Annotated in this window: 55 protein-coding genes and 1 pseudogene (1 of these 56 only partly in view); 17 read left to right on the top strand and 39 right to left on the bottom strand. The window is 64.2% G+C overall.

Annotation, left to right across the window (positions count from 1 at the left end; genetic code table 11):
* On the bottom strand, positions 1 to 125 hold the 5' end (the start) of the coding sequence (locus C8J44_RS17570; protein ID WP_310886174.1) for a hypothetical protein. It extends 529 nt beyond the left edge of the window; the window shows 125 of its 654 coding nt (coding positions 1-125); its start codon is at positions 123 to 125; its stop codon lies beyond the left edge, outside the window.
* Positions 126 to 343: 218 nt separating this feature from the next.
* Here C8J44_RS17570 and C8J44_RS17565 point away from each other — a divergent pair, with 218 nt between their 5' ends.
* A complete protein-coding gene (locus tag C8J44_RS17565) occupies positions 344 to 604 on the top strand; it encodes a hypothetical protein (RefSeq protein ID WP_121905588.1) in 261 nt (86 codons plus the stop codon).
* A gap of 70 nt (positions 605 to 674) precedes the next feature.
* Positions 675 to 1,072, top strand: a pseudogene (locus C8J44_RS17560) (VOC family protein).
* 424 nt (positions 1,073 to 1,496) lie between these two features.
* On the opposite strand, the gene C8J44_RS18340 reads toward C8J44_RS17560, so the two are convergent.
* From C8J44_RS18340 to C8J44_RS17550, 3 genes are all read right to left on the bottom strand, one after another.
* Positions 1,497 to 1,862, bottom strand: a complete 366-nt coding sequence (locus C8J44_RS18340) for a hypothetical protein (RefSeq protein ID WP_147453227.1) — start codon at positions 1,860 to 1,862, stop codon at positions 1,497 to 1,499.
* Positions 1,859 to 2,545 (bottom strand): ParA family protein, encoded by a 687-nt coding sequence (locus tag C8J44_RS17555; RefSeq protein WP_121905587.1) that lies wholly within the window; start codon positions 2,543 to 2,545, stop codon positions 1,859 to 1,861. The genes C8J44_RS18340 and C8J44_RS17555 overlap by 4 nt, the downstream gene beginning before the upstream one ends.
* 1,409 nt (positions 2,546 to 3,954) lie before the next feature.
* Positions 3,955 to 4,347 (bottom strand): DUF3768 domain-containing protein, encoded by a 393-nt coding sequence (locus C8J44_RS17550; protein ID WP_183128844.1) that lies wholly within the window; start codon positions 4,345 to 4,347, stop codon positions 3,955 to 3,957.
* A gap of 248 nt (positions 4,348 to 4,595) precedes the next feature.
* On the opposite strand from C8J44_RS17550, the gene C8J44_RS17545 reads away from it, so the two are divergent.
* Positions 4,596 to 4,922: a hypothetical protein gene (locus tag C8J44_RS17545; RefSeq protein WP_121905586.1), complete on the top strand. Its 327-nt coding sequence runs from the start codon at positions 4,596 to 4,598 to the stop codon at positions 4,920 to 4,922.
* A 190-nt stretch (positions 4,923 to 5,112) separates the two neighbouring features.
* Here C8J44_RS17545 and C8J44_RS18560 read toward each other — a convergent pair whose 3' ends face one another.
* Entirely contained in the window at positions 5,113 to 5,277 is a 165-nt protein-coding gene (locus C8J44_RS18560; RefSeq protein WP_183128843.1) for a hypothetical protein, read from the bottom strand.
* A 704-nt stretch (positions 5,278 to 5,981) separates the two neighbouring features.
* Between C8J44_RS18560 and C8J44_RS18850 the strand changes: the two genes are divergently transcribed.
* The gene (locus C8J44_RS18850) at positions 5,982 to 6,254 is read left to right on the top strand and encodes a hypothetical protein (protein ID WP_242152868.1); all 273 of its coding nucleotides are present in this window, start codon (positions 5,982 to 5,984) and stop codon (positions 6,252 to 6,254) included.
* Between the two features lie 72 nt (positions 6,255 to 6,326).
* Here C8J44_RS18850 and C8J44_RS17530 read toward each other — a convergent pair whose 3' ends face one another.
* From C8J44_RS17530 to C8J44_RS17450, 18 genes are all read right to left on the bottom strand, one after another.
* Entirely contained in the window at positions 6,327 to 6,737 is a 411-nt protein-coding gene (locus tag C8J44_RS17530) for a single-stranded DNA-binding protein (protein ID WP_037527256.1), read from the bottom strand.
* Positions 6,738 to 7,882: 1,145 nt separating this feature from the next.
* Complete coding sequence (locus C8J44_RS17525; protein ID WP_121905584.1) at positions 7,883 to 8,842, bottom strand: DUF2493 domain-containing protein; 960 nt, start codon at positions 8,840 to 8,842, stop codon at positions 7,883 to 7,885.
* Between the two features lie 766 nt (positions 8,843 to 9,608).
* The gene (locus tag C8J44_RS18555; RefSeq protein ID WP_183128842.1) at positions 9,609 to 9,767 is read right to left on the bottom strand and encodes a hypothetical protein; all 159 of its coding nucleotides are present in this window, start codon (positions 9,765 to 9,767) and stop codon (positions 9,609 to 9,611) included.
* A gap of 50 nt (positions 9,768 to 9,817) precedes the next feature.
* Positions 9,818 to 10,798, bottom strand: a complete 981-nt coding sequence (locus C8J44_RS17520; protein ID WP_121905583.1) for a hypothetical protein — start codon at positions 10,796 to 10,798, stop codon at positions 9,818 to 9,820.
* Positions 10,791 to 11,402 carry a DUF6927 domain-containing protein gene (locus C8J44_RS17515; RefSeq protein ID WP_121905582.1) on the bottom strand — a complete coding sequence of 204 codons (612 nt, stop codon included), beginning with the start codon at positions 11,400 to 11,402 and terminating at the stop codon, positions 10,791 to 10,793. Before C8J44_RS17515 ends, C8J44_RS17520 begins: the two co-directional genes overlap by 8 nt.
* Positions 11,403 to 11,426: 24 nt before the next feature.
* Positions 11,427 to 12,062 carry a hypothetical protein gene (locus C8J44_RS17510; RefSeq protein ID WP_121905581.1) on the bottom strand — a complete coding sequence of 212 codons (636 nt, stop codon included), beginning with the start codon at positions 12,060 to 12,062 and terminating at the stop codon, positions 11,427 to 11,429.
* A gap of 73 nt (positions 12,063 to 12,135) precedes the next feature.
* Positions 12,136 to 12,345 (bottom strand): hypothetical protein, encoded by a 210-nt coding sequence (locus C8J44_RS17505; protein ID WP_121905580.1) that lies wholly within the window; start codon positions 12,343 to 12,345, stop codon positions 12,136 to 12,138.
* A complete protein-coding gene (locus C8J44_RS17500; protein WP_121905579.1) occupies positions 12,342 to 13,313 on the bottom strand; it encodes a phosphoadenosine phosphosulfate reductase family protein in 972 nt (323 codons plus the stop codon). Before C8J44_RS17500 ends, C8J44_RS17505 begins: the two co-directional genes overlap by 4 nt.
* Positions 13,310 to 14,233, bottom strand: coding sequence for an ArdC family protein (locus tag C8J44_RS17495; protein ID WP_121905578.1), 924 nt, complete (start codon positions 14,231 to 14,233; stop codon positions 13,310 to 13,312). The genes C8J44_RS17500 and C8J44_RS17495 overlap by 4 nt, the downstream gene beginning before the upstream one ends.
* Before the next feature lie 140 nt (positions 14,234 to 14,373).
* Positions 14,374 to 16,437: a ParB/RepB/Spo0J family partition protein gene (locus C8J44_RS17490; protein ID WP_121905577.1), complete on the bottom strand. Its 2,064-nt coding sequence runs from the start codon at positions 16,435 to 16,437 to the stop codon at positions 14,374 to 14,376.
* Positions 16,438 to 16,562: 125 nt separating this feature from the next.
* The gene (locus C8J44_RS17485; RefSeq protein ID WP_121905576.1) at positions 16,563 to 20,780 is read right to left on the bottom strand and encodes a strawberry notch-like NTP hydrolase domain-containing protein; all 4,218 of its coding nucleotides are present in this window, start codon (positions 20,778 to 20,780) and stop codon (positions 16,563 to 16,565) included.
* A 177-nt stretch (positions 20,781 to 20,957) separates the two neighbouring features.
* Positions 20,958 to 21,884, bottom strand: a complete 927-nt coding sequence (locus tag C8J44_RS17480) for a replication initiator protein A (protein ID WP_259466935.1) — start codon at positions 21,882 to 21,884, stop codon at positions 20,958 to 20,960.
* 241 nt (positions 21,885 to 22,125) lie between these two features.
* Positions 22,126 to 23,460, bottom strand: coding sequence for a plasmid replication protein RepC (gene repC, locus C8J44_RS17475; protein WP_121905574.1), 1,335 nt, complete (start codon positions 23,458 to 23,460; stop codon positions 22,126 to 22,128).
* A 678-nt stretch (positions 23,461 to 24,138) separates the two neighbouring features.
* The gene (locus C8J44_RS17470; protein ID WP_147453226.1) at positions 24,139 to 24,609 is read right to left on the bottom strand and encodes a MarR family transcriptional regulator; all 471 of its coding nucleotides are present in this window, start codon (positions 24,607 to 24,609) and stop codon (positions 24,139 to 24,141) included.
* Positions 24,579 to 25,058 (bottom strand): hypothetical protein, encoded by a 480-nt coding sequence (locus C8J44_RS17465; protein WP_121905572.1) that lies wholly within the window; start codon positions 25,056 to 25,058, stop codon positions 24,579 to 24,581. The genes C8J44_RS17470 and C8J44_RS17465 overlap by 31 nt, the downstream gene beginning before the upstream one ends.
* Before the next feature lie 20 nt (positions 25,059 to 25,078).
* Positions 25,079 to 25,420 carry a hypothetical protein gene (locus tag C8J44_RS17460; protein ID WP_121905571.1) on the bottom strand — a complete coding sequence of 114 codons (342 nt, stop codon included), beginning with the start codon at positions 25,418 to 25,420 and terminating at the stop codon, positions 25,079 to 25,081.
* Positions 25,421 to 25,448: 28 nt separating this feature from the next.
* Positions 25,449 to 25,940 (bottom strand): RNA polymerase subunit sigma-70, encoded by a 492-nt coding sequence (locus tag C8J44_RS17455; RefSeq protein ID WP_121905570.1) that lies wholly within the window; start codon positions 25,938 to 25,940, stop codon positions 25,449 to 25,451.
* A 233-nt stretch (positions 25,941 to 26,173) separates the two neighbouring features.
* Entirely contained in the window at positions 26,174 to 26,404 is a 231-nt protein-coding gene (locus tag C8J44_RS17450) for a hypothetical protein (protein WP_183128849.1), read from the bottom strand.
* Positions 26,405 to 27,101: 697 nt separating this feature from the next.
* Between C8J44_RS17450 and C8J44_RS17445 the strand changes: the two genes are divergently transcribed.
* A complete protein-coding gene (locus C8J44_RS17445) occupies positions 27,102 to 28,289 on the top strand; it encodes an aspartyl protease family protein (protein ID WP_259466934.1) in 1,188 nt (395 codons plus the stop codon).
* On the opposite strand, the gene C8J44_RS17440 is transcribed toward C8J44_RS17445, so the two are convergent.
* Positions 28,286 to 28,705: a helix-turn-helix domain-containing protein gene (locus C8J44_RS17440; RefSeq protein WP_259466933.1), complete on the bottom strand. Its 420-nt coding sequence runs from the start codon at positions 28,703 to 28,705 to the stop codon at positions 28,286 to 28,288. The two genes, C8J44_RS17445 and C8J44_RS17440, sit on opposite strands and share 4 nt — an antisense overlap.
* Before the next feature lie 77 nt (positions 28,706 to 28,782).
* On the opposite strand from C8J44_RS17440, the gene C8J44_RS17435 reads away from it, so the two are divergent.
* Both C8J44_RS17435 and C8J44_RS17430 read left to right on the top strand, forming a co-directional pair.
* Positions 28,783 to 29,409, top strand: coding sequence for a cation transporter (locus C8J44_RS17435; protein WP_121905568.1), 627 nt, complete (start codon positions 28,783 to 28,785; stop codon positions 29,407 to 29,409).
* On the top strand, positions 29,409 to 31,364 hold the full coding sequence (locus C8J44_RS17430) for a cytochrome c/FTR1 family iron permease (RefSeq protein WP_121905567.1): 1,956 nt from the start codon (positions 29,409 to 29,411) through the stop codon (positions 31,362 to 31,364). Before C8J44_RS17435 ends, C8J44_RS17430 begins: the two co-directional genes overlap by 1 nt.
* 38 nt (positions 31,365 to 31,402) lie before the next feature.
* Here C8J44_RS17430 and C8J44_RS17425 read toward each other — a convergent pair whose 3' ends face one another.
* The 13 genes from C8J44_RS17425 to C8J44_RS17365 all read right to left on the bottom strand — a co-directional run bounded on the left by C8J44_RS17425 (position 31,403) and on the right by C8J44_RS17365 (position 43,991).
* Complete coding sequence (locus tag C8J44_RS17425) at positions 31,403 to 31,726, bottom strand: copper-binding protein (RefSeq protein WP_121905566.1); 324 nt, start codon at positions 31,724 to 31,726, stop codon at positions 31,403 to 31,405.
* A gap of 2 nt (positions 31,727 to 31,728) precedes the next feature.
* Positions 31,729 to 34,884 (bottom strand): efflux RND transporter permease subunit, encoded by a 3,156-nt coding sequence (locus tag C8J44_RS17420; RefSeq protein WP_121905565.1) that lies wholly within the window; start codon positions 34,882 to 34,884, stop codon positions 31,729 to 31,731.
* Positions 34,881 to 36,101, bottom strand: a complete 1,221-nt coding sequence (locus C8J44_RS17415; protein ID WP_121905564.1) for an efflux RND transporter periplasmic adaptor subunit — start codon at positions 36,099 to 36,101, stop codon at positions 34,881 to 34,883. Before C8J44_RS17415 ends, C8J44_RS17420 begins: the two co-directional genes overlap by 4 nt.
* Complete coding sequence (locus C8J44_RS17410; RefSeq protein WP_121905563.1) at positions 36,098 to 37,327, bottom strand: TolC family protein; 1,230 nt, start codon at positions 37,325 to 37,327, stop codon at positions 36,098 to 36,100. The genes C8J44_RS17415 and C8J44_RS17410 overlap by 4 nt, the downstream gene beginning before the upstream one ends.
* Positions 37,328 to 37,419: 92 nt before the next feature.
* The gene (locus tag C8J44_RS17405; RefSeq protein WP_121905562.1) at positions 37,420 to 37,779 is read right to left on the bottom strand and encodes a hypothetical protein; all 360 of its coding nucleotides are present in this window, start codon (positions 37,777 to 37,779) and stop codon (positions 37,420 to 37,422) included.
* Positions 37,780 to 37,817: 38 nt separating this feature from the next.
* Positions 37,818 to 38,267 carry a DUF411 domain-containing protein gene (locus C8J44_RS17400; protein ID WP_121905561.1) on the bottom strand — a complete coding sequence of 150 codons (450 nt, stop codon included), beginning with the start codon at positions 38,265 to 38,267 and terminating at the stop codon, positions 37,818 to 37,820.
* 55 nt (positions 38,268 to 38,322) lie between these two features.
* Entirely contained in the window at positions 38,323 to 38,718 is a 396-nt protein-coding gene (locus C8J44_RS17395; RefSeq protein WP_121905560.1) for a DUF305 domain-containing protein, read from the bottom strand.
* A gap of 55 nt (positions 38,719 to 38,773) precedes the next feature.
* Positions 38,774 to 39,475, bottom strand: a complete 702-nt coding sequence (locus C8J44_RS17390) for a PepSY domain-containing protein (protein ID WP_259466946.1) — start codon at positions 39,473 to 39,475, stop codon at positions 38,774 to 38,776.
* Between the two features lie 23 nt (positions 39,476 to 39,498).
* The gene (locus C8J44_RS17385) at positions 39,499 to 40,713 is read right to left on the bottom strand and encodes a copper resistance protein B (protein ID WP_121905558.1); all 1,215 of its coding nucleotides are present in this window, start codon (positions 40,711 to 40,713) and stop codon (positions 39,499 to 39,501) included.
* The gene (locus C8J44_RS17380) at positions 40,710 to 42,644 is read right to left on the bottom strand and encodes a copper resistance system multicopper oxidase (protein WP_121905557.1); all 1,935 of its coding nucleotides are present in this window, start codon (positions 42,642 to 42,644) and stop codon (positions 40,710 to 40,712) included. Before C8J44_RS17380 ends, C8J44_RS17385 begins: the two co-directional genes overlap by 4 nt.
* A 44-nt stretch (positions 42,645 to 42,688) precedes the next feature.
* Positions 42,689 to 43,282, bottom strand: a complete 594-nt coding sequence (locus tag C8J44_RS17375) for an RNA polymerase sigma factor (RefSeq protein ID WP_121905556.1) — start codon at positions 43,280 to 43,282, stop codon at positions 42,689 to 42,691.
* A complete protein-coding gene (locus C8J44_RS17370) occupies positions 43,279 to 43,719 on the bottom strand; it encodes a periplasmic heavy metal sensor (protein ID WP_121905555.1) in 441 nt (146 codons plus the stop codon). Before C8J44_RS17370 ends, C8J44_RS17375 begins: the two co-directional genes overlap by 4 nt.
* The gene (locus C8J44_RS17365; RefSeq protein ID WP_121905646.1) at positions 43,716 to 43,991 is read right to left on the bottom strand and encodes a hypothetical protein; all 276 of its coding nucleotides are present in this window, start codon (positions 43,989 to 43,991) and stop codon (positions 43,716 to 43,718) included. The genes C8J44_RS17370 and C8J44_RS17365 overlap by 4 nt, the downstream gene beginning before the upstream one ends.
* 121 nt (positions 43,992 to 44,112) lie before the next feature.
* Here C8J44_RS17365 and copC point away from each other — a divergent pair, with 121 nt between their 5' ends.
* The 4 genes from copC (at position 44,113) to C8J44_RS17345 (ending at position 48,396) form a co-directional block, all read left to right on the top strand.
* On the top strand, positions 44,113 to 44,484 hold the full coding sequence (gene copC / locus C8J44_RS17360; protein ID WP_121905554.1) for a copper homeostasis periplasmic binding protein CopC: 372 nt from the start codon (positions 44,113 to 44,115) through the stop codon (positions 44,482 to 44,484).
* Between the two features lies 1 nt (position 44,485).
* Positions 44,486 to 45,415 carry a copper homeostasis membrane protein CopD gene (gene copD, locus C8J44_RS17355; protein WP_121905553.1) on the top strand — a complete coding sequence of 310 codons (930 nt, stop codon included), beginning with the start codon at positions 44,486 to 44,488 and terminating at the stop codon, positions 45,413 to 45,415.
* Between the two features lie 318 nt (positions 45,416 to 45,733).
* On the top strand, positions 45,734 to 48,016 hold the full coding sequence (locus C8J44_RS17350; RefSeq protein WP_259466932.1) for a heavy metal translocating P-type ATPase: 2,283 nt from the start codon (positions 45,734 to 45,736) through the stop codon (positions 48,014 to 48,016).
* Complete coding sequence (locus C8J44_RS17345) at positions 48,013 to 48,396, top strand: MerR family DNA-binding protein (RefSeq protein WP_121905551.1); 384 nt, start codon at positions 48,013 to 48,015, stop codon at positions 48,394 to 48,396. The genes C8J44_RS17350 and C8J44_RS17345 overlap by 4 nt, the downstream gene beginning before the upstream one ends.
* A gap of 8 nt (positions 48,397 to 48,404) precedes the next feature.
* Here the strand turns inward: C8J44_RS17345 and C8J44_RS17340 are convergent, their stop codons facing one another.
* On the bottom strand, positions 48,405 to 48,614 hold the full coding sequence (locus C8J44_RS17340) for a hypothetical protein (protein ID WP_121905550.1): 210 nt from the start codon (positions 48,612 to 48,614) through the stop codon (positions 48,405 to 48,407).
* Positions 48,615 to 48,717: 103 nt separating this feature from the next.
* Positions 48,718 to 49,110: a helix-turn-helix domain-containing protein gene (locus tag C8J44_RS17335; RefSeq protein WP_121905549.1), complete on the bottom strand. Its 393-nt coding sequence runs from the start codon at positions 49,108 to 49,110 to the stop codon at positions 48,718 to 48,720.
* Positions 49,111 to 49,180: 70 nt separating this feature from the next.
* Here C8J44_RS17335 and C8J44_RS17330 point away from each other — a divergent pair, with 70 nt between their 5' ends.
* The 6 genes from C8J44_RS17330 (at position 49,181) to C8J44_RS17305 (ending at position 56,435) form a co-directional block, all read left to right on the top strand.
* Positions 49,181 to 49,831 (top strand): cation transporter, encoded by a 651-nt coding sequence (locus C8J44_RS17330; protein ID WP_121905548.1) that lies wholly within the window; start codon positions 49,181 to 49,183, stop codon positions 49,829 to 49,831.
* A 67-nt stretch (positions 49,832 to 49,898) separates the two neighbouring features.
* Entirely contained in the window at positions 49,899 to 50,249 is a 351-nt protein-coding gene (locus C8J44_RS17325) for a hypothetical protein (RefSeq protein ID WP_259466931.1), read from the top strand.
* A 65-nt stretch (positions 50,250 to 50,314) separates the two neighbouring features.
* On the top strand, positions 50,315 to 51,685 hold the full coding sequence (locus C8J44_RS17320) for a TolC family protein (protein WP_121905547.1): 1,371 nt from the start codon (positions 50,315 to 50,317) through the stop codon (positions 51,683 to 51,685).
* Positions 51,685 to 52,848 carry an efflux RND transporter periplasmic adaptor subunit gene (locus C8J44_RS17315; protein ID WP_183128848.1) on the top strand — a complete coding sequence of 388 codons (1,164 nt, stop codon included), beginning with the start codon at positions 51,685 to 51,687 and terminating at the stop codon, positions 52,846 to 52,848. Before C8J44_RS17320 ends, C8J44_RS17315 begins: the two co-directional genes overlap by 1 nt.
* 3 nt (positions 52,849 to 52,851) lie before the next feature.
* Positions 52,852 to 56,097 carry an efflux RND transporter permease subunit gene (locus C8J44_RS17310; RefSeq protein ID WP_121905545.1) on the top strand — a complete coding sequence of 1,082 codons (3,246 nt, stop codon included), beginning with the start codon at positions 52,852 to 52,854 and terminating at the stop codon, positions 56,095 to 56,097.
* Positions 56,094 to 56,435: a DUF190 domain-containing protein gene (locus tag C8J44_RS17305; protein WP_121905544.1), complete on the top strand. Its 342-nt coding sequence runs from the start codon at positions 56,094 to 56,096 to the stop codon at positions 56,433 to 56,435. The genes C8J44_RS17310 and C8J44_RS17305 overlap by 4 nt, the downstream gene beginning before the upstream one ends.
* The last annotated feature ends 160 nt before the right edge of the window (positions 56,436 to 56,595 follow it).

Below are 56,595 nucleotides of genomic sequence, written 5' to 3'. Positions count from 1 at the left end.
ACGCGGTCGATCTCGGCGACCAAATCGTCCTTCAACCGCAGGCCTACATTCATCTCAAAAGCCCCGTGCAGCGGCGCCCCACAAACCAATGTTAAACATTGGTGCCGTGAGGCATATCCTGCCATCCCTAGTAATTGCCTGTTCTCATGAAACAACGACCTTTTTGGAGCTAAATCACTCCAAACGCGGAGGTGAAAAGTGATTGACTGTATGCTTGCTACAAGTAACTTTCGTTCTTGTGGCGCCGGCGCAAGGCGTTTGTACGATTAGGTACGCCTACCTGCTATCTCCCGGATTGCCCGCAACATGGTAAGTTGTTCTCTATTGGAACCGGATTCAAAGAATGGCTCGATCAAGAAACGCCGTCGATCTCGCAACAATCGAGGCTCGGCGGGAAGCTCTAAAAGCGGAACTTGCTCATCTGGACGAACAGGCAAAGGCGGCGGAGCAGACGGCTCGAGACGCTGGTCGTCCGGTTCTAACCGCAGCGCTCGAGCGGGTTAAAATTGCAGCGATCGACAAAGCGGATGCCCGGGCAATCGCGACGGCTATTTCGAAACACGGCGGCAAAGCGGTGGCAAGCCAGCTTGCGTCGCTAGGCTAGGCTTCCAGGTCCACCATCCAGACGAGAAGCCGGCGTTGGCCTAGTATCCAGATTAGGGCAGCCTCATCGGATGCCTCAACGCTTGAACCTGACCGCTCTCCTTGTCGACGAATATGACACCGCGCTCTCTTCTTCGTCGAGAAGCTTGGCTTCGAACTGCGTGAAGATACCGTGCTGACCGATGACAAGCGGTGGGTGGTGGTCGCGCCGCATGGTGCGGCAAACGGACTGTTACTAGCGCGAGCGGTTGGCGACCGGCCACGTGAGGCGATCGGCGATCAAAGCGGCGGTCGCGTGTTCCTGTTTCTCGAAGCAGACGACTTTGCCCGTGACCACCTCGCTTACACGCAGCGGGGCATCCGTTTTGTTGAAGCGCCTCGCCATGAACCATATGGCACGGCGGCGGTCTTCGAAGACCTCTACGGAAACCGATGGGATTTGATCGAACCTAGCGTGGGCAAGGGATGACCTTCGATCCGCCATTCTATGCGGTAAGCGCATTGGCTGGGATCGAACGCAGCGGTTCCCCAATCTTGGCAGCCACGGCCTGTCTGGGTGTTGCGCCGACGGAGGCTGACGGCCGGCGCTCGCTTCAGCGCGGCCTAGCAGGATACCCGAAAGCAGATTGACGGCGCCAGATCAGGCTGCCCCCTCCCCTGCCGGCCTGCCACAGACTGCGTCGTGTTGGTGGTTGGCGATCGCCCGTGCGCCTGTGCACGCGAGCGCCGCTCGTATGGTGTTTCGGGCGCTGTCGCGGTCCTGCCAAGCGAGGTATCACGCCCTATTTATTCGATCGTGGGGCCGCCTTTAACGAGGTTCTGCGGCGCGCGGGCGGTCAACCAAGATTGCGTTGCGTCGCCGCGCTAACGGCCATGCAAGCCCCCTGCCCTGCCTATGAAGCAGCCCCGCCAATCTCGCGCTCGTAAAGCAAAAGCGCCGCATCAGCGACGACGTCGGCGAGCACGCGTTTGCGTGCCGGGTCCGCGTCACGAAGAGCATAGAGTCGCGCAGCGGTCTCGGGATCTACCCTCACGTTGATCGCGATATTGCGATTGCCGGTTACGCGTGGCGGCCGTTGGAATGTCCCGGCTTGGGGACGCTCTTGAGGCACGGGCGCCGCTACAGGCGGAGCAGCTACAGCTGGGACAGCCGGACGCGACGGAAAGCCCGCCCCGTCGCTGATCTCGCGTAGCTTGGCTGGATCCTTGTTCGGGGGCGTATCATCGAACTCCGAGAGATCGAGCCGGGTCCGGGTCATGCTGCCTCCTTCACGGTACGCGCCTTACGCAGCCTCGCGATCACCGCTGCCGCGTAGGCCTCGGCGTTCTCGAGCGCTGCCTTCATGTTGCCGACGCCTTTGTCGTTGATGGTGCGAAGCGTTCCACCAGCGGCGAACATCGCGCGGTAGGCCTCGCGATTATAGATCATGACCGGAAGGACTGGAATTTCAGCATCGTTGAACTGCTCCGCGATGTCCTTCTGATTGTTCGAGCGCAGCGCCGGCGGGATTTGGCTGAACAGGATCGCATAATCGATCTCTGTCCTGGTGCCGCGCGCCGTCTGCTTGACGAGCTTGATAGCGCGGGCAGCCTGGGTGGCATCCAGATGCGACCCCTTGCAAGGAATGATCACCAAATCGCTTTGCGCGATTGCGAACGTGACGGTCGCGGTCGCCGCGCCTTCGAGGTCGACGAGTGTGAAGCGCGCCTCCGACGCGCCCCTCTCGATCTCGTCGATGATCGCGTTTTCGTCGCGGCACCCGACGACAGTTATCGCATCCGGTCGTCCCGGTAACTGGCCCCAGTCGACCAGCGGAAGGTTCGGGTCAGCATCGATCAGGCGCACGGTACCCCCCGCCTCCGCCAACTCTCCGGCGAGCAACAATGTCGCGGTGGTCTTGCCCACCCCGCCTTTCGGCGACACGAAGCTGATGACTGGCATGCTGCTCTCCCGTTGCGGCCAGGTTGCTACCATGTAGCAGCCAGCGTTCATGAAGCTGCTATATCGCAACCTAGCAGCTAGCGTCTAGCGACTTTGACGCAATCTGACAGCGAGCAGCTTGCGATATGGTTGCGATTTGATCGCAAATAGACCGCGAGGTGGTAGCGAGTTTATCGCGAGCCTGTTGCAGCTTAGGTGCGACAATGTTGCGGCCAAGAAGCTACATGCTCGCGGCCTGGTTGGTAGCCGGTTGCTGCTTGCTACCAACTAGCGATACGCACCCTTGCGATACCGTCGAGACGCGGTTGTATAGGCGCGAGGAGCAGGGCCACACCGTGTATGAACATGCTACGTCATAGCTATCGGGTTGCTACCCGAACGCAAACCGCGATCAGATCGCTACAATGTCGCTAGCTCGTTGCTACCAAGCAGCTACCAGACGAAGGAACAATCACCCTCAGTTCGCGTGTCGCCAAAGCAATTGATGAATCCGCAGTGCCAAGCCACAAATCGACAAGAGATTGAGACGCCGAACGCGACGAACGCGATCGGCGTTCACCAAAGCGCAAAATGGCGAAATCGATCGTGAAGTACCCACGGCCCGATCTCGTTCGACACGACCTGCACCACACCGGATATAACGACGCTCAAGACGAAGACCCGATCCTCTAATCGGGCGGCCGAGGCCGCCCGGACGATGTTCATTCCTCCCAGAGCGGCTTGAGCTTACGGGTCCGCTTTACTGCGGGGAGGGGTGCCCGCTCGGGCATCCCGTGTGCTGCGATCTCCGCTCGGACGTTTGCAAGTTCAGCGAGCCATGCCTGGGTGCGTGCGGTTTGGACGTGCATGTGAACCTCCGTCTGTTCGTTGAGACGGATGCCGGCTGACGATCGGGTGGGGTCAGGGTCACAGGACCGCGCAGCGGCCGCGCAAGCGGGGCGTGGGGGTGCCGATTTTGTCGTGGTCGGAGCGAAGCGAAGGCCGCGTCAAAATCGGGGGAACCGCGCATCCTTGACGCTGGCTCCGCCCGGTCGTCACGATGGACAGAGTCGACGACAGAGCCTTTCCGACGTTGGTAGGGCAGGGGAGGCGGCGACCCACGCGACGGTCTTGCCTCCCACGCGCGCCAATCACCCTTCCCGTACAACCGTCGTTGCCCAAATCGCGACCGTCAGCCGGTCGCTATCGAATTCCGCGGCAAGTCACGGGCATTGAGCCACTCGATCTCATCGGGAAGAAGGCCGCTTCATGCGGACGTTGCCACGTGGGAAGTCGATCTCGCGTTTCCGTCGCACGCGCTCGGTTGCGCTCATCGCAGGGCGTTGAGTGGGGAGGGGGGACTCGACATTCGCGATCCGATCCTCTCGGCAGAACGAAGAGCCCCGACGCCATCACGCCGGGGCGGTGCATCATCGTTCGTCGACGCGCATGATCGTCAGGACGCGCGTGGTCTTGAAAGGATCTGCCGGATCCTCCGAGCCCGCGCTCAGGTAGTGATTGTAATAGTCGATCTTCCAGTAGCAGTCGGCGCCTTCAAACCGGAACCGGCCCAGATCGTGCTCGCCGTACGTGTCGATCGCTTCGTCGAAGGCAGCGAAGTCGCGAACCGCGCGGAGCAGCTCCGCCCGCTTGCGGAAGTTTCGGAAGAGGCTGACGTCGCCTATCAGGTCTGCGATCCCGCTGGTCATCACGACACGGTTGTTGCCCGGGGCGGTGAGATGCTCGCGCAGCCAGTCGTTGAGGCGGGCGATCTCCGCTGCGCCACCCTTGGCGTGGTTCGATTGAGGCGTTTGCTCGGCCATGATGGTCTCCTGCCAATGACCCCGACGATCGGGGCCTTTCGACAGGCGACAGGACGGCCGGGGCATAGATCGCTCGCGCACCCGTAGGGTCGCAACGGAGTGGAGAAGCCCGCTGGCGGGCTTGCGCGGGAGGGCGCCCCGGCCAGGACGTAGGAGCCCGAAATGCCGCGCGGATCGTCGACCTGGAAGAGACTTCAGGTCGAGGCTGATGCTGGACGACCACGCCGATCGGGGCGTATCGTTCGACCATGGAAACGGCTGCCAACATCGTTGCCCTGTGGCCCCGCTGGATGGACAGCGCCGGCGATATGCTCAGGATGAAGGCGTTGGTCCGGACCCGGTGCTGCAAATGCGGAACGCTGATGCGGGCCGAGCTGGAAGACATCGTGGCACGCCACGGCTCTAACTATTCGCTCGTCGACAAACTGGAGCGCTGCCGGATGGTCGAGTGCGAAGGGTCTACCTTCTATCTGGCGTCGCGAACCTATGGCCGCGAATGGGTGACGCTCCTGCGCGACCCGCGACTGATGAAGGTGTTCGAGGCACTGACGCCTGTCCGGACGGCGTGGAGCTGATCGCCAGCCTCCGGAAGAGATTCCGTCTGAATTTGGATCCCGCACCCAAGCGGTGGACAGAAAGAAGCAGAAGCCCTTCGTCTCACGGCGCTGCTGTGCTTGCGCAGCAGGGCCGGGGCGGGCTCGATGCCCGCTCCGGCGCCTTCATGACGAGCGGAAAGGGGAGGGGGGCCGAAGCCCCCCGGGAGGCTCAGGCGTAAGGGTCGTACTCGTTGACGATCGTGAGCGAGCCGTCGTGATCTTCGGCGGTGATGACGGAATATTGGGTGCCGACGGCGATGACCATGGTTGCCACCATCAAGGTTCTTGCGACGCCCATGGCGTTTTTGCGGGCGATCCAGATATCGTTGAACATGTCCGAGGCTCCTGTGAAGCCGGCGGGGTTCATCCCCGCTCGACAGGCGCCCGACAGGACGGGGAAGGGCCGCGATCACTTTTTTCGCTTGCGAAAAAAGCCGTAGCGAAGCGCCCGGACCCCTGGCGGGTTGATCGTACAAGGCCCTGAGCCGGCCCAAGGATTGCGCCTCAAGAGCGGGGTGAAGCCCGCCTGCCCGGAACGTCGTGCTCAGCGTTGGTTTGCCGGTAACGCGCGCCCTCGCAGGCGCGGTGGACACCTGCCCAGTCCGTGCCCCCTCTCTGCGCCCCGATGTCGACGGGGACAGTGCGCTGCGCGGCGGTGCAGCCCCGGCCGGGCTAGGATGGAAGGAAGTTGCCGCTTTCCGGAAAGAAGTTTCCGCGCTGCGCGTCCGTCAGTCGATCGTCACCCGAACGGGCCGAGACCGGCTACGGGCTCGGTGCAGCGAAGCGGAATAGAGCGACGGTCCCGGCTTCGCCGGGAGACGCCAACTCGGTTCGAGACACCAACAAAGACAACCCGGTTTCATAACAAGGGTTTAGACGGGATGGCGAGCTCTACCGTCCCTTATGCCGTGGTCGTCGACGACGATCCGTTTATCCTCATGCACGCCTGCGACATTCTAGAGGAGGGCGGGGTTTCGTTTTCACGAGGCGAGTACGGGCAAGGAGGCTAAAACCCTTCTAGCCGATCACGCCGACGATGTGACGCTACTGTTCTCCGACGTGGAGATGCCTGGCGACACTGACGGGTTCGCGCTGGCCCATTACGTTGCCGAGCATTGGCCCTGGATCGAGATCGTGATCGCAAGCGGCAACGTGAAGCCGGGTCCGGGGGACATGCCCGACAAAGCGACGTTCATCGGCAAGCCGTTCAACGATCGTATGGTTCACCGACATTCAGGGAGAAGCTGCCGCACAACAAGCAACCCGAGCAGCTCAAGCAGGCGGTTTAGCTGCTTTTTGCAGAATTTGTGACCTTGCGGTCCTGATTGCCGGTGAACGCGAGAAGATGCCCGGAGCGTCAGCTCCGGGCCCGTACTGCCTCCCTCAGAAGGGGACGTCATCCGCCTCATCGTCCTGGGCGGCGCCTTGGCGTTCCTGGCGGCTTTTGCCGTAGGAAAGGAAGGTCACTTCGTCGGCGATGATCTCGACACCGTAGCGCTCGATGTTCTGATCGTCGGTCCAGCGGGTGTAGTGGATGCGGCCCCGGACCATGACCTTCTGGCCCTTCTCGACATACTGCGCGACGGTCTTGCCGACCCCGTTGAAGCAGGTGATCCGATGCCATTCGGTGTCCTCGACCCGGCGACCTTCGCCATCCTTCATGGTCTTGCCATCCTGGTCGCGCTTGGGCCGCGAGGTGGCGAGGGAGAAGTTGGTGATCTTGGTGCCGCCCTGGGTGGTACGGACTTCAGGCGTGGCGCCGACGTTGCCGGCGAGGATGACGAGGTTCTGCATTTCGAGGTTCCTTTTTTGCTCGCCGGGGGGTCCGTCCCCTCGACTGAACACCAAAAAAGACGGCCAGGACGCCCTCTCCACCGAAAGCGCGAAGACGCGAAGGGGAACCCCGATCGAAGGGGTGGTGCGGGCAGCCGTGGCACACGGCAACTCGGCCCGAATGATCGCGGGTTGGAGGGGGTGGACGGCCGGATTAGGTCGTTCAGGAAAGAGAGGGGATGGACCCCCACCGGCGGGCAACGGACATGGAACCGTGAGGCAGGACGCCCTTGTCGCGTCGCTCGTCCGGCAGTGTCACTGTTCCTGGTTCCGCTATCCAGGCGCTCTCTGACACCCTCCCTCGCCGGTGCTCGCGCCCTGCGCCGGTGCCTGTCGTGAAGGATGATGGTTGCGGCGTGGACCTTGGTGCCGCCTTTCGCCGTCACGGCGCGCGCGCGTCGTGCGTGTCGAGATGACGATGGGGGGTTCGTGCTGCGCAGCGTCCCGCCTGGACGGCAGGAACCAAGCGCGGCTGACGTGCCTGCCGGCAGTGCATCCCACCTGGCACAACGCGGCGAAGCCGGCGCAGAGACCAACGCGGTGGAGGTGGCGTGCCCCCTGTCCGGGAGGAACACGGCCCCGGGGCAGGCTCCGGCCTCGCCCCAAGGAACCGCTCCGCGTCGGAATCGCGATTTGGGCGCGATAAGTCCCCGTCAGTCGAGCGTCACCCGAACAGGCCAAGACCGGCTAGGGGCTCGGCGGAATAGCGCGCTGGTCGCGAGACTATTCACCCGAACCTTCGCAAGATTGCCCTTAGGAACCAGTCATCAACGCTCGGCTGTTCGCCTTGGAAAGCCTGCACGACCGATCATGGCATCGACAGCGCGATCCGCTTCCTCACCACTCAGGCGGGAGGCCGGGGCCGGAGTCTGCGACGGTGTCGAAAAGCCTCGTTCCGCGCGCGCGAGGAGCGCTGTGGTTGTCCGTCATGACGACGTGATAGGTGTCGCCGTCAGCGGAAGCGCGAAGCGCCAGCTTTGCGCAGCCGTCTGTAACCGTTTGGGCGAGGCATCGGTTTGCTCCTCAACGGGGTGGAAGTAAGTGGATTTCCGCGGGGAGGCCGCAAAGGGCGAGGCCGCTGGCTTTGCCAGCGGCCGAGCCGAAGCTCAGGCGACCTCTCGGTCGCGCTGAGCGTTCTGAGCTGCGGGCGGGGTGCCGAGCGGGCCGCGGCGGTCGACCACGCGGATACCGGCCTTCTTGGCGTCGATTACCAAGCGCTCGGTCACGCCGTTACCCTGGAAGGCGATGACGTAGCGAGGTTTCAGCGAGAGCATCTGCTCGTTGCGACGGAAGCCGGCACGATCACCCAGCTTGCGATCGAGACCGAAGCGGACTTGCTGGATGCCGTTTTGCTCGGCCCACGACGCCGCAATGCGCTCGATCCCCTTCATGTCGCCGCCATGGACGAGATACATGTCGCCGACGCGCTCCCGAACCGCACCCAGGGTGCGCAGCAGATTGTCGCCAAACGCCTTCATGTCCTCGTCGGTCCGGAAGGTCAGCCGTCCCCCGGCAAACACGACCGGGGTGCCCTGAGCCGTGTTGGCGTCACGGACGCGCTCGCGGCGAGCCTGAAGGAAGGCGCGTCCGTCAACGATTGCCGACGTAACCCCGAGCGAAATGCGGTTGCCGGTCGACGGGATCCAGGAACGGCCGGTCTCGCGGATATAGTGAGCCGCTGCGGTGTCGCGCATGTGTTCGTAGCAGGTGGCGGCTTCCTCGATCTTCTTCGCAAGGTCGATCTTGTCCTCGAGGTTAGCGGTGTTGATCTCCGAACCGTCCTGCTCGGCCAGGAGGAGCCTGATCTCGTCGGTGAGACGGTCGATGGTCGCGTGCTTCTTCGCCGCGGCCCGGTGGAAGAGGTTGACCAGGCCCCAGCCCATCTCCTCGATGTCGCGCTCGAGCGACGTGTTCTGGAGGGTTGCGAACAGGTCGCTCCAGATGGCGGTGGTGGTCTGCTCCAGTGCTTCGGTCGAGGGCGGGCACATGCCTGAAATGTCTTCGGCGCGGGGTTCGAGGTGTCCAAGCTCCAGATCGGAGAGTGCGGCAGCGAGGGAAGTGGTCATGGGGTCAAGCCCTTCATCTGATCGAGGCCGGCGGCCTATCCGCCGGATGCGCACCTCCTGGGCGGCCGAATAAGAGGCGCCCGCACCGGAGCGCAGCGGAGGGAAACCGCAAAAACCGGGGTGGTGCGGGCAGCCGCAAAGCGGCAACTCGGCCCGGATTTTTGCGGTTGCGGGGGTCTCGCGGCCGCCCATGTGTCGCATCTCTCTGGCGGAGGGCTGTCGGGCGTCAGGTGGCGTCGGGCGCAGACGTGACCACGCTTGCTGCTACGGTTGACGTGGGGCTCAACTCGAACGTCGCGATGTCGTTGAGAAGCGCCTGCCACGTTGCACACAAGCGGACCATCGCCGCTGGGGTGATCCGTGGGCGCTCTATCGGCGCCGATCGCATCGACCATGGTGCGCAAGCGGGTCGACCAGATCCTCGCTCCGGGTCGCGGCATAGCCCACGCACGCCGTAGCTTGCGAGAACAGGCCCGGGACGGGCAGGGCGAAGCAGCGCCGCCAATCGAGGTCAAGGCGCCAAGGCGCGACGTCCGCACCTCCAGCGACAAGCGCTGCCGACGTGGGATGCCCCGTACCGAGGCTCTTCCACCCGTCGGTCGTATGCGACGTATCGACAAGCGGAGCGGCAGGCGCTGACGACATCTTCCGCCTCGACCGTGATTTCCGCACGGTAATGGGCAGGGTATTCGAAAGGGGTCGGTGAAGGTCTTCATGAGACCGGACTCCTGAAGGCTGGCAAAATGGGAGACACAAGCGGCTCGGGTCATTCGTAGCGGGGACGCCCGGCCGGAAAGGCGAGAGCGGGCCAGCCTTCGTGGGCGTGGGTCCCGAAGCGACCAGCGGAGAGGATGCTGCTGATCTCGCGCGCGTGATCGCCGACGTTCCAATCGCGATTGAGATGCGCCTGAAACTCCAGCGCCATCGTCCACCCGTGGTCCTTGTGACCCTCGGCAAAGGTGACGCCACAGGCAGTCAGTGCCGGTTCGGTACAGAGTTCGCCGGAATCTCAGTACGATGGTGATGGTCTTTGGCCAGCGCGTCGGACGCGCGATGAAAGTCGTCGAGCCAGCGCCCCATCGGGACGCGTTGCTCAGGGAGAAGTGCGGCCTGCGCGGCCTGAAAATCGAGTAGCGCCAAGGGCGCCGTCTCGATGATGCGGTCGACTTCGGCCGATGATAGGAGGCCGCGTTCGCGGATGAACTCGGTGATGCTGCCGGGACGCGGCGTCGCACCGCGACGGCCAAGCACCGGCTTGCGCCACAGGCCCTCGACATTGCGAAGGCGAGGCTTGGCTCGCGCTTCCATCAACACAATGATGCGCAGCTCCTCGGTTGAAAGCTCCAGCACCTCGTCGGGCTTGATGCTGCCACAAAAATAGCAGCTCGATTTGGGCGGGACGGGGAGTCCGGCGCGCGCGATGCGCGCCTCGCAGTCGGCGCGCGACCATTCCCATTCCCGCAAGGGGTAGCGGTAGGCGTAGCGAGGATCCTCGCACCCGACCGCATGATGGTAACGCTGCGTGTCGCGTCCCGAGGCGTCGTAGCCGATCAGCTTTACCACGCGCCCGCCTGCGTCCCAGCAGCGGCGCGCGGGTTCCCACTGGGCGGTCCAGGCATCTTGCGGGGCCGCCTTCCATTTCTGGCTGCACGACCCGCCACCAAATACCACGGAGGGCAGGGTGGCGTTGGTCAGCATGTTCTCGGCGATGCCCGCATAAGGCGGCCAGTGTTTGAAGTTGCGGGGCTGGTAGCGGACGATCTCGGATGGGATGCCGCGTTCCGACATCCAGGCCCGGAACACGGGGATGAACGCATAGGTCGCCGATTTTTCGGCGCCGGGATCGGCGAAGAGAACCATGTCGACGGGCTCGCCGCGTTCGGCGAGCTCGACGATCATGGCGGTGGAGTCAACGCCGGCCCCCCAGGCCGCGATGACGGGCGGGCGATCAACCATTGGTCGTATCCCGGACGATGATCGCCGCATGAACGATGCGGTAGGCGCGCTTGCGAAACGCCGGGATGCGGCAGATCGCGCGGCTTTCCGGGTCGCGGAACAGCGGCGTCTTGCCCTTGGGGTTGGCAACCACCTCGAAGCGGCTGCGGTCGCTGCCGTCGCTGAAGCGCATGGGCTCATCGAAGATGATGATCTGCCCAGGCTTCGGGGTCGGCTTGGCCCGGTCGAGCTTCTTCGCGAGCAGGTTGGCGCGGCACCGCGCGCGCCAGGCCAAGGCATATTTGCTGTCCGTAGCGGTCAGCTCGTCGAGGATCGCGGCCGGGCACTCGCTCTCGTTCGGCCCGACCGTTTCATCCATATCCTTGTACCCGAACGTGCAGCCGTCGCGCGCGCCGGTGCTGGTCTTGGTGAGGCAGACGATGCCGAACACAATCCGTTCGACGTCGTCCGCGAGACGCTCGCAAGCGGCGTAATAGGTCGATCCGACCATGGCCGATGCCAGCACGGTCAGGCGATGCGTGTCTCGCTGGTAGGTGAACTGGTTGTCGAGATAGGAGCGCGAGGTGGCGTGGCCGCCCAAATCGCGCATGAAGAGCCAACCCATGATAAGTCTCCGATGACGTGAGGATCAGGCGGCAGCGGCGAGGCGCGGAGTGCCTACGTCACCAACCGTCGCCGTGAGCCGGCGCTGGAACGTGGCTGCATCCAGCAGCTCGGCGATCGGTGCGCGCTGAACGGGGCCGGCGTGTTCGCCGCCCCGGCAGCGATTGAAAGTGATTTCGCTGTCGGGGAGGAAGCTGTGCGGCCGCACCCGGATCGACAGATCGGCGTGGCGCAGCTCGGTTGTTCCGTCGTCCGCGATCCCGCCCATGTCCGTGTCGATGCGGACGTCATGCGCCTCGAGGCCGATCGCCGCAGCAAGCGAAGCGAGCGCGACGCGTGCCTGTCGATGGAAGGTCCGTTTCGCCGCGCCATCGCCGGCGACGGTATTGCCGGCGATGGCGAGCAGCGCGGATCCGGCGATGACGGTGCCCCGACCGTCCGCACAGCGCAGGCGCAGTTCGTTGGTGCTGGGCGCACCAAATTCGGCGACGGACGCCAGGTTGCGGATCAGCAGCAGGATCGACGCATCACGGTCGATCGGATTGCCGGCACGCCGGCAGTCGTCAACGCCCGCGTTCAGGGCATGGAGCGCAGCGGGCAGGGTGCCCAGCGCGGCAGGGGAGAGCGCCTCGTTGTGGCGGTAATGGGTGTCGTAGAGCATGACCGAACCTCCTGAGCGCACACGCGCGCTCAAAAGGCCGAAGGCTCCCTCTCCTCCGTGGACGGTGCCTTGGTCAGAGCATAAAGCGTACAGGATCGGCAGATCGTGAGGCCGCGTCATAGCCGGACTGCCAAGCCGTACGGAGCTTGCTCCCTCGGCGGTAATGGCAACGGTCGTTGCCCATGACAAAGCAGCGCCATCCCGATTTCTCGGCTTCCCACAGCGGGTCTTCCCGCGTGGGAGCGAGCAGGTCCATGAGATCGACGCGCGTGGCGGCGTTCATGGCGGGCCTGCATGGTCGCCGAATGCGCCGGCAGGGAGCGTCCAGCGATCCGCCAGGATCGAGAGACGCCAGACCGGATCATCGGCTTGCGCCAATTCGTCGGGATGGAGCGTCGCAGCCGGGAACGCCGTGCCGCGGTCAGCGAGCTGCGTGACGGTGAGCGAGCGATGGATCGTCTTCCCGCTCGCGGCTTCGCGAGCCGCAACCCGTCGGAAGGCGGCGGGGAAGACGAGCCGGAGCGTCGCCCATTGGTCCGGTGAGCCGAAGATGCAGGCTCGGCACGACAGACGTCCCCATCCCAGGACGTAGGCCGGGTGGGGGCGGATGCGCGCTTGCGAGATCGCGTCCCAGGTCAGGCGCTCGGTCCAGTCATGGACCGGGCGCCAATGATCGACTGCACGCGCGAGGGTGGAGGTGCGATGCGGCTCAAACGTCGCATAGCGCGCACGCGAGGGACTTTCCTCGGCGCGCTCGCCGGTGATGACGAGCGTGCGGCCGTCGAGGAAGCGCGGCTGATTCCGGATCGCGGCGGCGAGGACGTCGATCTTCAGCGCGGGGCTGCACCAGCGCACCCGAAGATCGGGAGACGTCTGGGGAAAAAGCCCGCGCGTGCCAGCAGGGCCGTTGCCCCCGGCACGGCCGATGCCGGTCGGTGTCTCGAACGCGATCGGGGCGGTCGGCGCGTCGTCGCGCGCCAGCTCGCGCGCGAAGCCGCCCTCGCGCCACGAGACGTAGAGAGCGATCCCTAACTGCTCGGCGATCGCGCGGACATAGGCGGGGGTGCACGGCCAATCCATGAAGGTCGGGCCGTGGCCATCGACATCATGGTGATGCAGCTCGATCGCGTGTGCCGGCACGCCGAGGCTGAGGAGGTGGAGCAGGGCGGCAAGGCTGTCCTTGCCGCCACTGAATGCCACGACGAAGCGCCGGTAGGCGCCGAGGTCGGGGAGGGCGGCCGGAGCGGTCATGCTGCTTCACGGATCTGTTCCTCGGGTTCGGCCGAGGCGTCGAGGCCGGTCGCGCGGAGCAGATACCCGGCTGCCGCTTCTGCCTTCGCCGCGGCGGTCATGATCGCGCGGCTGTCCTTGCGCAGCACCTTCAACCACGAGCCGATATAGGCGGCGTGGTCGTCCATATGCGACGTCGGCAGACCGAGATCGGCACCGAGCAGCGCTGAGGTCATCTCGGCACAAAGCTCCTCGAACGCATAGGCGTCGTCGCCGAAGCGCTTGCCGAACGTGCGATCGAGCCGGTCGGGATGGCCGCTCCAGTGGCCTGCCTCATGGGCGAGTGTTGCCGCAAAGTAGGCGCGCGTCGAGAATAGCGCGACGGGCGGCATGGTGATGGTGTCGGCGGTGCGGTCGTAGAACGCGCGATCGCCGCGCGTGTGGACCGTAGCCGGCAGGGCATCGAGGAAGCGCTGCGCGCGCTCGGGCAGCGCATCGGCCGGGGGCACGATGCTGACAGGGCTCGGGTAGAAGTCAGGAGACAGCCCGTCGATCTGGTCGCAATTGAACACGGCGTAGGAGCGCAGCACGCGCCGCATCTCGTCGGTCGTGTCGCCGGTGACGACGGATTCGACGGTTTTGCTGTAGGATTTGTAGAAGATCGCAATCTGCGAGCGCTCGCCCTGGCGGACCTGGCCGCCAAGGGCCTGCGCCTGTTTGTATGTCATCCAGGTGCGCGAGTTGTAGCCCGCGCCCTCGGCACACAGCCACAGCCAGAAGCAGTTGATGCCTTTGTAGGGGTCGCCGGTCGCGCGCAGCGGACGGCCGCCAAGGCCGGGGCGCCATGGCTTGACCCAGGGACGCACCCCGGATTCGAGCTTGTCGATGATCGTGTTGGTGATGATGTCAGCAGGCGAGGGCTTGTCGGTGGTCTGTGCCACGATCGTTCTCCTGATTGAGGTGAGGCGAACCCGCGTGAGCATCCTCCCCTCTTTCGGGAGGCGGTGCCGGGTCACAGAAAGAGGGGCGGCACTCCGTGAAAAGTGCCGCCCCCAGGTGCCTCGAAATGTGCAAGCCGGCGTCAGGCCGCTTGGCTGAAATCCTCCTCTTCCTCGTGATCGATCACTGCGTCGTCACCGGTGTCGAGGTCGGTATCGTCGTCCTCGTCCGGATCGGTGCCGGTCTCGTCATCGGCGAAGCTCGAGCGCAGCGGCGTGCGCGCCGCCTTCTCTTGTGCCTCGAAGCGCATGGCTTCCGGCAACCAGGCGGTCGCCTTCTCGCGGATCTCGGCTTCGACGATGCCCTGGCCGTTGCACAGCGAGGCACAGGTGCCGGCAAGGTCGCCCTTCTTGGCGTCCTTGTAGCGGCCGCGCAGGATCGGCCCGCCAATCTCCTCGAGCGCGTCGAGCATGACGGTCTTCTTAACCCGGCCGAAGAAGTTCTCGGCCGTCGGGCGCCACCAATTCTCGACCTGGATGTCGAGGAGGCGACCGAGATGGTCGTGGAAGCCGTTACTCCGATAGCCCTCGGCGACGTTGAGCGTCGGTTCGAGAGTTCGTGCTATCGAGTATGCAACCCAAGCGCCCCGGGCCTCGTCGTCGAGCGCCCGGAAGGCGTCGAAGCGGGCGGTCATGGTCGGCAGACCCGCCCAGCTCGTGTCGAGCCGCTGGCGCTGGTCGTCGATCGTCTGCGACGCCATCGATCCCTCGTCGCGGAACCCGAAGATCGGGAAGCCCGCGGCGCTCGACTTCAAGGTCGAGTGGTTCGGGATGTGCGCCTGCTCGAACACCACGTTCTGCGCCATCAGGAAGATGGTCAGGTCGAGTGCGAGTCCCGGGTCGCTGGCGACGTGGGCGGCGAGGATCTGGCGGCGCTGCGTCGCCAGTTCATCAATCAGCGTGGCGCTGAGCTTCGGACCCTGCTCGCCGTCACCGGCATCGCCGTCCCCGGTCGCGCCGCCCGACTCCTTGGGCGGGGCGTTCGGATCCACGACCGGCTTTTCGCTGAAGAGGCGGGTGTGGACGCGGGGTTCACCGTCACCGCCGATATAGACGAACGTCCCGATCTGCGCCTTCAGCGCCGGATCGATCTCATGACGGGCGTCCTCGATCGTCTCCAGCTCGCGCTCGATCGCCTCGATACGCGCGTTCGCTGCCTCGGCTTCGGCGCTGCCGTCGGGCAGTTCCTGCTCAAGCTGGTCGATCAGCGCGTCGTTCTCGGCCGACAGAACCTCGACACGCGCGGTCTCGTCCTCGGTGAGGGCGCGGGCGGGAGCGTGATACTCGTGAAGCTGGCGCTCGAGGTCGTAGGGAACGTGCGTCGCCGCGATCGGCGTGACGAACGCGAGGCCCTGGTCTCGCGCCAGTTCGGCCGCTGCGGCTTCGAGCTTCGAGGCGGCAAGCGTCTCGATCAGGTCGACGTCGATCCAGTTCTCATCGCCTTCCGTGGCGAACAGGTCGCCCTCGATGCGGCCGCCCGCGGCGACATAGGCTTCGCGACCGACGAAGCGGGCCTTGGCGTCGTTCGCCTTGACCGTGCCGTTGAGGATCGCGCGACGGATATTGTCGGGGTTGTCGCCGTAGTATGAGGTTTTCATCTGGGCGAACACACGCGTCTGGCGGTCGACGTCGGTGGTGACGGCGTAAGCCTGCGCAACGCCGAGCGTGATCTCGCCGGCTGCGAGCGCCTCGAATACTGGCGGGGCCAGCTCGGCAAGGCGCACGCGTTGCTCGACGAAGCGGGTGGTCACGCCTTGGCGCTTGGCGACGTCCTCGGCGGTCATGCCCTTCTGGATCAGGAAGTTGAACGCGGTGCATTCATCGGCCGGATTCATCGGCACGCGCTGGAAGTTCTCGGCGAGGCTCGCCTCGATCGAGTTGTCGTCGTCGCTCAGCACGAGGACCGGGACGGTGTGATCGGCGGGGAGGGTGCCCTGCTGGATCAGGAGCTGGAGCGCGCGCAAGCGCCGACCGCCCGCCTTCACGGTGAACGTACCCGCCTTCTTGAGCGGGGTGACGATCAGGTTCTGCAACAGCCCCTGGGCTGCGATGTTCGCGGCGAGGGTGTCGATCCCTGCGTCACGGTTGGATTTGCGCACATTGTCCTTCGACAGCGTCAGGTTCTTGACCTTCACGGACTGGATCATCGGTCGTCTCCGTTTGGAAATGGCGCGCCGCGTCCCGCGGTCACGCGAGCCTGGTCCTCCAAGCTCACAAAGCCGAAGGCTCCCTCCCCTCCCTTTGATGACCCGGGAAGAGAGCCTCGATCGTGTTAAGCGGTGATACGGTCGATTACGGTCGCGGCCGTCGCGACAGGAATGAACATCCGTGTCTTGTGCTGGATGATTTCGGTGAAGCACCCGGCTGCCTTCAGTTCGGGCAATCGCGTGTGCGGCCAGTCGAGCAGCTCAAGGCGCTGCTGGCCTGCGACCAGGCTGCGCTTCAGCCGGTATGCGCCGAGCGCGGTGATTTCAGCCGTCCCCATGACGTGCTTGGCGGTTTCGGCACCCGACACCGTGATGGTGGCGGCGATGCCGAAGGCGTCCGCGAGCTTGCTCACAAGTGGGGCGGGAACGATGCGACCAAGGAAAGACTGGCCGTCATCGGTGTTGAGCCGCCAGACCTGGACGTGATCGTCGGGCAGGCGGTCCCAGACCGGAAGAAGCAGGCCGGTGACGAGGTAGAGCGTATTGGTGCGGGTCTTGCCCGTAATCTCCTCGACCTCGGCCTGCCAGAGCGCGGAAAACTCCGCCTCGCTCGCATCTTCCCACATCGTTTCGAGAAGAAGATCCTGGCGCATCCGTTCGGTGCGCGTCGGGCGGACCAGCTCGTAGCGGCGCACGATCTCGCCATCATCGTCGGTCAGCGAATAGGTGCTGCACCGGATCGCGGCCTTCCCCGACTTGCGGTTGACGATCGGACGGGCGTCGTCGCCGATCCGCAAGGCGCGATCCAGCGCGAGCGGCTTGTAGCGTTCTTCGGTTTCCAATCGAAGGATCTCGGTCTCGGCGCCGCTTGTCTGGTCGCGCCGGATGACGGTGCGATCGAGGATCGTGATGCGCTCGGCGTTGATGCTCTCGACACCAAGATCAAGCGTGCCGGCTTCTCTCGCCGCTTCGATGCGCGCCTCGATCAGCCCGAGATATTCGTCGAAGATCGCGTTCTGCATGGAGATGCGCAGCGCGAGGATACGGTTGAGCCAGCGCTGGATCGGGGGCATCTCTTCCTTGAGGCCGCCACCTTCGCCCTCCAGCTCGAGGCCGGTCAGTTTCTGGAACTCGTCCAGCGTGGTCGAGCGCAGCTTGCCATTGGCGAGCAGGCGGAACCACTGTTCGAGCGACTCCTTGGCATAGTCGCTTTCGAGGTTATCGCGCGGGTCGAACAGGCCCTGACCGCCAGTCTGTCGCTGGCCGCGGGTGAGCGCGCCCAGGCTGTCGAGCCGGCGCGCGATCGTCGAGATGAAGCGACGTTCGCCCCGACAGTTGGTCGACACCGGCCGGAACAGCGGCGCGGTTGCCTGATGCGTGCGGTGCGTGCGGCCAAGCCCCTGGATGGCGGCGTCAGCACGCCAGCCCGGCTCGAGGAGGTAATGATTGCGGCGCGACTGGTTTTCGCAACGGAGACTCGCATGATAGCTGCGGCCGGTGCCGCCAGCGTCGGAGAAGATCAGGATCTTCTTTGCACCGCGCATGAAAGCGTCGGTCTCGGCGAGATTGGTGCGGGGCGAGCGGCTTTCGACGCGCTGGCGGCCGTGGGCGTCCATGATGACGCGCCGGCTACGCCCCGTGACCTCGGCGACCGCATCGGTGCCGAAATGCCCGATGATATGGTCGAGCGCGGACCCGACGATGGGTAGTGCACAGAGCTGCTCGAGGAGGTTGTCGCGCATCTCGAGCGCCTCTCGGGCGAAGACGGGGCGGCCGTCTTCGTCCGACATTGGTTCGGAACGGGTTTTGCCGGTCTCGTCGACAAAGGTTTTCATCTGCCGGACCGGGAAGGCGGCCGTGAGGTACGACATGAGAAACTCCCTCGGCGAAAGTTCAATGTCGAGATTGGCGCGTTCTTCGACGGTCAGCGCGGCCAGTGCCCGGTTGAGCATCGCCTCGGACGTCGAGACGAGCTGGATCACCACGCTCTCGCCGCGCGCGAGATCGGCGCGGATCGCGGGAACGAGTGAGGGCAGCTTCATGCCGATCAGGAGTTGGCAGAAGAAACGCTGCTTGGTGGACTCGAAGATCGACAGCGCGGCCGCCTTGGCGCCGCTGTTATAGGTGTCGTTCGAGAAGCTGTCCGTCACGCGGGTCGCGTCCAGCGCCGCGCGCAGGTTGCTGTGGATGATCGCCCACGCATCGGCATAGGCGTCATAGACCTCGATCTGGTCTGGTGTGAGGTTGTGCTGGAGGATATCGTATTCGACACCGGCGAAGCTCAGCGCGCGCGAGACGTAGAGGCCCTGCATTTTCAGGTCGCGCGCGATCAGCTCCAGCGCGGCGATACCGCCCCGGCGCAGGGAGTCGACGAAGGTCCGGCGATCGGCGAACGCCGTGACCGGACCCCACAGGCCAAGCCGCGTTGCATAGGCAAGATTGTTGACGTCGGATGCGCCGGTCGCGGACACGTAGAGGACGCGGGCGCGCGGCAGAAGGTTCTGGAGACGGACGCCGGCGATGCCCTGATCGGAGCCTTGTTTGGTGCCGAAACTGCCTTCGCCTCCTGCGACACCAGCCATCTCGTGCGCCTCGTCGAACACGATCATGCCGTCGTAGTCGTCGCCGACCCATTCGAGGATCTGCTGGAGCCGGGTGCCCTTGTCACCGCGATTGGAGCGTAACGTCGCATAGGTGAGGAACAGCACGCCTTCGGCCGCGCCTACGGGCGAGCCCAGCTTCCACTGGTTGAGATGCTGGATGTCGAGCGCGAGACCGCCAACGGCGGTCCAGTCGCGACGCGCATCTTCGAGCAACGTCTCGGTCTTGGAGACCCAGATGTGTTTTCGGCGTCCGCGCAGCCACTGGTCGAGGATGATCGCGGCAACCTGACGGCCCTTGCCGGCCCCGGTGCCGTCACCGAGGAAGAAGCCGGTCCGATACGGACGGCCATCCTCGGATGGTGCGATCGAGAGTCCCTCCTCGACAGGTTTGAACAGGCCGGGGATGTCACGCTCGAAAGCGTCGCCGGCATAGATCAGCGTCTCGAGCTGTGCGTCGGAGAGCGTCTTCGCGTCGACGACGGCTTGCGGGAGCGTGGGGACGTAAGTCGGCCGCGGTGCGGTGATCGAGCCCATGGCAATCGATTCCACCAGCGCGGTTGGATGCGCCGTTGCGCAGCCGATCGCGATCCGGCTGGGCCGGTATGGCAGGTACACACCGACAGACTCGCCGGTCGGGAGTGGCTCGGCGAACACGGTGTAATCGATCGGCGTCGCTGTCTGCGACTGCGCCGCTTTTCCCGGGGGTGCGTTGAGGCGCGGTTTGCTCGTCAAGCCGCCAAGAAGCGAGCTACGCCCGGTGGGGCGGGTGAGCAGCGACGCCGTGCGCGGGACAGGCGCGCACACAGGCGGAGCGGTCTTGGCGGTGATCGCCGCAAGCGCATCGGCGAGCGTCGCGCAGCGGATCAGCTCGGCAGGCGTGCCAGTGCCCTTTTCCAGCACCATGATTTTCACCGTCTGGCTGGTGCCATGCTTCGCATAGGCATTCGCCGGCAATTCGAGGTGCAGCGTCAGCGTGCAACCCTCGGTCGCCTTCGCCCAGGCGCGGCTCGAGGTATCGACGCGGTCGGGCAGGATGGCGGCGCAGCGGCCTCCGGTGCCGAGACGCATCAAGGCGGCGCGAAGATGTCGGAACGCTGCCAGCGGGTCGGCATGGCGACCGGTGCTGCGCGAGAAGGGAGGATTGATGAGGACGGCCGTTGGCCGGATCGTTGGTTCGAGTAGATCGTGGATCAGCTCGCCGTCGTGCCGCGTGACAGCAACGCCCAGGAACGCGGCAGCGAGCATCTCAGCGCGCGCCGGATCGATCTCGTTAAGGACCAGGCGGGCACCGACGCGGTGCGCGAAGACGGCGAGCAGGCCGGTCCCGGCAGACGGTTCGAGGACCAGATCCGTGGCCGCGATCCTGCCGGCGAGCGCAGCAAGGTAGGCGACCGGGGCCGGGGTCGAGAATTGCTGAAGCTCAATCTGCTCCTCGCTGCGAACGGTATGCGTCGGCAGGCCGGCGACCAGCTCGGTCAGCGCGGCAAGGCAATTGCCGGGTGTGGACGGCAGGTCGGCCTTCGCCAGGTGCATGACCTCGGCGAGTTCGAGCATGTCGTAAGCGTCGCGTAGCGACCAACGACCGTCGGCCGAGGATCCGCCATAGGCTTGCTCCATGACCCACAGCAGCGTGTCGCGCTGGAGCGAACCGTTCCTGGCGATGGTGTCGGCGACGGCCTTGGCGGCCGTGATCGAGGGTTCGGTGAAGTCGAGTTCGAGAGCTGCGGCTGAGGTGCGCATCGAGGGCTTCCTTCTTGTCGCCCGGTGCTCATCACCGGATCAACAAGCCGAAGGCTCCCTCTCCTCTGCACGCCTTGCGCCCGACGAAGCATCGCTACCGCGAAGCCATCTCCCAAAGCCGGTTGGGACGCGTCGGCCGCAGCTAGTTGCGCAGGATGTCAGGCATATGGATCGATATCAGGCGGCCAACGCGGCTCGAGTTCCTGTCAAACGATCCTTGGGCTTCATCACGACGACCGTCTCGGGCTTCCCGACCCGTCGGCCTAGTTTATCCCGCGCAGGGACTTCCGGAACAACTTCCCGCACTTCGATGGAGTAGCTCGGCATTTTATTCTCGGCTGCGATCTTCTTCAGCTGACTTTTCAACGTGCGGAGCGGCGACGTTGAGCCGATCTTCGCACCCAGCATTTCCAGAGGCATTTCATATTCTTCATCACGACAGTAGCAGTGCGCCAATTCATAAAGGCGTCGTTCAATCGAGCCGAGACGGAAATAGTCGTTGTGGTAGTCATAGATACGGCTGTCGCGCGAGACCGCGCGGACGAGCCAATCACAGAGCTGGACGCGGACAGGCATGAGTTGATCGACGCCGCTCGCCGTTTCGCGAGTGGTCGCCTGCGCTTCCGCGAACCAGGAGAAGAAGCCCTTCGTCCCCACGGTGCCGGTTTTGATATTCGTGCGGATCTGCGTGCCCTGCAGGCGACCGAGCGCTTCGATGAAGCGATCGTAATCACGCTTCGATGGGCGTCCGACGCCGGTCGCCCGGAAGAAGTCGTGTGCATTGAAGGTGAAGACGTTTTGTACTTCACCCCCGGTCCGACCAATATGCTGCACCATCAGCGACAGGACGTAGATCAAGACCTCCTTATCCCACATCGTCGCGATACCGCTCGAACTGGGCTTGATCTCGATTTTAACGCCGTCCATCTCGTAGGTCATCGCCTCCATCTGAGGCCGCTTCGCTAACGAGAAGAGTGGAAAGTCCATGATACTCTGCTCGCCACGGACTTTGCCGTGCAGCGGGCTATCGAGATAGTCGAACAGCTTGCCCTGGGTGAGAGCGACTTCTCGCGAATCCATCGTCGGGGCTCCCACCAGCTTCACTTAGCAAAGCCGCTTATAGCGGATCGGCCGCAAACCTGCAGTCGGATAAGCGACCGCGTTATCGATAGCACGAGGATTTGGAGCGATTTAGCCGGTAAATCGGGGTGTGTTTCACATTTCGGTAGGTGCGGGCCACCGCAAACTCGGTCGGGACTCGTGCTATCGGTAACGCCGTGAAAGCCGTTCAAAGACCAGGTGTGCAGTACGAGGTCCAGGCCTTTGAAAAGATGACGAGATCCCGTCATCTTAGTCCGGCTCCCCGGGAAACCAGCCGCGACATCAGGCTCCCGATCGGCGTCGCGTCGGTTCCATCGGACATCCCCCGCATGGCGACCGCGCGGCTCGTGTCCTTGAGGCCGTGGAGCGTCCGCCCCAGGTTCAATTCGCCCTTGCCAGCTTTGCTGCTCATTCCGCGAAGATACGCGCCGGGCCGCTGAACCTCGCCGCGCCGGTATTTCTGGATGGTGGCGATGACGGAGGCAGCAGCACCTCGTTGGCCCATGATGCGACAGGCTTCCTTGAACGCGTGATTGCTGATCCCCGACTGGCCCGCAAGCCGCTCCGCGGTGGCGACCACCTCGCCCCACGATCCATCGTGGTGGAGCAGACCGGAACAAAGCTCCGGCGCGATCGACATCATGAATTCCGGATCGACACCGTGTTTCTCCAGATCGTCGTCGACGGCAGTTTGAGGTTGAGCGGGGAGGGCGTCCCCATTTCCACTACTGTCTTTCGCCAAGCCACTACGGGTATCTGCTTTAGCAGATTGGAGTTTGCTTGTAGTTGTAGAGTGGATGTCCTCACGTCCATCCCAGCATGAACTATCATTCTGATCGCTACCCGTATTGGGGACGGCAATCTTGGCCGAAACAGCCCCGGCAAGACGACGCGCACGCTCTTCGATCTGCTCCACACAGCCCGTCAGAAGGCCGGCATCGCGGACGCAACGCATCTGGTCGGTGGCCATCAACGCCAACGCGAGATCGTCACCCGCCTTCAAATCGTGAAGATCGGCGTCGAATGCCGTTTGGGCCAGAGCCCTGATATTCCTGCGGGCAGCGGCCAGGCGCTTGCGGAGCACTGTCAGTGCCGCGTCCTCGGCGGCACCCTTGGCCGCGCGGGCAGCAAATTCCTGAAGCCTGGTCCCGATCGGAGCGAGCACGATGCCGTAGCCCCAGGTGATGAAGCCGTCGGCTCCGCGGCGTCCACCACGATGACCATTCGGACTATCCCGAAAGCTGACCAGACCGAAGGCCTGTGCCTGGTTCAAGAGCTTTTGAACCTGTCGGACGGTTACGCCCAGCTTTTGGGCGAGCAGGTCGTTCGATGGCCAAACGACGGGGATTTGTCCACCCAGCCAGTCCTGCGGCTTCGTCCAGGCAAACAGGAGGTCGATGACGGAGACCACGCGCAGGGGGACGCCTATATAAGGAGCCGCCCGTTTGAGCGCCGCAAGCGCGTTGGAAGGTGCCATTCCGGTCTCGAGCCCGCAAAATTCGTCGACAAGTTTCGTCGCCTTGGCGGCATGCTCGTCAAACCGGCGAAGTCCCCGGCCGGGGCTTTGGGCAGCAGCCATCGTTCGTTCTCCCTGGGAGGGGAGCCCGTGCAGACAAAGCGACACCGTGGCGCCACGGTCGGCGCTTTGGGGTAGCAATATGAAAGGGAGCCAGCTAAGTGAGAGTTCTCACATCCGCCCTAGCAGGCGTCCCGAAAAGCCCGGCCTCGTGCCGGGTTTTTCATGTCCGCACAGCGTCCCCCTTGATCGTTGTGACGCGCGCCCGGGTGGACGGCGGCGGTCAGCGTTGAGCCGATCCACATCGTCGATTGTTAAGCATCGCTGGCGGGTCGGTCGTGCGCGATGAATCGTGCTATCGGTAACGGAACGGGCAATAATCACGTGCTATCGGTAACGAAGCGTCGATCTTCGCTCGTGCTATCGATAACGCCGTGCTGCCGAGGCACGTGCTATCGGTAACGCCGTCGCGCTCTCGCTCGTGCTTTCGGTAACGGCGTGAGAATCGGGCGATTCGGCAGCCCCACGTAACATGTAGCACAGAAGGAGAGGGTCCTCCTCAGCGCCGCGCCGGGTAGGCGTGGCGGGAAAATGAGAGTTGAGCCGGCGAGGAATTGCGAGTTCACGCTCGAAATTGGCTGACGTCGTCTGTCCAAGCGGTAGACCGAATGGGACTTTTTCAGGCGTTCGATATGTCACTGACGACCGAAGAACGGAGTCTTGTGTGACCCGTGGAATTCGTCAGCCCGATCTTCGATCCTGTATTCGGGACTCGGCGATCTGAAGATCGAGCCACTGCTCCGAAGCAGCAAGAAGGGGAGTGAGCGTGCCGATAATCAGGCGGCGTCCGTCATCGGGATCCGTTTGTCTGACTATGTATCCAAGCGCCTCGAGATGCTCGATATGGCGCAAAGCGGTGGTCGTCGAGCCTCCGCTAAGCTTACAAAGCTGGGACACAGCGATGCGGCGCCGCTCGCACGTGGCCACGTAAAGCTCCAGGATCATGTCCCAGCTCGGATCATAGAAGCGGACCCCGTTGAAGTGGGTCGCCCGCCTACGCCGGCCGACCAACACCGCCCTGGCCTCGGCAAGCCTGCGCTCGGACAGGTCTCTCGCGTCTGGCGGCATAGACAGCAAAGTGTCCTCGATCGCCTTGCGCGGCAGCCGCACAACGACGTCGATCAGGTCGTTTCCTTCATATGCTGCACCCATAATCGTCTTGATCCGTTTCGGATGTAGGGCTCGGCGTCGCGGGGTATGCGGAACGTGCCAAGCGCAAGGGCTCCAAGCGCGAGATAAGCATAGATCCCGAGCCCGGTATGATAGGCAAAGAGCGGGATTCCAGGCAGCAATGCGCCGAGAGCGCTCATGAACAGATCGCCGAGCGCAAAACCTGCCGCCCAGATCGGCCAGAAGCGGGTCGTGGTGATGCCCAGCCAGTAGAACCCGATAGCAACGCCGAAGTCGATGGACATGATGATCACGTCGGCCGGCGCAAGGCGGGCTACGTCGTACAAACGAAGAACCGACGACACCACAGAGGCAACAACATTGATTGCTGCCCCGCAGCGCTCAGGTCGACCGCCCCGGAAGAAAGCAAAACTGCAGATACCCACGAGAGTGGAATTAAACAGTAGTGCCAAAAATATCCCGAGCGACATCGATTCTCCGTTCAGACAATTTACGCTGCCTCCAAGGCCATCTCGGTCAGCGTAGCCGTCGTCGGCTTCGGCGTGCCTTCGCCCCAGTTTGTCTCGGTGAGACCAAGTTGTCGGCCAACCCGCTCAACGGCCAGATGCGCTCGCATAGCCATATGGTCTTGGCCATCAACCAACGACGCGAGCGCTGCAACGGTTGCCTTCACCGTCCGCTGCGTCATCGCAGGCGAAAGGCTATGCACCTCCGTCGCGTCGAGTGTCGTCAAAAGAAACTGAGCAGTGTCGCGCGCGGCGAGGTTGATCGACCGCTCCGCCTTGCGGAGCTCATCCGCGATTACCCGGCTCGTATTGGAAAGTCCTTGCATTACGGCTCCCTTGGACGACCAGCGCCCATCATAGTGGTTTCAGCCCGAGCAGAAGAAGCAGCGTTACAATCGCCATGCCGGCTGCGGTCAGGCCCAAGGGGGTCACGATCGAGATGATCGCAGTCCAGAAGGCAACCTGCTTCCAGGTGAGCATATTCGCTGCCGCCCCAGCGGTCGGCAACGGGAGGGAAAGCGGGAAAGTTGGCGGCGCGGAAGGTAGGTCGTTTGCAGGGGGTAAAGGCTCTACCCCTCCGTCGTAATCCGCCAAAAGCCGCGCGGCATCGAAACGGGTCGGCACACCGAGGATATTATTGGCCTTTAACAGCTGCTTATCGACCGCCCTGTGGCTGCTGCCCGTAGCCGCGGCGATCTCCTTCGAGTTGCGGTTCTGAAGCACAAGGCGGAGATACGACCGCTGACGATCGGTCAGGCGGGCAATGCGATCCGGTGCGCTTACATCTGGCGTCGGAGTTGGGGGCGCCTGTTCGGCAGGAGGTCTGCCCGGTTCGTTGGTCAGCATGCTCTTGAAAATACTCGCAACGCGGAATGATTCGGCTCCAGATCAGGGATAACTCCTGACGGGCTCTGCCGATCAAATTGACATTGCGAATGAGTTGAGTCGGCGCGCGAACGCGGCGAACAGGTCTCGTTCGAGGGCCCACGACGCCTCGCCGAGTTCTCAATTTCGAAGGTGGCCGAACCCATGCGCACCTCGGCGATCGGCAGCGGCCGCCACTCAGTTCGAGTGACGCCCTAGTGAACGGACGGAAATTTGCCGAGAGTTGCGGCTGTGTCGTTCAAGCGCGAGGCCCAAAAGGAAAGGATCTGTCCCTCGGCAGGGCGATCTTCGGCTGTATGCGCGGCAAATTCGGACAGGGTGCGGGCGAGTTCGACACTGGTAATTATACGTTCGCGTTCCAGTATCGTGGCCAGTAGTGCCAGCCAGTCGCCATGTGCCTGCACCAGCGCTTCGATCTGAAGCACCCCCTCACCGCTGCGGGATAAGCCCTGTGAAGGGCTTTGGGGCCGGCGGAATCTCGTAAGCAAACTTTTGATCAAGGACATGGCGCGCATTCCATCAACCGCCCGTAGCCGGGACGGTTGAACACGCGGGAACACTGGTAACCACGCCCCACGTATTCCCCGCACCGACAAGCGGTAGCAAGGTCTTGTATTTCGCGGGCCGCCCGACGGAAATCGGGGACCCAGCATTCGACCGCACATGCGGGCCAGGGATGGTGTTCAAGCCATGCCCAAGCCAAACCACTATGGCATAAGGCTCAGGCGAAAACACGCTGTCATTGCAAACTCAAGCGTGCCCCAGCATTCTGGAGGCTGACGTTGCGCTCGTTGCTGAATTCGACGTCAATCCGGTATTGCTCGCGCGCTGCGCGTCCACGGGTGTGCCACGTGGCGCACCTCACGCGAGGATCGTCACCCATATGGGACGAGACGCCAGAGGCGGCTCGGTGGACGCCACTGCGTCGATAGAGCCGTGCCCGTAGGGTCGCGCCCGCTGTTGGCATATCAACACCCGCAAACATGCACAGCGAAGCAGAAGCGCTTGCTCCTCTAGTGACTGTAGCTTGTAGGCGACTTCTGCACCTTCCGTCGACGGAGGCTTGGAGATTGCTTTGTGTTGTTCACACAACCGGGAACCCCGCGCGTGTCCCGGCGCTCGTTGATCGGCCGCCTGTTGGGTTTCGGTGTGTCTGCAGCCGTGGGCAAACCTGGCTTGGCGGCCATCGCGCCGCATCTCGTTGGCCAGTGGAACTTTGGTCCGCTATTTCCTGACTGGCAGCCCTTGGAAGTAGCAACCGGCGACACGCTGTTGGTGAAGGCTCGGGTGGCGGGATCGTCAGTCGAGGCGGTGCTGGATAGCGGGAGCGGGGCGTCCATCATCGACGTGTCGTTGGCACGAACACTCGGGATGGCGGACGGCGAACGGCGCACGATAAGCGGCTTGGGCGGGAAAGCTGCGGTCCGCTTGATCCATGATGTCGAGGTGCAGCTCGGGCATCGAACACGTCGACTTCCGTTCGCAGTGGTAGCGGATCTGGGCGCACTGTCAGCCGCGTTCGGAAGACGGATCAACATGCTGCTCGGCGCAGATATGTTCATCGGGAATTGCATAGCTCTTGATTTTGGACATCGGCAATTCGCGCTCATGCCGACCGGCAGTTTCCTCGGCGGTTCGGACTGGACGCCGGTCGCTCTGGGGCATGGTGCGAAGCAGGAGCTGTATGTATCTGCCGCGATCGGAGGCATGAGCGCAGTGCCGCTGATGATCGACCTTGGCAGCTCCGCGGCGCTCATGCTGTCTTCGGCTTATGTCGATGCGCATGGCCTGACTCGCGGGCGAGCGACATCTACTGCGGCGCTTGGCGGCGTCGAAGGCGTTGCTACCGTCGACGTTTTCACAACCCCTAAACTGACGATCGGCGGGCTCTCTGCCGAGAACATTCCGACGTTGGGAAACCGCAACTGGCTTTCGACCCGCACGGTCGGCAATATCGGATTGCCACTAATTGGTCAGTTCGACGCCATATTTGATGTGACTGCCGGGTTTGTATGGCTCCGCCCGCCCGCCTCCGGACACCGCCTTCCCATGTTGAAGGATCGAAGCGGCCTCGGGCTCGCAGCTTCCCCAACGGGCCTCGACGTCGTCCATGTGGCGGCGAACAGCCCGGCGGGGAAAGACGGTTGGATACCCGGAAACCGCATCGTTGCGGTGAATGGCTTCCCGATCGATGCGCTTTACACACACGGGGCGCGTTGGCGATGGCGCTTCATGCCATCCGGAACGGTCATAAAACTCAAGGATCAGGCCGGTCATGACCGTCAGCTCCGACTTGCGGATTATTACTAAGTCTTTGGCGCACGGACCTCACCAATCGCCTGCATAATCCGGCAATCCGCTATCTGTTCGTTCGTGCAGCTTCGGGTAAGGGCCGCTAGCTCGTCGCGTAAGGATGCGAGCTGCGCAAGACGGCTTTCCACATCAGCAAGGTGGTGGGCGGCAATGGCGGATGCCGCGCTGCAATCCTGGGCTGGGTTCTCCGCCAGGTGGATCAGCGAGCGTATCTCGTCGATCGAGAAGCCGAGCCTACGGCCATTGCGGATGAAGTGAAGCCGTTGCGCGTCCCCGGAGGCATAGGTCCGACGTCCGGACGCGGTTCGCGGCGGGGCCGCTAGCAGCCCGATCGTCTCGTAAAAGCGAATTGTCGTCACCTTTGTCGCGGTCTCTCGCGCAAGCTGGCCGATCATCATGGGTGCAATCGTCATAGTGTCATCCCGCTAATGCGAACGGATCGCAGATTCCGCTTGATCCTACAGCTACTGTAGCATGTAGGGGAGAAACCATGACCTCCAATGAATCAAGCTGTGGCTGCGCCGGCGAACCAGCTCGCGCGCAACATGATCCAGCCTACCGTCGCGCGTTACTGATCGTCGTGGTGCTCAATCTCGGCTTTGGCGTAGCCGAGCTGTTCGGCGGATTTATGGCCGACAGTCAGGCGCTGAAAGCGGACTCGCTCGACTTTCTGGGCGACGGCTCGATCAGCCTCCTTGGCCTGCTTGCACTCACCTGGGCGCCCCGGGCACGGTCTAATGTTGCCCTCTCGCAAGGGCTGTTTCTCGGCGCTTTGGGAATAGGAGTGATCTGCTTCGCGATTTGGCGAGCCCTCAACGCTACCGCACCCGACGCCGAGCTGATGGGCGCGATTGGCGTCGTCGCTTTGGCAATCAATGTCGCCTCGGCACTGGTGCTTGCACGCTTCCGGGAAGGAGACGCCAACGTTCGTGCGATCTGGCTGTTCAGCCGCAACGATGCACTCGCTAATGTGGCCGTGATTATCGCTGCCGGGCTGGTCGCCTGGACGGGAAGCGCCTGGCCGGATTTGGCGGTCGCCGGTGTGATCGCGCTCCTGTTCCTGCACTCAGCTTATGAGATTGTCACAGGCGCTTTGCGCGAACGGGGGCAGCGATAATGCGTTTTCTCCCTAAGATCCGGGCGATGCTCTCGGCGCGGCTTTTGGCCACAATAGTCGCCTTGCTTGTCCCAGCCTCGGCGATGGCCGATCCTGCTGACGTGCAAACCGCGTGGCGGCTGCTGGACTATGTGGCGGTCGATTATAGTGGCGCCGTTGAGGCCGGCAGGGTCAAGAGTACGTCCGAATATGCTGAGATGAATGAGTTTGCCGCATCGGTCTCGACCCGGCTTCATCGCTTGCCGGCGAAGCCCGAACGGCAAATCCTCATTCAAGGGGCCGCCAACCTCCAAGCACTTATCGGCCGCAAGGGATCGGCCGAACAGGTCGCTACTCTCGCGCATGGACTCGCGGCCGATCTGCTACGCGCCTATCCGGTGCCGCTGGCTCCCGACAAGGTGCCGGACCTCGCGTCGGGTTCTGCCCTGTTCCAGCAAACCTGTGCCGCTTGTCACGGTATGACAGGAAACGGGCGCGGTCCCGACGCGGCCAAGCTTTCCACGCCCCCGATTGCGTTCACCGACGTAACCCGTGCCCGGCAACGAAGCGTGTTCGCGCTCTACCAGGTGGTGACGCAGGGCATTGACGGGACGGCGATGCAGAGCTTCGCCGATCTGCCGAACGATCAGCGTTGGGCGGCCGCGTTCCGTGCTGGCAGCTTTGCCTTTACCGACGAACAGGCACGCGAAGGCGAGCGACTGTGGAAGTCGGACGCGGCGCTTCGCAGACGTATTCCGGATTTGAAAACGCTGGTCGCGCTCACCCCGGCTGCACTCGCCACCTCGATCGGCGAAGCCAGGGCTGACGCCCTGCTCGCGTTCCTGCGGCGCCACCCCGATCAGGTGGTGCAGCAAGCCCCCGGATCGCTCTCAATCGCTCGCACCAAGGTCGCCGAAAGTGTTGCTGCGGCCCGGCGCGGCGATGCGCGCGGGGCGAGGGAGCTCGCCCTGTCCGCGTATCTCGACGGGTTCGAACCGGTTGAGCCGACGCTTACAGCGCGCGATGCGACCCTGATGGGTCGTATCGAGGGCGCTATGGGTGAATTCCGCGCCGCGATCGACCGCGGTGCCTCGCCCGAAGATCTCACGGAAAAGGTATCGGTGCTTGACGGTTTGTTCGACGATGCGGAAGCCGTGCTGTCCCCTGATGCCGCCACAGATGCGTCCACCTTCCTGGGGGCATTTACAATCTTGTTGCGCGAGGGGCTCGAAGCGCTGCTCATCGTCGTCGCCATGATCGCATTTCTGCGCAAGGCCGATCGCACCGACGCCCTGCGCTACGTTCATGGCGGATGGATTGGCGCGCTCGTCGCAGGCGGCGTCACCTGGGCGGTTGCCACCTATGCGATCGGGATCAGCGGCGCGAGCCGCGAGCTCACTGAAGGGTTCGGATCGCTGTTTGCCGCGATCGTGCTACTCTCGGTCGGCATCTGGATGCACGGCAAGGCGCAAGCCGATCAGTGGCAGCGCTACATTCGCGAGAAGATGTCGCGCGCGCTTTCGGGCGGCTCGGGCTGGTTCCTGTTCGGACTGGCGTTTGTCGTGGTCTATCGCGAGGTCTTCGAGACGATACTGTTCTATGCGGCGCTCTCGGCGCAGGGAAACAACGCAATGCTCCTTGCCGGTGCCGGGTCAGCGGTTGCTGTGCTGGGCGTGATCGCCTGGGCCATGCTCCGCTACACCCGAAAGCTGCCGATCACGCAGTTCTTCCGATTTAGCTCGTGGCTGATGGCGGCGTTGACGGTCGTGCTTGCGGGCAAGGGTGTTGCTGCGCTCCAGGAAGCTGGGATCATCGACATAGCGCCGCTCGCAGACGTACCACGGCTGTCGATGCTTGGTCTGTTTCCGACCTGGCAATCGGTGCTCGCGCAAATTCTCATGGCGGTCGCTATCGCCATCGGGTTCGCGTGGAACCGGCGTGGCGGAAGCCGGACCCAGAAAGCTGCCTCGGCCTAGAGTAGAAGCGGACCGCCTTGGACGGTCCGCCTGCAACGTCAACGTGGCTTGATGGCGGTCACGGTCGGCCCCGTCGCAGTGACCTGCACCGTAAAATCGATCCGCTGCCCAACCTTGACGGTTCTAAGGAGCGTTGGCGGGTTGGCGACAAAGGCCATCGTCATCCCGGGCCATGCCAGTGCGGCGATCGGCCCGTGCTGGATCGTGACCTTGGCTGTCTTCGGATCAAGCGCCTTGACGATGCCGCTACCGTTGCCGGTTTTGGCGGCCTTCGTCGCCATGCCCGGCATCGGTTTGATTGTCTGCGCTACTACGGAGGTTGCCGTGAGGCTGGCGACGATGAGTAGGACGATGGTTTTCATGTCTAATCCTTGATTGAAGAGGGAAGGGGGAACGTAGAAGCGGCAGGCTGGCGCGATCGTCGCAGCAGCAGATAGGCGGCGGGCAGCACCAGCATCGAAAGAAGTGGCGCCGTCAGCATCCCACCAATCATCGGTGCAGCGATCCGGCTCATCACTTCGGAGCCGGTGCCTGTCCCGATCAGGATTGGGAACAGCCCGGCAAGGATCACCGCGACGGTCATCGCCTTGGGCCGGACCCGAAGGAGGGCACCTTCGCGCACTGCCGCTGCGACCTCGGCATCGTTCGGTGTCTCGCCCCGGGCATCCAGCGCGTGCTTGAGGTAGATTAGCATCACCACGCCGAACTCGGCGGAGACACCGGCAAGCGCGATGAACCCGACACCGGTGGCGACCGATTGGTTGTAGCCGAGCAGATAGAGCAGCCATAGGCCGCCGGTGAGCGCGAACGGCAGGGTGCCCATCACCAGCGCGGCTTCATCGAGCCGGCGGAAGGTCGCGTAGAGCAGCAGGAAGATGATGACCAAGGTCGCCGGAACGACGATCTTCAATCGCTCGACCGCGCGCTGCAGATACTCGAACTGGCCGGTGTAGGTGACGCTGACGCCGGGCGGCAGTTTCACCTTGGCGGCGATCACGTTCTGCAGATCACGAACGATGGTGGTGAGCGGAGCGCCGCGTCCATCGATGTAGATCCACGTTACCGGTCGACCATTCTCGCTCCGCAGCATCGGCGGTCCATCGGTGATGCGAACGTCAGCGACAGTGCCGAGCGTGATCTGCTGCCCTGCCGGCGTCAGTACGGCCAGATTGCGCAGGCCCTCGATGCTGTCGCGCAGCTCGCGCGGATAGCGCACGCTGATCGGATAACGCGCGAGTCCCTCGACGGTCTGGCCGATCGTCTCGCCTCCGATCGCGCTCGATACGATCGACTGCACGTCGGCGACGTTGAGACCATAGCGTGATGCGGCGGCCCGGTTGATATCGACATCGATATACCGCCCGCCGGTGAGCCGTTCGGCGAGCGCAGACCCCACCCCGGGCACGGTCTTCGCGACCTGTTCGATCTCGCGCGCAGCCGCGTCGATCTCGGCGAGGTTCGCGCCTGCCACCTTGATACCGATCGGACTCTTGATGCCGGTAGACAGCATCTCGATCCGGTTACGGATCGGCGGAATCCAGAAATTGGCGAGGCCCGGCACCTTTACCGCCTTGTCGAGCTGATCGATCAGCTTGTCTTGCGTCATACCCGCGCGCCACTGATCTTTGGGCTTGAAGCGGATCGTGGTCTCAAACATTTCGAGCGGCGCAGGGTCGGTCGCGGTGTCGGCGCGGCCGGCCTTGCCGAACACGCTTTCCACTTCAGGTACGGTCTTGATGAGCCGGTCGGTGAGCTGGAGCAACTGGCCGGCCTTGGCGGTCGAGATGCCGGGCAGCGCGGAAGGCATGTAGAGCAGGTCGCCCTCGTTCATCTGCGGGATGAACTCGCCGCCAAGCTGACTGATTGGCCAGAGGCTGGTCGCAAATACGAGGCCGGCGATGACCAGCGCCTGCTTCGGCCGCGCCAGTACCCAATCGAGCGCGGGACGGTAGATGCGGGTGAGGACGCGATTGATCGGATTGGCATTCTCGGACGGGATGCGACCGCGGATCAGCAACCCCATTAGTACCGGGATCAGCGTGATCGACAGAATCGCCGCACCCGCCATCGCATAGGTCTTGGTGAACGCGAGCGGCGCGAACAGCCTCCCCTCCTGACCCTGGAGCGAGAAGATCGGCACGAACGAGAACGTGATAATGAGAAGGCTGAGGAACAGCGCCGGGCCGACCTCGACCGCTGCCGCGGTGATCACGCGCCAGCGCTCGGCACCCGGCAACGTCTCGTCCGGATGATCGTGCGCCCAATGTTCGAGATGCTTGTGCGCGTTTTCGATCATGACGACGGCCGCATCGACCATTGCTCCGATGGCGATGGCGATGCCGCCCAGCGAGAGGATATTGGCGTTCAGTCCCTGCACGCGCATCGCAATGAAGGCGATCAGGATACCGAGCGGGAGCGTGAGAATGGCGACCAGCGCCGATCGAACGTGCCAGAGGAACAGCGCACAGACGAGTGCCACGACGATGAACTCCTCGATCAGCTTACTGCGCAAATTGTCGACCGCGCGATCGATCAGGCCCGACCTGTCATAGGTGGTGACGACCTCCACGCCGGGTGGCAGGCTCTTCTTCAATTCCTCGAGCCGGGTGCGTACCCCGTCGATCACTTCACGCGCGTTCTTGCCCTGGCGCATCACGATGACACCGCCTGCAACCTCGCCCTCGCCGTTGAGCTCGGCCAACCCGCGACGCATTTCGGGACCGATCTGAATCGTGGCGACGTCCCCGAGTGTCACGGGCACGCCGCCAACCGTCTTGAGCGGCACGCTGCGGAAATCGTCGAGCGTCTTCAGATAGCCGGTCGCGCGGACGATATATTCCGCCTCCGCCATCTCGAGAACCGATCCGCCGCTCTCCTGGTTGCCGCGCTTCAGCGCTTCAGTGACCGCCTCGTGGGTGATGCCGTAAGCGGCCAGCTTCTGCGGATCGAGGACAACCTGATACTCTTTCACCATGCCGCCGATGCTCGCGACCTCGGCGACCCCCGGCACGGTCTTCAGTTCGTAGCGCAGGAACCAGTCCTGGATGCTGCGGAGCTGTGCGAGATCGTGACGACCGGTCCGGTCGACGAGTGCATATTCATAGACCCAGCCCACCCCGGTAGCATCCGGGCCGAGCGATGCCTTTGCACCCTCGGGCAGACGGCTTTGCACCTGGCTCAGATATTCGAGGACCCGGCTGCGCGCCCAATAGAGGTCGGTCGCGTCGTCGAACAGGACATAGACGAAGCTGTCGCCGACGAACGAATAGCCGCGCACCACGCGTGCGCCGGGCACAGACAGCATTGTCGTCGCGAGCGGATACGTGACTTGGTTCTCGACGATCTGCGGGGCCTGGCCCGGATAGGTGGTGCGGATGATGACCTGGACGTCCGACAAGTCGGGCAGCGCATCGACCGCGGTCGATCGCAAAGCGCCCACCCCGATGACGATCAGCGCGAGGGCGGCGAGCAGAACGAGGACGCGCGCCTTGACGGACGCCTCGATGATCCGCGCGATCACTTCGTGTCGCCCGTGATCGGCCGCGCGGCGATGCCGGTCAGGCTCGCCTCGCTGTCCAGCAGGAACTGGCCCGACGCGACGACCTTCTCGCCTGGTGCCAGTCCGGCGAGGATTTCGGTCCTGCCACCTGCATCACGGCCCGTCTTGACCTCTGCTGGCCGATATCGGCCCTTATCCTCGGCGAGCATGACCAGCGTGCGCTTGCCAGTGCGGATGACGGCTTCGCTCGGCACCAGCAGCGCGGTGTCGGACGTGCCGCCTAGATGGACGGTCGCGAACATGCCGGGGCGCAGGCGACCACCGGGGTTACGCAGCTCGATCCGTACCGTGAGCGTGCGGCTGTCGGCTTGTGTCGTCGGCAAGACAGCGATGATCCGTCCGGTAAAATGCTCGGCAGGGAAGGCCGCCAGTTCGGCAGTCGCGGTTTGCCCGACCTTGATGGCGCTCGCGCGCACCTCGGGCACTGCGGCATTCAGCCAGACCGTGGCTAGGCCGTTGACCTGTGCCAGCGTCTGCCCGGTGGCGAGCGTTACACCCTGCCGCGCGTCAAGCGTCTGGATGACACCGGCGATTGGGCTGCGCACGGTGGTCATGCCGCGCCCGCGCGGCGTGCCGCCCGGAATACCGAGAAGGCGCAGGCGCTGGGCCGCGGCAGCGGCAAGCGCCCTGTCGCCGGTCCGCCGCACGGCCTCATACTCAGCCTGTGCACCGCCCCATTCGGGCACCAGCACGTCGGCGATCGGCGCACCACGCGCGATCACGTCGCCTGGCGCACGATTATAGACCCGCTGGACGAACCCGGCTGCGCGCGACTGGATGATCGCTACGTCGCGCTGGTTGAAGTCGATCGTGCCGGTCGCATCCAGTGTGCCGGCCAGCATCCCGGTAGTCGTCGTGGCGATACGGATGCCGAGATTTTGCATTGCGGACGGATCGATCGTGACGCCTGGCTTTGCCGTTGATCCGCTACTCGCGTCGGCATATTTGGGAATCGTCTTCATCCCCATCGACGAAAGGCCGGGGCCGTCATGATGCTCGGCCGGTATCATGGGGTCATACCAGTAGAGTATCTCGCGCTGGTCGGTCTGCGCCTGCTGCGTTGGCGAGCCGGCGGTGTTTCCAAGCCGCGCGATGCCGAAACCAATGCCGCCTGCTACAAAGGCCAGTGCGCCCGCGGCGGTTGCAAGACGGGCGCGGGTCATGGTCGTGCCGCTCATCGGTCGTAGCTCCCGAAAGTGATGGTGAGGCGGACTGCATCGGAAGCGACCTGCGCCTCCCGCTCGAGTGACGTCAGTTCGGCGTCTGCAAGCGCAGCCTTGGCATCGATAACGTCGGTGAGGCTTGCCCTACCGGCCGAGTAGCTGGCTGTCTCCAATTCGGCTCGCTCTTGAGCCAGCGTAAGAAGTACGCGTTGTGCCCGCTGCCACTGACTGTGGTGCATTTGATGGTCAGCAAGTGCGGCCTCGAGGTCGGCCGCGAGAGTGCGTCGCGTTTCCTCGCGCTGCGCCTCCGCCTGTGCTTCAGCAGATTGCCGCGCCGCTATACGCGGGTTCTGGCGAGACCGTGCGAAGAGCGGCAGGCTCATCGACACGCCGGCCGATATCATATCTCCATAGCGAGGATCGCGGCGCTGGTACGCCACCTCGGCACCCCAATCCGGGCGCTTCTCTGCCCGTGCTGCGTCCACATCGGCTTGGGCGCGACGAATGCCAGCGTCGGCAGAAATCATGTCGGGATGCTGCTCAAGCGCTGCCCGCAAGCGTACCGGCGCCAAGTCGATCGCCGGCACGTCGCCCGCGATCTCGGGAGCCTGCACGCCCGTCCAGCGGGCCAGCATGGCGCGGGCACGCGCAACTGCGGCTACCAGCTCGTCGCGTCGATCCTCCAGACCGGCAATGGCCTGATCGATCCCCAAGCTTTGGGCCGGACGCGCCGTGCCGGATGAAACGGCCGTTCGCGCGGCAGGAGGGAGTGCGCGCAGCGACGTAATGATCGCATCGATCGCTGCCAACCGTCGACTGGCATAGGCAAGATCGATCCACGCTTGTCCCGCGCCCAACCGGATCTGGCGGAGCTTGACCTCCTGGGTTGCTTGAGCGGTTACGATTGCCGACTGGGCTTGCGCCTGCGCGGCGTGGCGCTTGGCCAGGTTGGGCAAGTCCTGCTGAAAGCCGACCCGCGCCATCGTCATGTCGTCACGCGACAGCGAGAAGGCCGGAGGTCCCGAAATCGGATAGTTATCAACCCCGATCGATAATCGGGGATCGGGAAGGCTTCCGGCAGCGCCAGCCTCGGCTTGGGCAGCCGTGACTCCCGCGCGCGCTGCGGCTGCCCCGGGGGCGTTTGCGACCGCCCCGCGTATCGCTTGGTCATAAGTAAGAGATTCTGCGTGCGCGGCACTCGTTGAAAGCGCCGCCACGGCCAGCATCAGGGATGCGCGCATGGCTAAGTCCGTCTGGAGGGAGTGATACGATCACGCGCTCTCGCCCACGCCCCCTTACGGGAACGCGGATGCAAGACCGCGATCGGATCAGTTCAGACGGTGGGCGGTTGAAGTTCCGGCATTAGGTCGCGCCCGGCCAAGGGTGCATCCACGGCGCGGAAGGCAACGGGAGGCAGGGGAACGCGTGGTGCCGTCAAAGGAAGACGGTCCTGGATGGTCATGGGGATCATACATCCCATCTGAGCGATGCATGCGAGCGTAAGCCCTTTGCAGGGCTGCTCGTGCACGGCCTTCGGCATTCCCTCCATCCCGGCGCAGTCCATGCCAGACGGCATGGCGTGGCTCGCTTCCATCTTCGGCGCAAGCGCCGGTCCCCCGGCATAGGCAGCCTGCTGACCGAACAGGCCAAGCAATGCTCCCAAGAGGAGAAGGAGGGAAAGATGACCTTTCACGCCGATACGGTCGGGCGTGGACGTGCGGGTGTCAACGACTATCCACCATGATGAGCAAACACACGCCGGCCCCCAGGACCGAACGCGATCACGTCATACGGCTGAGCTTTCATGCCCGGCACTTCCATGCCGGGTGAACCCATCGGCATTCCAGCCACGGCTAGGCCGCGTACGCCCTTGGGATGCTGCGCAAGCGCTCGCTTCATGTCAGCGATCGGGACATGTCCCTCGAAAGCCATGCCGTCGATGATCGCGGTATGGCAGGAGCCGAGATCCGCAGGCACGCCTATCTTGCGCTGGAGCACATCGCGGTGCGCATCGTCGATAATCTGGACGTTGCGGCCGAACTGCTGGCGCACCTGCGCCGCCCATTTCTCACAACAGCCGCATCCGGGATCGCGGTGCATAGCAATGCCGTTCGCCGCCAACGCGGCAGCCGGCATCATCATGGCTGCGGCGACGAGCGCGCTTCGGATCGACAACTTCATCGCTCAACTCCTCGGGTAAGCCCCGCCCGTGAGGGCGGGGACTTGGGCAACGGCCTTACTGGGGACGCTTGCCCATCTTGCGCAGCATAGCATTGAGCGTCGCGATCTCGCGGTTTTGGCTGTCGATCGTCTTCTGCGCCTCGCGCCGGATCTCGGCATTCTGACTGTGACGAAGCACGGTCTGCGACATCGTCACGGCGCCGCGATGGTGCTCGATCATCTTGCGGACCCACGTCTCGCCGGCATCGGCGCCCATCGCCGACATCATCTTCTCGTCCATCTTCATCATGTCCGGCCCGTAAGGGTTAGCCGGAGTCGGCTGCATCATCTTGGAATGATCCATGCCCTGCATTTGGCTATGGTCCATTCCCGCCATGCCGCCCTGCTGCGCGACAACGGGGCTGGCGGCGAGCGCTGCGGCGAGTATGCCGATCGTGGTGATAGTCTTCATGAGTACTGCTCCCTAGGAACCCCCGCCCTACAAGGGAGCTACGCGCCAGCCTCGCTTACCCCTCAACTTTTCTCCGCCTGCGGCGGGGCCAGCGCATGTAGAGGAGCACCACACCCGCCACGGCGAGGATCAACCCGCCGGCTGCGAATGCCACCATCCATGGCGTGTTGAAGTCCTCGTGGTTCTTCCAATCCATGATGTGAAGGCCCCAGAAAAAGTCGTAGAGCCGCCACGTGCCGGTCCGGACACCGACGATCTTGCCGTTTGCCGGCGAGACGAAAACCCGGGTCGTCTCGGCATCCTTAAACTGCACGCGCCACACCGGCAGCTTGCCTCGAAACTCGGTGCTTGCCGTTTGTACCAGCGTTGCGGACCGGGCAGGCGCGCCGGCGCCCCGGTACGCTGCCAACGCGACCTTCACGGCAAGCAGGGCATCGATGCGCGCCATCGGGCTTCCGCTCCGGGCGTCGTGCATGCGCGCCGTGCCGTCCGCCATCGTCAGCTCGGCAACGGGGCGGCCGAGCAAGCTGGTATAGCGCAGCTCGCGCACAGGACCCGGCGCAGCGCGCAGAACGGCCGCGGGGGAAACGAGCTGCTGAGCCGGTGCCAGCGTCTCACCGCTTTCGCGGGCAACGAGGTGCTCGCCCCGAACCCGCTCGATCGGCAGGATGCTCATCAACAAGCCGCTGGAAAACCAGAGCAGCAACTGCACGCCAATAATCAGCGCCAGCCAACGATGAAGCTTGCTGGCGCCGATATGGAACCGAAGCCTACCGCTCTTCAGAACCAGGTCCTCACGCCAGCGACAAAGCTGAACCCGCCGGTGTCATCGCCCCGAGCCCTTGTGAAGCGCGCGGTATCACCAAACTGCCGCTCCCATGACACGCCGATGTAGGGCGCGAACTCGCGGGATTTTTCGTACCGCAGGCGCAACCCAAGCTCGAGGTCGGTGAGCCCCGAGCCGATCCCGTCGCGCCGCACGTCCTGAGCCGCGAAATTGGCTTCAATGCGGGGTTGGAGCACGAAGAACTGTGTCACTCGTTCGTCGTACCAAGCCTCGGCTCGGCCGAGCACGTCGCCCTTGTCGGACAGGAAAAACGCGCCCTCGACATCGAACCAGTAGGGGGCAAGGCCCTCGATCCCGACCGTGGCGTAGGTGCGCGACGGGTTCGGCTTGAAGTCGTAGCGGACGCCCGCCTGGAGATTCCAGTAGGGGTCGAGCGCGCGGCTATAGAGTGCCTGTACCTCCGCCGCTTCGAGCGGTTTGCCGAACGTGCCCTCGCCCTCGCTCTTAAGGGTAAGCCGATTGATATCTCCCCCGATCCAAGCTTCGCCATCCCAGCGATAACCGTCACCGCCCTTACGCGCCTGATACTCGGCGAGATTGAAGAGCACCTGATAGTAGGTCATCCCGCCATGCTCGCGGTGCAGGTCGCGGTCGGCCTCGCTCATCGCCGCTTCGCCATAGTAGCGGGAAGCGGCGAGCCCCGGGGCAGGAGCAGGCGCGGGAGCATTGCCCGGTTTCAGATCCGTGCCGACAGGTGCCGCCATCCCCGGCATCGATGCCATGTCGTGCTGCATGGACTGGCCAGGAGCCATCTCCATGCCGGGCATCGCCGACATGTCATGCCCGGCGTGCTCGCCCCCGGTTGAAGCCGGGGTAGGGCTCATGGTCATGCCCTGCATGCCCGACATGTCATGGCCCGCATGCGGGTCGGCCGGCTTCGCACCGCCCATGTCCATGCCCTGCATGGCATGGTCTCCATGGGGGTCGGCAGCAGGAGCAACCGGGCGCTTTGTGGGGGCCTTGCGAGACGAAGCCTTCTTGGGAGGGGCCTTCCTGGTAGCGGGCTTGGATTTGGCAGCAGGCTTCTTCGCCGGCATCTTCATCCCGGGCATGCTCATGCCCGGCATCATCGAATGGTCCATCGTCTGGGCTGCCACAGGCGAAGCAACGATTAACGCGCCGATTCCGGCGAGGAGGAGCGCTTTCATGCGGCTTCTCCCTTTGCGGAACGGACCTGGACGACCTGCATCATGCCCGCGTGCATGTGGTAGAGCATGTGGCAGTGAAACGCCCAATCGCCCTCGTTGGCGGTTACGTCCCAGCTTACCTTGCCCCCGGGCTGCACCATGACGGTGTGCTTCCTCGGGCTGTACGCACCGTGGCCCGTGACCAGCTCGAAGAAGTGGCCGTGGAGGTGAATGGGGTGGCCCATCATCGTATCGTTGACCAGCGTGACGCGGACGCGCTCGCCGGCAAGGAACGGTATCGGTGCTTTCACCTCGGACAGCTTCTCGCCGTCAAGCGCCCACATGTAGCGCTCCATGTTGCCTGTCAGGTGGATCTGCACCTCGCGCGACGGCGCGCGTAGATCGGGGTTACGATCGACCGCCACCAGATCGCGGTAGGTGAGCACGCGATGCCCGACATTCTCCAGGCCCTGCCCGGGGTCGCCGGTACGATCCATCGGCATCGGTGCAATGGTCTGGACGCCCGGCCCCTTCTTCACGCCGGGGGCTTTGGAGAAGTCGCGCATATTCATGTCCATGCCGGCCATTCCGCCCATCGCCATGCCGTCGTGCGCGCTTGGCGCACCGGCCATGCCTGGCATCGCAGCCCCGGCTTGGGTGCCGTGATCCATACCTACCATGGCGCCCACACCGGCACCGGCAGCGCCGTGGCCCATCTGCGCGTGATCCGTCGCGGGAGCGGCCGTGCCGGCAGACGGCATGGATCCATGATCCATCCCAGGCATGGCGCTATGATCCATGCCCTGCATCGATCCGCCACCCGACATGTCCATGTTCATGTCCATCCCCATGTCCTTCATAGTGGCGACGGGCCGCTTGCGGAGTGGAGGCACCTCGGCGGCCATGCCTTCACGCGGGGCCAGGGTCGCGCGCGCCATCCCGGAGCGATCGACGCTCTCGCCCACCAGCGTGTAGGCGCGCTCGTCGGTCGGGGTGACGATCACGTCGTAGGTCTCGGCAACGCCGATCTGGAACTCGTCGATCTCGACGGGGCGCACGTTCATGCCGTCGGCTTGAACGATCGTGAGCTTCAGACCCGGAATCCGGACATTGAAGGTAGTCATGGCAGAGGCGTTGATGACGCGCAGGCGTACCCGCTCGTTGGGCCGGAACAGCCCGGTCCAATTGTCCCCTGGCCCATGGCCATTGACGAGGTAGGTATAGGTCGAGCCGGTCACGTCGGCGACATCGGTCGGGTCCATTCGCATCTTACCCCAGTCGAGGCGATCCTTGAGCGGCTGATCCTCGCCCTTGAGCAAGCCGGCGAGCGTCTGCTGCTGCCGGTTGAAATAGCCCGACTGCTTCTTGAGCTTCATGAAAATGCGGTGCGGGTGAAGCTGACTGTGGTCGGACAGCACAATGACGTGCTCGCGATCCGACTGGATCGGATCCGCGCCCTTGGGATCGATCACGATCGGGCCGTAAAGCCCCATCTGCTCCTGCAACCCGGAATGGCTGTGATACCAATAGGTGCCGGCCTGCACGATCGGGAACTCGTAGGTGAAGGTCGTACGCTTTTCGATGCCGGGAAAGGCAACGCCGGGCACGCCGTCCATATGGAACGGCACAATCAGGCCGTGCCAATGCAACGAGGTCTGCTCGTCGAGACCGTTCTCGACATGCAGGCGCACGGTCTGGCCTTCGCGCAGGCGGATCAGCGGGGCGGGGACGGTGCCGTTGATGCCGATGGCGTGGCTCTGCTGCCCGTCGATCGTCATCATCTGATGCGCGACGCGCAGCCGGATGTCTTCGCCGGACACGGTCGGCAGGGGCTTCACGATGCCCGCGGAAACGGGCTGCGCCCAAGCCGGCATGTACGCCGACAGGGCGACGCCTCCTCCGGCAAGAGTGGCACCGCGCAGTAACTGGCGGCGGTCGAGAACGCGCGACATGGTGGCTCCTTGGGGTTGGACCGCTACCGGCCCGTCTTATTCTTCTACGCGAGCCGGGAGCTTACCCCTTGAGCCACGTTCAACTTTTCGATCAGGCGAGCGCGAGCGCGATACAGGCGGGTCTCGATCGCTTTCTGGCTGACGCCCAGCACCTCTGCCGTCTCGGCCTGGCTCAAGCCCTCGATCGTCCGAAGCACGAGCACCTCCTTGAGGTTCATTGGCAGGGTCGCGATCGCGCGCGTTACCCGGTCCAGTTCCTGCCGATCGGCCACGGTGGTATCTGTTGCGGGACCGTCATCAATTACCGCGTCAGCCTGACCATCCTCGGAGATAGCGAAGGAGAAGAAACGGCGGACGGTCCGCTTTCTCCCCCAATCGCGGCACTTGTTGATCGCGATCGTCGACAGCCATGCTTTCATCGACCGCTGCGCATCGTAGCGCGACAGGGCCTGGTGAGCCGCGACGAACGTCTCCTGCACTAGATCGAGTGCCTCGTCCGGCTCGCCAGTGCAGGCGCGGGCGAGCCGGAAGACCGGTTGGCGATAGCGCCGCATGATTTCGGCAAAAGCTGCTTGTCGACCGGCGATGCTCAGTGTCGCCAGCTCGCCATCGGTCAGCGAAGTCCAGTCGAGACTCACCCCTGGCCGTCGGTGAGCGCCTTCACCACTGCGGCGTCGAATTGAGGAGTCTGATCGGCACGCAGGAGCTGCCGCATCGCGAAAATGTGCGCGAGCGTCGCCTTCTGGAGCTCGCCCATCGCGGCGTGGCTCTGGTCGACCGCAGCGGCGACGCGGGGACCGTTGCCGTGCTCAGACTCGATCGCCTCGGCGAGCCGAGCATTGGTGGCGCGCAATTCCAGTTCGAGGGCACGGCGCTGCACCGCGAACCTGTCTTCCAGAACCTTCAACTTCGCCTGCTGATCGTCATTCAAGGCAAGCTTGTGATGCAGCACCTCGTGCAGCGCCGCACCGGGCTGCTTGGGATGGGGCAACAACGCACGTCCGACGAATACGCCTCCGATCGCCGCCAAGAAGGCAAGCACGACGCACAGGACAACGCGAGTGGTCGATGTCATGGTTCGCCGATCAGCAACGCGGAAGGCGCGAGCGGCGAGGCTCCTCCAAGTGGCGCAAGCGAGGCGACGGAGCTGGCGGTCGCCGGCAGCTCCGCACCGGCCATCCCGATCCCCAGCGCAACCACCGTCATCACGCTGATGCCGAGCCCGGCCCGCCGCGCGACAGCCGGCTGCGCGCCGATGCGCGCCAGCACCCGACTGTCGATGTCATCCAAGGCAAGCGGAACGGGCGCGCCCGCCAGCCTCGCCAGTGCTCTGTCCAGATCGTCCATGCTGTCCACTCTGCCTCTCTACCTCCCTTACGCAGCGATGCCCATCATCCCTCATGGAAGCGTGAGGGGTGGGCGCTCGCGCCGCGTAGAAAGGACACAAGCTCTCCATCGGAGTAACCTTATGCGTCGCATTGCCCTTCCTGCCGCCCTTGCCCTTCTTGGGTTCGCCAGCACAGCCTACGCCCACCCCAAGCTGGTGTCCGCATCTCCGGGACCGAACGCGACCGTCGCCAAGCCCGCCCGGGTGGAGCTGCGCTTCAGTGAGAAGCTGATGCCGAAATTTTCGGGCGCGGATCTGATGATGACCGGGCATGGCGGCGGCGCGCACGAACCGATGAAGGTAGCAGCTGCAGTCGGAGTAGCCGGTGACGGCCGCACTCTCGTCGTCACGCCCAAGTCGCCGCTCGGCGCTGGCCGGTACAGCGTTGCTTGGCACGTGGTTTCGACCGACACGCACCGGGTCGCCGGCAACTTCGCTTTCGCGGTGAAGTAAGGTGGAAGCCGACTGGCCGCTGATCGCGGTCCGCTTCGCGCTCTATGTGACGTTGAGCGGGCTGTTCGGCCTTTCGGCTTTCAGCCTCTATGGTCTCAAGGCCGGTGAGCGGACGGACGCGATCACCTTGCGCCCCTGGCTGGTCGGAAGCGGCCTGCTCGGCCTGCTGCTTTCTGCCATCGCCCTCGCGCTGCTTGCCGCGGCCATGGCCGGCGCGCCGCCTTGGCCGATCGATCGCGAGGCGATCGGGATGCTGCTCACCGGGTCCGCGACCGGCGCGGCGTGGGAGACACGCATGGTCGCGCTGGTGGTGGCCTCAATCATCGCGCTGATCGCGGCTGGACGTGCCGCTCCACTCGGCACGGTTGCGCTCGCGGCGGGAATCGCGCTCGCGACACTCGCGTGGACGGGTCATGGGGCAATGGACGAGAACGCGACGGGTTGGGTGCATCTAGTGGCCGATATTCTCCACCTGTTGGCAGCCGGAGCCTGGGTCGGTGCGCTGCTTGGGCTGACGCTGCTCGTCGCGCGCGCGCCAAGTCGGGTCGACGCTACCCATCTCAGACTGAGCCATCGCGCGCTGCACGGCTTCGGCATGGTGGGTACGATCGTGGTCGGCACGATCGTCGTGACGGGCCTGGTGAATGGCTGGCTGCTGGTCGGCGCCGGCAATCTGCTGAACCTTCCGAGCACCCGCTACGGACAGCTCCTTCTCGCCAAGCTCGCGCTCTTTGGCGTGATGCTGGGGCTGGCGTCGCTTAATCGCTTCCGCCTGACGCCGGCATTCGAGCGATCGATCGCTGCGGCTGATTATCGGGCCGCGCTCGGCACGCTGCGACGCAGCCTCGCGGTCGAGGCGGCCTGCGCCATCACGATCCTAGCGCTGGTCGCCTGGCTCGGAACCCTCGAGCCGCCAGCGTCGGCAATGTGAAATCGAGACGAGGGCAATCGGGCTCGGCGACGTAAAAGTATTAGATACCGTACGTCGCGGAATGGGGGGTCTTGACCCTGACACGGTGTCAGACCCTACATGCCCTCGGGTCGAAGGAGTTTCTCTATGAACGACCCTCATTCCCATACCCATTCTACCGGGGGCTGCGGCTGCTCGGACAAGCACGACGGCAAACCGGCTGCGGTCGAGCGCGAAGCTGCCGCGTCCTGCTGCACGCCCTCCGTAGCCTCGTCTGTGCCGGAAGCTGCCAAGGGAGGTTGCTGCTCCGGGAAAGCGGGCGGCGAACCCTCGGCCACAGTGACCGACCCCGTATGCGGCATGACCGTCGATCCGGCAAAGACAGCGCACCATGCCGAGCATGCCGGGCACGATTATCATTTTTGTAGCGCAGGGTGTCGGACCAAGTTCGTCGCCGACCCGGATGCCTACCTCGGTGTGAAGCCAAAGCCCGAGCCGTTGGCAACGCCGGGTGCGATGTGGACATGTCCCATGCACCCGGAAATACGGCGGGAGGGGCCGGGGACGTGCCCGATTTGCGGCATGGCCCTCGAACCGGAAGAACCGTCTCTCGACGACGGCCCCAATCCCGAGCTGGTTGATTTCACGCGCAGGCTATGGGTCGCGGGCGCTCTTACGATCCCGCTGCTGATCGTCTCCATGTTCGCCGAAATGACGGGCTTGCATGTGGTCAGTCCTGCGGCCTCGCCGTGGGTTCAACTCGCGCTAACCACGCCGATCGTGTTGTGGGCGGGCTGGCCGTTTTTCGAGCGGGGGTGGACCTCGATCCGCACCTGGCATCTTAATATGTTCACGCTGATCGCGATCGGGGTCGGCGCGGCGTTCCTCTACAGCGTGGTCGCGACACTCGCGCCCGGCATCTTCCCTGCGACGTTCCGGATGCACGGGGGCATGGTCCCCGTCTATTACGAGGCTGCTGGCGTCGTGGTGACGCTGGTGCTGCTCGGACAGGTGCTCGAATTGCGCGCCAGGGCAGCAACCGGGCGCGCGATCCGCGCCCTCATGGATCTTGCTCCCAAAACAGCGCGACGGTTGAGGTCTGACGGCTCGGAGGAAGAAGTCGGTCTCGCCGACGTGGCGACCGGCGACCGGCTGCGGGTCCGCCCGGGCGAGGCGATCCCGGTCGACGGCGTGGTGGTCGAGGGTCGCTCTTCGATCGACGAATCCATGCTCACCGGCGAACCCGCCCCTGTACTCAAGGAGGTCGAGGCGGCCGTCACTGGGGGCACGATCAACGGGACGGGCAGCCTGGTCATGGAAGCTCGCGCGGTTGGTTCGGACACGATGCTCGCGCGCATCGTCCGCATGGTCGCTGAAGCGCAGCGGAGCCGCGCCCCGATCCAGGCGATTGCTGATCGCGTGTCAGGATGGTTCGTGCCGCTTGTCGTGCTGATCTCGATTGTGACCTTCATCACGTGGTCGCTGCTCGGCCCTGAGCCGCGCATGGGCCATGCTCTCCTCAATGCCATTGCGGTGCTGGTGATCGCCTGCCCGTGCGCGCTCGGGCTTGCTACGCCTATGTCGATCATGGTCGGCACCGGGCGCGGCGCGACTGCCGGTGTGCTGGTTAAGAACGCCGAAAGCCTGCAGGCGCTCGATAAGGTCGACACGCTGGTGATCGACAAGACGGGCACGCTCACGGAAGGCAAGCCGTCGCTGATCGCGATCGAGGCAACCGGCACCGTTGCGGAGAACGACGTGCTTGCGCTCGCCGCTGCGGTCGAAGGCCAGTCCGAGCACCCGCTCGCCCATGCGATCGTCGTCGCCGCCAAAGAACGCGGATTACAACTCGGCACGGTTGCCGACTTCGTCTCGCAAACTGGGATGGGTGTCAGTGCCACGGTAGGCGGCCGTTCGGTGGTGATCGGCAACGCGGCACAGATGAACAGGGTCGGCGCCGATCCCAAACTGCTCGACGCTGCGGCCGATCGTCATCGAAGCGAAGGGGCCGGCGTCATCCTGATCGCTATTGACGGCGCGCTCGCCGGCTTGCTCGCGGTTGCTGATCCCGTTCGGGCTTCGGCGGGCGATGCCATTGCAGCGCTTCGCGCAGAGGGGCTGCGTGTTATCATGCTGACGGGCGACAACAGGGGAACGGCCGACGCGGTTGCGCGCGCTGTGGGCGGTTTGGACGATGTTCGCGCCGATCTGCGGCCGGAAGACAAGGCACGGATCATCGGCGAACTGAAAGCGGGTGGTGCCAAGGTCGCGATGGCTGGTGATGGGATCAACGACGCCCCCGCACTGGCCGCTGCCGACGTCGGGCTCGCAATGGGCACGGGAACAGACGTAGCGATCGAAAGCGCAGGCATGACGCTCACGCGCGGCGATCTTTCAGCCATCGTGCGCGCCCGCAAGCTCGCCCGTGCAACGATGCGAAACATCCGCCAAAACCTGTTCTTCTCGTTCCTGTTCAACGGGATCGGTGTGCCGGTCGCGGCCGGGGTGCTTTACCCAGTGTCCGGCATCCTTCTGTCGCCGATGCTGGCTGGCGCGGCGATGGCTCTCTCGTCCTTTACCGTGGTCCTCAACGCGCTCCGGCTGAACACGGTGAAACTGTGAACATCGGGGCGGCATCGGACGCCAGCGGCGTCTCGCAGCGCATGATCCGCCATTACGAGAAAATCGGTCTCGTGCCCGCGCCGGCAAGGCGCGGGAGTTACCGCGACTATGCCGACCCCGACGTTCACCGCCTTCGTTTCATTGCCAACGCGCGTGACCTGGGGTTTCCGATCGAGGAGATCAGGACGTTACTCGGCCTCTGGTCGGATCGCAGCCGTTCGAGCAGCGAAGTCAAAATGCTTGCCCAGGCGCGCGCTGATGAACTTGGGCGGAAGGCGGCTATGCTGGAAAACATGCGATCGACGCTGCTGGAATTGGTAAACCGCTGCCACGGCGATGATCGGCCGGACTGCCCGATTCTTCGCCGCATGGAAGCATGAGGTCGCGCCTATTCGTTACGGCGACGAGCAACCCCGTCCCGCCATGGTCGTTGCGACGAGCGAAGCGTGACGCGCAATGACGCTGCCCGGCCGCGGATCGCGTCCATCGTTCGTCCCATCTCGCGCGCGATCTGCGCGATGGTTTGCTTGGCCGTCACACGCCGGCGTAGCTCGGCGTCGGCCTCGCCCGTCCAGCGTGCGCCATGCTGATCGGTCACCCGAACATGTCCTTGTGTCGCCTGCGATCGTTGCCCGCTTTGCGTTGAACTGACCCGAGCAGGGTGAACGAAGATATCGCGGATGACATTGTCAGGCCCGCGCTCAAGGTAGCCGTGAAGATAACGCGTCGATTAACCGGCATTCGGCGATCGTCGAGGCGTCGCAGCGCCCCCATTTGGCGATCTCGTCACGTAGCGTCTGCAGATCGGCAAGTTTGCGATCGATCTCAGCGATGTGCAGCACGGCCATTTCATCAACCGCATCACATGATCCGCGCGGGTCGTCCGCCAGGCGTAGCAGGTCGCGCACCTGATCGAGTGTAAAGCCAAGGTCGCGCGAGCGCTTGACGAAAGACAGGCGATCAAGGTGTGACCGGTCATAAAGCCGGTAATTTCCGCCGTTGCGGCGTGGCGCATCGATCAACCCTTCGCCTTCGTAATAGCGGACGGTTTCGACCTTCAGGCCGGTCAGTTTCGCGATTTCGCCGATCTTCATGCGCCGCCCCTTGACCCTCTAGTAGGATGAGGGTGCATATGGGGGGTCCGACGCGCGAATCGAGAGCATTATGGCGGACGACTGCTGTTCCAGGAAAGGCGATACAATCGCGCAGCTCGGCCGAAAGGCCGATCAGCGGCGCGTGCTGATCGTCGTCATGGTCATCAACTTCGTCATGTTCGTCGCCGAGTTCGGCGGGGGCGTGTTCGCGCGGTCGTCGGCACTGATGGCGGACTCGGTCGACATGCTCGGCGACGCGGTCGTCTATGCACTCAGCCTCTACGCGCTGAGCCGTGGCCCGCGTTGGGAAGCCGGGGCGGCGCTCGCCAAGGGCGGCATCATCCTCGTGTTCGGCATCGCGGTCGTGTTCGAGATCGTAAATAAAGTTATCAACGGCGTACCGCCTTCATCGACTCTGATGCTGGCGTTCGGCAGCGCTGCACTCATCGCGAACCTAACCTGCCTCGCCATGCTGTGGCGGTTCCGCTCCGAGAACGTGAACATGTCCAGCACATTTGAATGTTCGCGCAACGACGTCGCTTCTAATGTCGGGGTGCTGGCTGCCGCTGGCGTGGTGGCGATGACCGGCGCGGCTTGGCCCGACATCGCGGTGGGCGGCATCATCGCCCTCATCTTCCTGCGATCGGCATGGCGGGTACTCGCCGAAGCGATTCCCGCGTGGCGCCAGGCTGGACCGATGTTGCCGAGAGTCTTGCGATGACTGCCATAATTAGCCGCGCCATCGCCATGACTATCCCATCATCGGCGTTACTGCTACGGAGCGACCCGTGCGACGCCTGCTGAACATCCTTGCCTGCCTCATGCTCGTCTGCTCCCTTGGAGCGACGGCGACGGCGCACGCGCTGGAACGGCCGGATGCCAGCATTAGCGCAAGCGAGACGCCGGGCGAACAAATCGCCGAAGGCCATACGCCCGACGATGCCGATCAGGTGCCCTCGGATGGCGACAAGGGATATCCCCACCATCATGGCGGATGCCACGGCGATCATGTCGCAGCCCCGACAAAAGTCGCCAGCACTACCCTGATGCGCAACCTTCGCCTTGCCCCCGTTTTCGCAGGCCGATCGATGCTGCCTCTGTCCACGGCCGATCCCGCATTGAGGCCGCCACAAGCCTGACAACCCGTTAACCCCGCCGGCTGCTACCGCGCGGGGCAAATAAGGTTCGTCAGGAGTCATCATCGATGCATCGTACAATCGCGGCCTTCATGGTCGCGGCGTCCCTGGCCAGTGCGGCCGGGGCGCAAACGTCACCGCCGCCCGGTATCCCGGCGGCGACCACTTCGTCACAGGCGACGCCCGCCTTTTCGCTCGACGCCGCGCTTGGCGCTGCCGGCATGCCATCGGCTGCCGGTACGCCGGCAACAGGCACCACCTCCGGCGCGGCGGCGTCCGGTTCCGGCGGCAGCACGCAACCCGCGCTGCCTTCGATCGGAGCGGCGACCGCGAACGTCGCGGCCGCAACCGCCGCAAGGCGTGTAGCCGGGCTGCGCCCCAATCCCGAGTTTCAGACGCAGGTCGAAAATATCGGCGGCAGCGGTGCCTACAGGGGTGTCCGGAGTTCGGAGACAACAGTCGGCGTGGCGCTGCCGCTCGAGCTGGGCGGTAAGCGCCCCGCGCGTGTCGCCCTTGCGGCTGCTCGTCTGACCCGCGCACAAATCCAGTCCGAGATCGCGCGGGCCGATCTGCGCTTGAGGGTCACGCAGCTCTACATCGAGGCCGCTGCGACCGAGCGTCGCTCTGAGGTACTGGCGGAGCAGGCGGGGATTGCCAATAACGCGTTCCGCGTATCGAGCGAACGCGTGAAGGCCGGTGACGTCAGCCCGATCGAGCAACAGCGCGCGGACGTGCTGCGTATCAACGCGCAGGTCGCGGCCGATAGCGCGACCCGGCAGGCGCAGGCAGCGCGCGCCAATCTCGAGACGTTGCTCAATACAGCCGTAATGGGACCGCTCGACCGAGCCTGGTTTGAGCGGATCGATGGCTATGGACCACAGCGACCAGTCGATATCGAGGAGACGCTGGCGCTCGTTGCGGCACAAGCCGATGTTCGCACTGCCGACGCGCAGGTTCGCGTTGCCCGCTCGTTGCGGGTTCCGGACTTGACGGTCAGCGCGTTCGCGCGACGACTGGCGGCGACCAACGACACTGCGGCCGTCGTCGGCCTTTCGATCCCGATACCGTTCTTCAACAACGGCAGCGCGTTCGTCGCGCAGTCGCAGGCTGAACAGACCCAGGCGCAAGCGCTGCGTAGTCTGGCGATCGTCGACACCCGTCAGCAGATTGCCAGCGCGCAGACCGAAGTGGCCAATGCTGCCGCTACGGCACGGGCGGCGGGTGGTCCCGGCTTGGCCGCGGCGCAGGAAGCTGCGCGCATCGCTCGGATCGGCTGGAGCCAAGGCAAGTTCGACCAGATCGCGCTCCTCGATGCCGAGCGCACGCTGTCACAGACCCGTCAGACCTATGTCGATGCGCTCGCCGCGTACCACGACGCGCAGGCTCGGCTCGACCGGCTCACGACGCCGGCCCCCACGATTTCCGGAGATGAACGATGATGAAGGATAAGCGCCTGCTTGGCGGCGGCGCGGCCGTCGCGCTCGTCGCCGCCCTCGGTGGTTTCGGCGTCGCCCGCTGCACCGCGGACAAGCCTTCTGCCAGTGAAGCCGCAGCCGGCAATACGGCCGCGCCTGCACCCGAAGAGAAAGCATCCGACACGGTGGCGATGACCGCGCAGGCGATCGAGCAGGCCGGCATCGTGACCGAGACGATCAATCCCGGCGGGCTCGGCGCGGAGATCGTCGCACAGGCGACGGTGAGCGCGTCGCCGCAAGGCGAGGCGATCGTCAACGCCCGTGCAGCCGGTGCCGTCACGCGGCTGATGAAGCGGCTCGGCGATCCGGTGCGTGCCGGCGAGACGCTGGCGATCGTCGAAAGCCGCGATGCGGCACAGATCGCGGCCGATCGCAGTGCTGCGGCTGCCAAGTCGACGCTGGCGCAAAAGGCGCTCGCACGCGAAAGCTATCTCTATCGGCAGAAGGTCTCGGCGCGGGTCGAGCTGGAACAGGCACAGGCGGAAGCCGCCTCGGCCGCGGCCGAAGCGCGACGCGCCAGCGTCGCGGCGGGCGCCGCGCGCATCACGTCCGATGGACGCGGCGTGCTGGTGTCGAGCCCGATTTCAGGCCGCGTCACCTCGGAGAATGTCAGCCTGGGTGCCTTCGTCCAGCCCGAAACCGAGCTGATGCGCGTCGCCGATGCGTCGAAGATACAGGTCGAAGCTGCGGTCGGACCGACCGACGCACAGCGGCTTTCTCCCGGCGATCGGGCGATCATCGAATTGCCCGATGGGCGGACGGTGGAGGCGCGGGTACGCGCCATCACGCCGGGCCTCGCCAACGACACGCGCTCGGCGACCGCAGTCCTTGATGTGACGGGAACACTGCAACCGGGTCTCGCGGTGCGAGTGCGTCTACTCCCGAGCCGGGGCAGCACGTCGAATGCGATCGTGGTGCCGGAAGATGCGGTCCAGACGCTCGAAGGGCGCGATGTCGTGTTCGTACGGACCGCCAAGGGCTTCCGCGCACAAAACATCACGATCGGACAGCGCAGCAATGGCCGCGTCGAGATCCTGAAGGGGCTGCCCGCTGGCAGCCAAGTCGCGACCAAGAACGCATTCCTGCTCAAGGCCGAACTCGGCAAGGGCGCGGGTGAGGAAGAATAGACCATGATAGCCAACCTCATGGCGCTCTCCGTCCGCGCCCGCTGGACGGTCCTAGCCTTATTTCTCGTCATCGCTGGCATCGGCGTGTGGCAGCTTACCAAGCTGCCGATCGACGCGGTGCCCGACATCACCACCAAACAGGTTCAGATCAATACGGTCGATCCGCGGCTCTCACCGGTCGAGATCGAAAAGCTCGTTACCTACCCGGTAGAGATCTCGCTCGCCGGCATCCCCGGCCTCGAAACGACGCGCTCCATCTCACGCAACGGCTTCAGCCAGGTCAGCGCGATTTTCACCGACAGCACCGACCTCTACTTCGCGCGGCAGCAGGTCGGCGAGCGCCTCCGACAGGCCGCCGAGAACTTGCCGGACGGCGTGGAACCGCAGATCGGACCGGTAACGACCGGCCTCGGCGAGATCGTCATGTACACAGTCGGCTACGCTAATCCGGACGGAAAAGGCGCGAAGAAGGTGGCGGGACAACCCGGCTGGCAACCCGATGGCAGCTACCTGACGCCGGAAGGCGAACGGTTGACCGACGCTGTCGAGAAAGCCGGTTATCTGCGCACCGTGCAGGATTGGATCATCGGTCCGCAGCTTCGCTCGGTGAAAGGCGTGGCAGGCGTCGATTCCATCGGCGGCTTTGCCAAGACGTTCGTGGTCGAGCCCGATCCGACAAAGCTCGCCAGCTTCGGCATCTCGTACAGCGAGCTGGGGCAGGCGCTTGAAAACGCCAACCTCGCGGTCGGCGCCAACTATTATAACAAGGGCGGCGAAGCCTATCTCGTGCGCGTCGACTCCCGCGTGCGGACGGTCGACGAAATCCGCAACGCAGTCGCGGCAACGCGCGGCGGAACGCCGATTACGATCGGCCAGATCGCCAACGTCCGCATCGGCGGCGATCTGCGCACGGGTGCGGGTAGCATGAACGGGCGGGAAGCGGTGATCGGCACGGTACTGATGCTGATCGGGCAGAACAGCCGCGTCGTTGCCGAACAGGCGTCAATCAAGCTCGATCAGATAACCAAGACCCTGCCAAACGGGATACAGGTAAAGGTAGTGCTGAACCGGGCCGAGCTGGTCGGCGCTACGGTGGCTACGGTGCAGCGCAACCTGACCGAGGGCGCGATCCTTGTTGCGGTTGCGCTGTTCCTGCTGCTGGGCAACTGGCGTGCCGCGGTGATCGCGGTGCTGGTAATCCCCTTTTCGTTCCTGATGATGGCCATGGGAATGAACGCGTTCAACGTCCCCGGCAATTTGATGAGCCTGGGAGCACTCGACTTTGGTCTGATTGTGGATGGCGCAGTCATCATCATCGAAAACTGTCTCGCCAGATTGGCGCATCGACAGGAACATGAAGGCCGGTTGCTCGCGCTTCGGGAACGGCTGGAAGAGACGATGCGGGCGGCGCAGGAGATGATCAAGCCGACCGTTTTCGGGCAAGCGATCATCCTACTCGCATTCGCGCCGCTGCTGACCTTCACGGGCACCGAAGGCAAGACGTTCTCGCCGATGGCGATCACGATCATGCTGGCGCTGGTGGCGGCATTCGTGCTTGCGATCACGCTTGTTCCCGCACTGGTTGCTATCCTGATCAGCGGCAAGGTCGCGGAAAAGGACGTGTGGCTGATCCGCAAGTCCAAGGAGCGCTATCTCCCGCTGCTAGATCAGGCGATTGCGCGGCCGTGGCCGTTTATCCTCGGCGGACTTGCCTTCTTCCTGGCGGCGATCCCGGCGTTCGGGTTGCTGGGATCGGAATTTATCCCCCAGCTTGACGAAAAGAACCTGGCTTTCGCGTCCACACGCGTGCCCTCGGTCAGTCTCGAACAATCGCTGCTGATGGAGCGCAAGGTCGAGGAGGCGGTGAAGAAAATCCCCGAAGTTTCCTTGATGTTCTCCAAGACAGGTACCGCAGAAGTCGCGACCGACCCGATGCCGCCGAACGTCTCGGACGGTTTTGTTATCCTGAAGCCCCAGGATGAATGGGCCGAGGGCGTTACCAAAGCCGATGTCGTCGCCAAGATTGAAAAGGCGACGGGCGGACTGCTCGGTAACCTTTACGAGGTCAGCCAGCCGATCCAGCTTCGCTTCAACGAGCTGATTGCCGGCGTCCGCGGCGACGTCGCGATCAAGCTCTACGGTGACGATCTCGACAAGATGTCGCAGACCGCGAATGAGATGGTGCGTGTCCTGCAGACCGTCCCTGGTGCCACAAGCGTCAAGGCCGAACAGGTCGGTGGCGCGCCGGCGCTCGACGTGAAGCTCGACCGTGCGGCCATCGCGCGGCTCGGCCTCACGGTGCGCGATGTATCCGATACGATCGCGGCAGGCTTGGGCGGGCGTGAATCGGGATTGGTATACGAGGGCGATCGTCGGTTCGACGTCACCGTGCGCGTGCCCGAGGCGACGCGTGCCAACCTCGACGACATTCGGTCGCTGCCAGTGCTGCTGCCGGAAGTCGAAGGACGTCCCCGGGCACAGGTGCCGCTTGCACAGGTGGCACAAATCCGGCTGACCGAGGGGCTGAACCAGATCAGCCGGGAGAACGGAAAGCGTCGTGTCGTCGTTCAGGTAAACCTTGGCGGACGCGATGCGGGCTCGTTCGTGGCAGAAGCGCAGGCAAAGATCGCGAAAGTGAAGCTGCCGGCCGGCTACTACCTCGAATGGGGTGGTCAGTTCGAGAACCTGCAGGCGGCCTCGGCACGCTTGTCGATCGTCGTGCCGCTCTGCTTCCTGGCGATCTTCGGGCTGCTCTACATGGCGCTCGGCGGATTCGGCAGGGCTGCATCGGTGTTCCTGGCGGTGCCGCTGGGGCTCGCCGGCGGCGTGTTCACGCTCGCCTTAACCGGGATCAACTTCTCGGTGTCGGCGGCCGTGGGGTTCATCTGCCTTGCCGGTGTGGCGGTGTTGAACGGGCTCGTGGTGATGACCGCGATCCGGGATCACAGCGAAGCTGGAATGCCGGTCGCGGAGGCGATCCGGGCAGGCATGGCCGACAAGATGCGGGCGGTCATCATGACCGGGTTCGTGCCCGCGATCGGCTTCGTGCCGATGGCGCTCGCGCACGGCACCGGCGCGGAGGTGCAGAAGCCGCTCGCCGTCACCGTGATCGGTGGGCTCGTCGCCGCGACGATCCTGACGCTGCTGGTCCTTCCCGCCATCGCCAAGGTCGTCTTGGGGGCGACGTCAGGCAAACGAACAAAGGATGACGACCAACCGACCGACGCACACGAGGAGGCCACGGCATGACGATGATGAAACTGCTGCGGGTGTATACCGACGAGAATGCGTATTTTGGGGACCGCAAGGTCTTCGAACTCATTGCCGAGCGGGCGCGTGACGCCCGTCTCGGCGGTGCGACGGTGATCGAGGCGATGATCGGGATCGGGCGATCGGCGCACACGCACCGTCGTCATATCCTCGAGAACGATCGATCGGTGGTGATCGAGATCGTCGACGACGAGGCGAAACTCCGGACCTTCATAGCGGGACTGCGCGACTTGAAGGGTATCGGCCTGATAACGCTGGAGGCGGTGGAAATCGTCGCCCTTCATGCCGATGCGGACGCGGGCGATGACGGACGTTGAGCATGGCGGCGCGATCGGTCCAGTTGGCGCTTCCCCTGACGCGGCGCGCCCGGCGAATGCCGGGCGCGCCGCGATCGAGAATGTCGTGATTCTGACGGCATCTCCGCTGCGCGTGTGGTCGGTCCTCACGGACTTCGCCGCGCATTCGCAATGGAAGCCG

Source organism: Sphingomonas sp. PP-CE-3A-406, from assembly GCF_003688625.1.
Classification (GTDB): domain Bacteria; phylum Pseudomonadota; class Alphaproteobacteria; order Sphingomonadales; family Sphingomonadaceae; genus Sphingomonas.
The sequence above is the reverse complement of the archived record's forward strand: the minus strand, read 5'-3'. Positions and strand labels throughout refer to the sequence as shown.

Bases quoted from the DNA above. Each gene is read 5' to 3' on its own strand.
- C8J44_RS17565 (WP_121905588.1), top strand. From the start codon at position 344: ATGGCTCGATCAAGAAACGCCGTCGATCTCGCAACAATCGAGGCTCGG.
- C8J44_RS18340 (WP_147453227.1), bottom strand. From the start codon at position 1,862: ATGACCCGGACCCGGCTCGATCTCTCGGAGTTCGATGATACGCCCCCG.
- C8J44_RS17555 (WP_121905587.1), bottom strand. From the start codon at position 2,545: ATGCCAGTCATCAGCTTCGTGTCGCCGAAAGGCGGGGTGGGCAAGACC.
- C8J44_RS17550 (WP_183128844.1), bottom strand. From the start codon at position 4,347: ATGGCCGAGCAAACGCCTCAATCGAACCACGCCAAGGGTGGCGCAGCG.
- C8J44_RS17545 (WP_121905586.1), top strand. From the start codon at position 4,596: ATGGAAACGGCTGCCAACATCGTTGCCCTGTGGCCCCGCTGGATGGAC.
- C8J44_RS18560 (WP_183128843.1), bottom strand. From the start codon at position 5,277: ATGTTCAACGATATCTGGATCGCCCGCAAAAACGCCATGGGCGTCGCA.
- C8J44_RS17530 (WP_037527256.1), bottom strand. From the start codon at position 6,737: ATGCAGAACCTCGTCATCCTCGCCGGCAACGTCGGCGCCACGCCTGAA.
- C8J44_RS17525 (WP_121905584.1), bottom strand. From the start codon at position 8,842: ATGACCACTTCCCTCGCTGCCGCACTCTCCGATCTGGAGCTTGGACAC.
- C8J44_RS18555 (WP_183128842.1), bottom strand. From the start codon at position 9,767: ATGGCGCTGGAGTTTCAGGCGCATCTCAATCGCGATTGGAACGTCGGC.
- C8J44_RS17520 (WP_121905583.1), bottom strand. From the start codon at position 10,798: ATGGTTGATCGCCCGCCCGTCATCGCGGCCTGGGGGGCCGGCGTTGAC.
- C8J44_RS17515 (WP_121905582.1), bottom strand. From the start codon at position 11,402: ATGGGTTGGCTCTTCATGCGCGATTTGGGCGGCCACGCCACCTCGCGC.
- C8J44_RS17510 (WP_121905581.1), bottom strand. From the start codon at position 12,062: ATGCTCTACGACACCCATTACCGCCACAACGAGGCGCTCTCCCCTGCC.
- C8J44_RS17505 (WP_121905580.1), bottom strand. From the start codon at position 12,345: ATGAACGCCGCCACGCGCGTCGATCTCATGGACCTGCTCGCTCCCACG.
- C8J44_RS17500 (WP_121905579.1), bottom strand. From the start codon at position 13,313: ATGACCGCTCCGGCCGCCCTCCCCGACCTCGGCGCCTACCGGCGCTTC.
- C8J44_RS17490 (WP_121905577.1), bottom strand. From the start codon at position 16,437: ATGATCCAGTCCGTGAAGGTCAAGAACCTGACGCTGTCGAAGGACAAT.
- C8J44_RS17485 (WP_121905576.1), bottom strand. From the start codon at position 20,780: ATGCGCACCTCAGCCGCAGCTCTCGAACTCGACTTCACCGAACCCTCG.
- repC (WP_121905574.1), bottom strand. From the start codon at position 23,460: ATGGCTGCTGCCCAAAGCCCCGGCCGGGGACTTCGCCGGTTTGACGAG.
- C8J44_RS17470 (WP_147453226.1), bottom strand. From the start codon at position 24,609: ATGGGTGCAGCATATGAAGGAAACGACCTGATCGACGTCGTTGTGCGG.
- C8J44_RS17465 (WP_121905572.1), bottom strand. From the start codon at position 25,058: ATGTCGCTCGGGATATTTTTGGCACTACTGTTTAATTCCACTCTCGTG.
- C8J44_RS17460 (WP_121905571.1), bottom strand. From the start codon at position 25,420: ATGCAAGGACTTTCCAATACGAGCCGGGTAATCGCGGATGAGCTCCGC.
- C8J44_RS17455 (WP_121905570.1), bottom strand. From the start codon at position 25,940: ATGCTGACCAACGAACCGGGCAGACCTCCTGCCGAACAGGCGCCCCCA.
- C8J44_RS17440 (WP_259466933.1), bottom strand. From the start codon at position 28,705: ATGACGATTGCACCCATGATGATCGGCCAGCTTGCGCGAGAGACCGCG.
- C8J44_RS17435 (WP_121905568.1), top strand. From the start codon at position 28,783: ATGACCTCCAATGAATCAAGCTGTGGCTGCGCCGGCGAACCAGCTCGC.
- C8J44_RS17430 (WP_121905567.1), top strand. From the start codon at position 29,409: ATGCGTTTTCTCCCTAAGATCCGGGCGATGCTCTCGGCGCGGCTTTTG.
- C8J44_RS17425 (WP_121905566.1), bottom strand. From the start codon at position 31,726: ATGAAAACCATCGTCCTACTCATCGTCGCCAGCCTCACGGCAACCTCC.
- C8J44_RS17415 (WP_121905564.1), bottom strand. From the start codon at position 36,101: ATGAGCGGCACGACCATGACCCGCGCCCGTCTTGCAACCGCCGCGGGC.
- C8J44_RS17410 (WP_121905563.1), bottom strand. From the start codon at position 37,327: ATGCGCGCATCCCTGATGCTGGCCGTGGCGGCGCTTTCAACGAGTGCC.
- C8J44_RS17400 (WP_121905561.1), bottom strand. From the start codon at position 38,267: ATGAAGTTGTCGATCCGAAGCGCGCTCGTCGCCGCAGCCATGATGATG.
- C8J44_RS17395 (WP_121905560.1), bottom strand. From the start codon at position 38,718: ATGAAGACTATCACCACGATCGGCATACTCGCCGCAGCGCTCGCCGCC.
- C8J44_RS17385 (WP_121905558.1), bottom strand. From the start codon at position 40,713: ATGAAAGCGCTCCTCCTCGCCGGAATCGGCGCGTTAATCGTTGCTTCG.
- C8J44_RS17380 (WP_121905557.1), bottom strand. From the start codon at position 42,644: ATGTCGCGCGTTCTCGACCGCCGCCAGTTACTGCGCGGTGCCACTCTT.
- C8J44_RS17370 (WP_121905555.1), bottom strand. From the start codon at position 43,719: ATGACATCGACCACTCGCGTTGTCCTGTGCGTCGTGCTTGCCTTCTTG.
- C8J44_RS17365 (WP_121905646.1), bottom strand. From the start codon at position 43,991: ATGGACGATCTGGACAGAGCACTGGCGAGGCTGGCGGGCGCGCCCGTT.
- copC (WP_121905554.1), top strand. From the start codon at position 44,113: ATGCGTCGCATTGCCCTTCCTGCCGCCCTTGCCCTTCTTGGGTTCGCC.
- C8J44_RS17335 (WP_121905549.1), bottom strand. From the start codon at position 49,110: ATGAAGATCGGCGAAATCGCGAAACTGACCGGCCTGAAGGTCGAAACC.
- C8J44_RS17330 (WP_121905548.1), top strand. From the start codon at position 49,181: ATGGCGGACGACTGCTGTTCCAGGAAAGGCGATACAATCGCGCAGCTC.
- C8J44_RS17320 (WP_121905547.1), top strand. From the start codon at position 50,315: ATGCATCGTACAATCGCGGCCTTCATGGTCGCGGCGTCCCTGGCCAGT.
- C8J44_RS17315 (WP_183128848.1), top strand. From the start codon at position 51,685: ATGAAGGATAAGCGCCTGCTTGGCGGCGGCGCGGCCGTCGCGCTCGTC.
- C8J44_RS17310 (WP_121905545.1), top strand. From the start codon at position 52,852: ATGATAGCCAACCTCATGGCGCTCTCCGTCCGCGCCCGCTGGACGGTC.
- C8J44_RS17305 (WP_121905544.1), top strand. From the start codon at position 56,094: ATGACGATGATGAAACTGCTGCGGGTGTATACCGACGAGAATGCGTAT.